42 protein-coding genes, 1 pseudogene and 1 riboswitch are annotated in these 48,510 nt (G+C 72.1%); of the genes and pseudogenes, 6 read left to right on the plus strand and 37 right to left on the minus strand.

Annotated elements, in window-relative coordinates:
- A partial coding sequence (tsaD, locus tag QMK28_RS04200) for a tRNA (adenosine(37)-N6)-threonylcarbamoyltransferase complex transferase subunit TsaD (protein ID WP_326435598.1) occupies positions 1-903 on the minus strand: 903 nt, incomplete at its 3' end.
- Positions 904-1,201: 298 nt separating this feature from the next.
- A riboswitch (cobalamin riboswitch) is annotated at positions 1,202-1,428 on the plus strand.
- A gap of 138 nt (positions 1,429-1,566) precedes the next feature.
- Between tsaD and metE the strand changes: the two genes are divergently transcribed.
- Positions 1,567-3,894, plus strand: coding sequence for a 5-methyltetrahydropteroyltriglutamate--homocysteine S-methyltransferase (gene metE / locus QMK28_RS04205; protein WP_326435599.1), 2,328 nt, complete (start codon positions 1,567-1,569; stop codon positions 3,892-3,894).
- 145 nt (positions 3,895-4,039) lie between these two features.
- Here the strand turns inward: metE and QMK28_RS04210 are convergent, their stop codons facing one another.
- From QMK28_RS04210 to rpe, 3 genes are all read right to left on the minus strand, one after another.
- Positions 4,040-4,564, minus strand: a complete 525-nt coding sequence (locus QMK28_RS04210) for a barstar family protein (RefSeq protein ID WP_326435600.1) — start codon at positions 4,562-4,564, stop codon at positions 4,040-4,042.
- Between the two features lie 208 nt (positions 4,565-4,772).
- Positions 4,773-5,768: a sugar-binding transcriptional regulator gene (locus tag QMK28_RS04215; RefSeq protein ID WP_326435663.1), complete on the minus strand. Its 996-nt coding sequence runs from the start codon at positions 5,766-5,768 to the stop codon at positions 4,773-4,775.
- A gap of 157 nt (positions 5,769-5,925) precedes the next feature.
- Positions 5,926-6,612, minus strand: a complete 687-nt coding sequence (gene rpe / locus QMK28_RS04220) for a ribulose-phosphate 3-epimerase (RefSeq protein WP_326435601.1) — start codon at positions 6,610-6,612, stop codon at positions 5,926-5,928.
- A 165-nt stretch (positions 6,613-6,777) separates the two neighbouring features.
- Here rpe and QMK28_RS04225 point away from each other — a divergent pair, with 165 nt between their 5' ends.
- Positions 6,778-7,149, plus strand: a complete 372-nt coding sequence (locus QMK28_RS04225) for a hypothetical protein (protein WP_326435668.1) — start codon at positions 6,778-6,780, stop codon at positions 7,147-7,149.
- Positions 7,150-7,153: 4 nt separating this feature from the next.
- Here the strand turns inward: QMK28_RS04225 and QMK28_RS04230 are convergent, their stop codons facing one another.
- Positions 7,154-8,596, minus strand: a complete 1,443-nt coding sequence (locus QMK28_RS04230) for an RsmB/NOP family class I SAM-dependent RNA methyltransferase (RefSeq protein ID WP_326435602.1) — start codon at positions 8,594-8,596, stop codon at positions 7,154-7,156.
- Between the two features lie 258 nt (positions 8,597-8,854).
- The gene (gene fmt, locus QMK28_RS04235; protein ID WP_326435603.1) at positions 8,855-9,814 is read right to left on the minus strand and encodes a methionyl-tRNA formyltransferase; all 960 of its coding nucleotides are present in this window, start codon (positions 9,812-9,814) and stop codon (positions 8,855-8,857) included.
- A gap of 359 nt (positions 9,815-10,173) precedes the next feature.
- On the opposite strand from fmt, the gene QMK28_RS04240 reads away from it, so the two are divergent.
- Positions 10,174-10,713: a hypothetical protein gene (locus tag QMK28_RS04240; RefSeq protein ID WP_326435604.1), complete on the plus strand. Its 540-nt coding sequence runs from the start codon at positions 10,174-10,176 to the stop codon at positions 10,711-10,713.
- A 138-nt stretch (positions 10,714-10,851) separates the two neighbouring features.
- On the opposite strand, the gene QMK28_RS04245 is transcribed toward QMK28_RS04240, so the two are convergent.
- From QMK28_RS04245 to pyrR, 14 genes are all read right to left on the minus strand, one after another.
- Positions 10,852-13,020 (minus strand): primosomal protein N', encoded by a 2,169-nt coding sequence (locus QMK28_RS04245; protein WP_443050531.1) that lies wholly within the window; start codon positions 13,018-13,020, stop codon positions 10,852-10,854.
- Positions 13,021-13,132: 112 nt separating this feature from the next.
- Positions 13,133-14,341: a methionine adenosyltransferase gene (metK, locus tag QMK28_RS04250; protein WP_326435605.1), complete on the minus strand. Its 1,209-nt coding sequence runs from the start codon at positions 14,339-14,341 to the stop codon at positions 13,133-13,135.
- A 243-nt stretch (positions 14,342-14,584) separates the two neighbouring features.
- On the minus strand, positions 14,585-15,793 hold the full coding sequence (gene coaBC / locus QMK28_RS04255; RefSeq protein WP_326435606.1) for a bifunctional phosphopantothenoylcysteine decarboxylase/phosphopantothenate--cysteine ligase CoaBC: 1,209 nt from the start codon (positions 15,791-15,793) through the stop codon (positions 14,585-14,587).
- A gap of 126 nt (positions 15,794-15,919) precedes the next feature.
- A complete protein-coding gene (gene rpoZ / locus QMK28_RS04260; RefSeq protein WP_005319902.1) occupies positions 15,920-16,192 on the minus strand; it encodes a DNA-directed RNA polymerase subunit omega in 273 nt (90 codons plus the stop codon).
- Between the two features lie 38 nt (positions 16,193-16,230).
- A complete protein-coding gene (gene gmk, locus QMK28_RS04265) occupies positions 16,231-16,824 on the minus strand; it encodes a guanylate kinase (protein WP_326435607.1) in 594 nt (197 codons plus the stop codon).
- Between the two features lie 38 nt (positions 16,825-16,862).
- Entirely contained in the window at positions 16,863-17,186 is a 324-nt protein-coding gene (locus QMK28_RS04270) for an integration host factor (RefSeq protein ID WP_326435608.1), read from the minus strand.
- 220 nt (positions 17,187-17,406) lie between these two features.
- Positions 17,407-18,324 (minus strand): orotidine-5'-phosphate decarboxylase, encoded by a 918-nt coding sequence (gene pyrF, locus QMK28_RS04275; RefSeq protein ID WP_326435609.1) that lies wholly within the window; start codon positions 18,322-18,324, stop codon positions 17,407-17,409.
- Positions 18,321-19,487: a quinone-dependent dihydroorotate dehydrogenase gene (locus tag QMK28_RS04280; protein WP_326435610.1), complete on the minus strand. Its 1,167-nt coding sequence runs from the start codon at positions 19,485-19,487 to the stop codon at positions 18,321-18,323. The genes pyrF and QMK28_RS04280 overlap by 4 nt, the downstream gene beginning before the upstream one ends.
- 76 nt (positions 19,488-19,563) lie before the next feature.
- A complete protein-coding gene (gene carB, locus QMK28_RS04285; RefSeq protein ID WP_326435611.1) occupies positions 19,564-22,878 on the minus strand; it encodes a carbamoyl-phosphate synthase large subunit in 3,315 nt (1,104 codons plus the stop codon).
- Positions 22,871-24,010, minus strand: a complete 1,140-nt coding sequence (gene carA / locus QMK28_RS04290) for a glutamine-hydrolyzing carbamoyl-phosphate synthase small subunit (RefSeq protein ID WP_326435612.1) — start codon at positions 24,008-24,010, stop codon at positions 22,871-22,873. The genes carB and carA overlap by 8 nt, the downstream gene beginning before the upstream one ends.
- The gene (locus QMK28_RS04295; RefSeq protein ID WP_326435613.1) at positions 24,007-24,636 is read right to left on the minus strand and encodes a PH-like domain-containing protein; all 630 of its coding nucleotides are present in this window, start codon (positions 24,634-24,636) and stop codon (positions 24,007-24,009) included. Before QMK28_RS04295 ends, carA begins: the two co-directional genes overlap by 4 nt.
- Positions 24,633-25,919 (minus strand): dihydroorotase, encoded by a 1,287-nt coding sequence (locus QMK28_RS04300; RefSeq protein ID WP_326435614.1) that lies wholly within the window; start codon positions 25,917-25,919, stop codon positions 24,633-24,635. Before QMK28_RS04300 ends, QMK28_RS04295 begins: the two co-directional genes overlap by 4 nt.
- A 2-nt stretch (positions 25,920-25,921) precedes the next feature.
- Positions 25,922-26,944: an aspartate carbamoyltransferase catalytic subunit gene (locus tag QMK28_RS04305; protein ID WP_326435615.1), complete on the minus strand. Its 1,023-nt coding sequence runs from the start codon at positions 26,942-26,944 to the stop codon at positions 25,922-25,924.
- Between the two features lie 289 nt (positions 26,945-27,233).
- Positions 27,234-27,818 carry a bifunctional pyr operon transcriptional regulator/uracil phosphoribosyltransferase PyrR gene (pyrR, locus tag QMK28_RS04310; protein WP_326435616.1) on the minus strand — a complete coding sequence of 195 codons (585 nt, stop codon included), beginning with the start codon at positions 27,816-27,818 and terminating at the stop codon, positions 27,234-27,236.
- Positions 27,819-28,014: 196 nt separating this feature from the next.
- On the opposite strand from pyrR, the gene bldD reads away from it, so the two are divergent.
- A complete protein-coding gene (bldD, locus tag QMK28_RS04315) occupies positions 28,015-28,515 on the plus strand; it encodes a transcriptional regulator BldD (protein ID WP_326435617.1) in 501 nt (166 codons plus the stop codon).
- Between the two features lie 162 nt (positions 28,516-28,677).
- Here bldD and nusB read toward each other — a convergent pair whose 3' ends face one another.
- The 14 genes from nusB to QMK28_RS04385 all read right to left on the minus strand — a co-directional run bounded on the left by nusB (position 28,678) and on the right by QMK28_RS04385 (position 42,400).
- On the minus strand, positions 28,678-29,112 hold the full coding sequence (gene nusB, locus QMK28_RS04320; RefSeq protein WP_326435618.1) for a transcription antitermination factor NusB: 435 nt from the start codon (positions 29,110-29,112) through the stop codon (positions 28,678-28,680).
- A 2-nt stretch (positions 29,113-29,114) separates the two neighbouring features.
- On the minus strand, positions 29,115-29,681 hold the full coding sequence (gene efp, locus QMK28_RS04325; protein WP_326435619.1) for an elongation factor P: 567 nt from the start codon (positions 29,679-29,681) through the stop codon (positions 29,115-29,117).
- 48 nt (positions 29,682-29,729) lie between these two features.
- Positions 29,730-30,836, minus strand: coding sequence for an aminopeptidase P family protein (locus QMK28_RS04330; protein WP_326435620.1), 1,107 nt, complete (start codon positions 30,834-30,836; stop codon positions 29,730-29,732).
- 228 nt (positions 30,837-31,064) lie between these two features.
- Positions 31,065-31,943: a Pro-rich N-terminal domain-containing protein gene (locus QMK28_RS04335; RefSeq protein ID WP_326435621.1), complete on the minus strand. Its 879-nt coding sequence runs from the start codon at positions 31,941-31,943 to the stop codon at positions 31,065-31,067.
- A 254-nt stretch (positions 31,944-32,197) separates the two neighbouring features.
- Positions 32,198-32,638, minus strand: a complete 441-nt coding sequence (gene aroQ, locus QMK28_RS04340) for a type II 3-dehydroquinate dehydratase (protein ID WP_326435622.1) — start codon at positions 32,636-32,638, stop codon at positions 32,198-32,200.
- Complete coding sequence (aroB, locus tag QMK28_RS04345) at positions 32,635-33,726, minus strand: 3-dehydroquinate synthase (protein ID WP_326435623.1); 1,092 nt, start codon at positions 33,724-33,726, stop codon at positions 32,635-32,637. The genes aroQ and aroB overlap by 4 nt, the downstream gene beginning before the upstream one ends.
- Positions 33,723-34,292, minus strand: a complete 570-nt coding sequence (locus tag QMK28_RS04350; RefSeq protein ID WP_326435624.1) for a shikimate kinase — start codon at positions 34,290-34,292, stop codon at positions 33,723-33,725. The genes aroB and QMK28_RS04350 overlap by 4 nt, the downstream gene beginning before the upstream one ends.
- The gene (gene aroC / locus QMK28_RS04355) at positions 34,289-35,473 is read right to left on the minus strand and encodes a chorismate synthase (protein WP_326435625.1); all 1,185 of its coding nucleotides are present in this window, start codon (positions 35,471-35,473) and stop codon (positions 34,289-34,291) included. The genes QMK28_RS04350 and aroC overlap by 4 nt, the downstream gene beginning before the upstream one ends.
- Before the next feature lie 139 nt (positions 35,474-35,612).
- Complete coding sequence (locus tag QMK28_RS04360) at positions 35,613-36,461, minus strand: shikimate dehydrogenase (RefSeq protein WP_326435626.1); 849 nt, start codon at positions 36,459-36,461, stop codon at positions 35,613-35,615.
- Positions 36,461-38,176, minus strand: coding sequence for an endolytic transglycosylase MltG (mltG, locus tag QMK28_RS04365; protein WP_326435627.1), 1,716 nt, complete (start codon positions 38,174-38,176; stop codon positions 36,461-36,463). Before mltG ends, QMK28_RS04360 begins: the two co-directional genes overlap by 1 nt.
- Positions 38,177-38,354: 178 nt before the next feature.
- Entirely contained in the window at positions 38,355-38,819 is a 465-nt protein-coding gene (gene ruvX / locus QMK28_RS04370; RefSeq protein ID WP_326435665.1) for a Holliday junction resolvase RuvX, read from the minus strand.
- A 107-nt stretch (positions 38,820-38,926) separates the two neighbouring features.
- On the minus strand, positions 38,927-41,611 hold the full coding sequence (gene alaS, locus QMK28_RS04375; protein ID WP_326435628.1) for an alanine--tRNA ligase: 2,685 nt from the start codon (positions 41,609-41,611) through the stop codon (positions 38,927-38,929).
- On the minus strand, positions 41,611-41,943 hold the full coding sequence (locus tag QMK28_RS04380) for a DUF6167 family protein (RefSeq protein ID WP_326435629.1): 333 nt from the start codon (positions 41,941-41,943) through the stop codon (positions 41,611-41,613). Before QMK28_RS04380 ends, alaS begins: the two co-directional genes overlap by 1 nt.
- A 7-nt stretch (positions 41,944-41,950) precedes the next feature.
- Positions 41,951-42,400, minus strand: a complete 450-nt coding sequence (locus QMK28_RS04385; protein WP_326435630.1) for a DUF948 domain-containing protein — start codon at positions 42,398-42,400, stop codon at positions 41,951-41,953.
- Between the two features lie 214 nt (positions 42,401-42,614).
- Here QMK28_RS04385 and QMK28_RS04390 point away from each other — a divergent pair.
- Positions 42,615-43,953 (plus strand): annotated as a pseudogene (locus tag QMK28_RS04390) (ATP-binding protein); the annotation flags it as partial.
- A 426-nt stretch (positions 43,954-44,379) separates the two neighbouring features.
- On the opposite strand, the gene rpsD reads toward QMK28_RS04390, so the two are convergent.
- Entirely contained in the window at positions 44,380-44,991 is a 612-nt protein-coding gene (gene rpsD / locus QMK28_RS04395; RefSeq protein WP_326435666.1) for a 30S ribosomal protein S4, read from the minus strand.
- Between the two features lie 55 nt (positions 44,992-45,046).
- Between rpsD and QMK28_RS04400 the strand changes: the two genes are divergently transcribed.
- The gene (locus tag QMK28_RS04400; protein ID WP_326435631.1) at positions 45,047-45,997 is read left to right on the plus strand and encodes a DUF2470 domain-containing protein; all 951 of its coding nucleotides are present in this window, start codon (positions 45,047-45,049) and stop codon (positions 45,995-45,997) included.
- A 190-nt stretch (positions 45,998-46,187) separates the two neighbouring features.
- Here the strand turns inward: QMK28_RS04400 and QMK28_RS04405 are convergent, their stop codons facing one another.
- Positions 46,188-47,564 carry a replication-associated recombination protein A gene (locus QMK28_RS04405; RefSeq protein WP_326435632.1) on the minus strand — a complete coding sequence of 459 codons (1,377 nt, stop codon included), beginning with the start codon at positions 47,562-47,564 and terminating at the stop codon, positions 46,188-46,190.
- A gap of 46 nt (positions 47,565-47,610) precedes the next feature.
- A complete protein-coding gene (locus QMK28_RS04410; RefSeq protein ID WP_326435633.1) occupies positions 47,611-48,270 on the minus strand; it encodes a vitamin K epoxide reductase family protein in 660 nt (219 codons plus the stop codon).
- Between the last annotated feature and the right edge of the window lie 240 nt (positions 48,271-48,510).

The raw sequence follows: 48,510 nt of genomic DNA on the forward strand, positions 1-48,510 counted from the left end.
GGCGCGCGCGGGCGGGCGCGGGGGCCGGGGCGCGCGCCCGCCGCCGCCGCCGCCGCCCCCCCCGCCGCCGCCCCCGCCCCCCCCGCCCCGGGGGCCCACGCCGTACTCGGCGCACGCGGCGAGCGCCTTGCGGGTGAGCACGTCGGCCACCGCCTCCTGGAGCGACGCGGCTCCGTCCGCGACGGGGATCGGGCGGCCCGCCGCCCGGTGCTTCTCGGCCCAGCGCGCCGCGGCCGTCTTGAGCCCGGAGAACGAGAAGGCGTACGGATCGTCGCGGGGTCCGCTCAGCGGACGGGGGAAGGCGACGGCGCGCGGGTCACCGTCGCGCGCCGCCCGGTCGATGGCCGGGCCGCCGGGGTAGGACAGGCCGAAGACGCGGGCCGCCTTGTCGAAGCACTCCCCCGCCGCGTCGTCGAGGGTGTCCCCGAGGTGCGTGATCGGGTCGCGCGCCAGGTCCCGTACGAGCAGCAGCGACGTGTGGCCGCCGGAGACGATGAGCACCACGCAGGGGTCGGGCAGCGGCCCGTGTTCGAGGGTGTCGGCGGCGACGTGGCCCGCGAGGTGGTGCACGCCGTACAGCGGCACGCCCAGGGCGTAGGAGAGGCCCTTGGCCGCGCTGACGCCCACCTGGAGCGCCCCGGAGAGGCCGGGGCCGGTCGTCACGGCGACGGCGCCGATGTCGGCCATCCGCAGCCCGGCGTCCGCCAGCGCGGCCCTGACGACGGGCACGGCGGCCTGTACGTGAGCGCGCGCGGCGATCTCGGGGACCACACCGCCGAAGCGCGCGTGCTCGTCCATGCTCGACGCCACCGCGTGCCCCAGCAGCCGCCCGTCGCGGACGAGCCCCGCGCCGGTTTCGTCACAGGACGACTCGATCCCCAGCACCAGCTGCGAACCGCTCATGATCCACTCCTTCGGTCAGCCGCCCCACAGCTTAATTGCCGCTCATAAGCAATTGCATATCAGGTGCAATAGCTCACCGGGTGGGCCGGAATGAGGGCCTCGGGCGCGGTGCGCGGCACCCGACGCCGCGGAGCGCCTCCCCGCCAGGAAAGCCGAGTCGACCCGGGAGGCGGGCACGGCGCGCCCTCGCGCCCACCGCCGCCGCGAGCACCCGCCCAAGGCCGCCACCAGGGACCACAGCCGTCTCAAGAACGCGTCCGATATACGAACGGCCCTGTTCTGTGAACCCCCGTGCCCCTATGGTTGAGTCGCAGTCGGTTCGCCCTGCCCTCCAGGCAGGCGCGTCGTAAGAGGGAACCCGGTGAGAATCCGGGACTGCCCCGCAGCGGTGAGTGGGAACGACCGCCGTCATACGCACTGGATCCGACAGACCGGGTCCGGGAAGCGACGGCCAGTAGGAGCCAGGACCTGGACAGGACCTGGTGTGCCCACGAGTCCGAAGACCTGCCGCTGCCCGTGTGCGACCCCGCACGCGGTGATTTCGGTGGCCTCGTGGGCGGGCCGGCGGTAGCGGGCGGGCATGCGCTGCATGCGATTGCCGTGCCACTCCTTCGCGTCCTGACCCACCCCGAGGTCATCCCGCGACTCGCGAAGGAGAGTTCCGTGGCCAAGAATTCCACCACCGCCCCGTCATTCGCCACCGTCTACGGCTACCCCCGGCAGGGACCGAACCGGGAGCTGAAGAAAGCCGTCGAGGGCTACTGGGCCGGCCGTGTCACCGCTGGCGCCCTGCGGGCCGCCGCGAGGCGGTTGCGCCGGGACAACTGGCAGCAGCTGGCCGACGCCGGTGTCCAGGAGATCCCCACCGGGGACTTCTCGTACTACGACCATGTGCTGGATACCAGCGTGATGGTCGGTGCCATCCCGCCGCGGCACCGCGCCGCCGTCGAGGCCGACGCGCTCGACGGATACTTCGCCATGGCCCGCGGCACCCAGGACGTCGCGCCGCTGGAAATGACCAAGTGGTTCGATACCAACTACCACTATCTCGTACCGGAATTGGGCCCCGACACCGTCTTCACCGCGAACTCCGCCAAGGCGGTCGGCGAGTTGAGGGAGGCCATCGCGCTCGGCCGCACCGCGCGCCCGGTGCTCGTCGGCCCGGTCACTTATCTGCTGCTCGCCAAGCCCGCTCCCGGCGTCGCGGCCGATTTCGAGCCCATCACCCTGCTGGACCGGCTGCTGCCCGTCTACGCCGAGGTGCTCGCCGACCTGCGGGCGGCAGGGGCCGAGTGGGTGCAGCTCGACGAGCCCGCCCTGGTCCAGGACCGCACCCCGGCCGCACTGAATTCCACCGCCCGCGCCTACCGCGACCTCGGCGCGCTCACCGACCGGCCGAAGATCCTCGCGGCCGGCTACTTCGACCGGCTCGGCGAGGCGCTCCCGGTGCTGGCCAAGGCCCCGATCGAGGGCCTCGGGCTGGACTTCACCGGCCCCGCCGCCGGCAACCTGGAAGACCTGGCCCGGGTCGGCGGACTGCCCGGCAAGCGGCTCATCGCCGGTGTCGTGGACGGCCGCAACGTCTGGATCAACGACCTCGAAAAGTCGCTGGCCACCCTCGCCACCCTGCTCGGCCTCGCCGACCGGGTGGACGTCGCGCCGTCCTGCTCGCTGCTGCACGTCCCCCTCGACGCCACCGCCGAGCGCGAGGTGGACCCGCAGATCGCCCGCTGGCTGGCCTTCGCCCGGCAGAAGACCGCCGAGATCGTCACCCTCGCCCGCGGCCTCACCGAAGGCACCGGGGCCATCACCGCGCAGCTCGCCGCCAACCGCGCGGACCTCGCCTCCCGAACGGCCTCCGCGCTCACCCACGACCCCGCCGTACGGGCCCGCGTCCGCGCGATCACCCCCGCGGACTCGCACCGTCCGCAGACCTACACCGAGCGGACCCCCGCGCAGCGCGCCCGGCTGGGCCTCCCGCTGCTGCCCACCACCACCATCGGCTCCTTCCCGCAGACCGACGAGCTGCGCACGGCCCGCGCCGACCTGCGCCGCGGCCGGATCGACACCGCCGCCTACGACGAGCGCATCGCCACCGAGATCCGCGAAGTCCTCGCCTACCAGGAGAAGGCCGGGATCGACGTCCTGGTCCACGGCGAGCCCGAGCGCAACGACATGGTGCAGTACTTCGCCGAGCAGCTCACCGGCTACCTCGCCACCCAGCACGGCTGGGTGCAGTCCTACGGCACCCGCTACGTCCGCCCGCCGATCCTGGCCGGCGACATCTCCCGCCCCGAGCCGATGACCGTGCGCTGGACCCGGTACGCGCAGTCCCAGGCCCAGCGCCCGGTCAAGGGCATGCTCACCGGCCCCGTCACCATGCTCGCCTGGTCCTTCGTCCGGGACGACCAGCCCATCGGCGACACCGCGCGCCAGGTCGCGCTGGCCCTGCGCGACGAGGTCACCGACCTGGAAGCGGCCGGCACCGCCGTCATCCAGGTCGACGAACCCGCCCTGCGCGAGACCCTCCCGCTGCGCGCGGCCGACCGGCCCGGCTACCTGGCCTGGGCCACCGAGTCGTTCCGGCTCAGCACCAGCGGGGTCAGGGCGGACACCCAGATCCACACCCACATGTGCTACGCCGAATTCGGGGCGATCATGGGCGCCATCGACGACCTCGACGCCGACGTCATCAGCCTGGAGGCGGCCCGCTCGCACATGCAGGTCGCCGACGAACTCGGCGCGGCCGGCTACCCGCGCGAGGTCGGCCCCGGTGTCTACGACATCCACTCGCCGCGCGTGCCCGGCGTCGACGAGGCGACGTCGCTGCTCCGCAAGGGGCTGGGGGGCATCCCGGCCGAGCGGCTGTGGGTGAACCCCGACTGCGGTCTGAAGACCCGCGGTTGGCCCGAGGTGCGCGCGTCACTGGAGAGCCTGGTCGCCGCGGCCCGTGAGGTCCGTACCGAACTCGCCGAGGGCGAGAACGGCTGACCTGTCCGGGGCCCGGCGCACGCCGACGGCGTGCGCCGGGCTCCCCCTCCGGGACCGGACCGGACCGGACCAGCCCGGACCGGCGGGCGCACGTCAGCGCTGCGACTGGCGGGCCCGCGTCAGCGCTGCGACCGGCAGGCGTACGTCAACTCTGCGTTGGCGGGGCGTCGACCATGAGGACCACCAGGCCCTCGTCCGTATCGCGCCAGTGCCCGACCCCCTCGGTCAGAATCCGCTCCGCCATGTTCCAGTCATCGGGGGCGGCGGCTGCGAAGCCCCGCCATCCGCGGATCAGCAGCAGTCTGCCGTGACCGGCCGGGCACCAGGAGAGGTCGGTCAGGCAGTCCGCCAGCGCGTCCCAGTTGCGGCCGAAGTAACCGGGCAGCCGGAGCGAGCGGGCGCAGCGCTCCATGAAGGCGTTCTTGTCCCGCACCCCGTCCAGGTCGAGCAGCGCGGTCGCCCAGCCGGACTGCCGGGCCGCCACCACGGCTTGGCCCACCGGCAGTTCGGCGGGCCAGCGCAGCACTCCGGGCGGCGCGGTGCCGTCGAGCATCTCGGCGAGCAGGCCGGTCACGCCGGGTGGTTCGGGGGCCGTCATCGCAGTACCGCCTTGAAGGGTCAGCGCGCCGAGGGCGGTGCGGACCGCGCGCGGTGCGGGCCGGTGCAGCATGGCGCAGATGTTGCCACAGACAGCCGCGAGCGGCCGGTACATAGCGGTCGGCCGCCTCGCGTGCCCTCACGCTCCGGAAGCACGCCCGGGAACGGCCCCGCGACGCTTGCCCGCGCTTGCGGGATTCCGCCGCGCGCCCGCGTACGACCACACGTCACGAGCACCCGGCGCACGACGGCACGCCGCGCGCCGCCGGGCGGCTACCCCCCTACACGCCGTCCGGGTCCGCGCGGTCGAGGGCCGGGCGGGTGCCGGGGCCGGTCTCCTGGAGCAGGTAGTCGGCGGCGGCGGTGTCCGTGACCAGGCTGGTGACCAGCCCTGAGCGGAGTACGGCGCCGATGGCGGCGGCCTTGCGCAGCCCGCCCGCGATGGCGACGACCTCCGGGATGCGGCGCAGCCGGTCGGCCTCGACGGTGATGCAGCGCTCCCCGAGGTCACGGCCGATGCGGCGGCCGTCGGAGTCGAAGAGGTGGGCGGACATCTCGGCGGCGGCGCCGAGATCGGTGTAGTGCGCGCGCTCCTTCTCGGAGAGCATGTCGTAGACGGTGGAGATGCCGGCTTCCCAGGCGCCGATGGAGACGGCGGCGACGGTGACCTTGTCGAAGTACTCGAAGGCGCGGGCAATGCCGGTCTGGCCGCGCAGCGCGGCGGCGGTGGCGGGGTCGGGCAGCAGCATCGGCGCGTAGATCGGGTGCGCCTCGCCGCCGGAGACGGCCGCGGCCCTGCGCACCGCCTCGACCGAGCCGCGCTCGGCGGTGCCCGCGTCGTAGACGCCGGTGAGCTGCACGACGGTGCACGGTGCGAGCCGGTCGAGGGCGGCGGCCATGTGGATGGTGGAGCGGCCCCAGGCGAGGCCGAGCACATCGCCCTCGGCGACGAGTTCGCCGAGCAGTTCGGCGGCGACCTCGCCGAGGTTCTCCGGGTCGGCGGCGTCGTCCGTGGCCTCGGCCGGGGACTCGACGACGACCGCGTGCCGCAGCCCGTAGCGGGCGCGCAGCGCGTCGGAGCGCTCGGCGTCCAGCTCGGAGGGCACCCGGATCTCGATCCGCACGAGATCGCGCTCCAGCGCCGTCTCCAGGACCCGCGCGACCTTGAAGCGGCTGACGCGGAATTCCTCGGCGATCTGGATCTTGGACTTGCCCTCAAGGTAGAAGCGGCGGGCCATGGCCGCCGCCTGCACCAGTTCGGCGGGTCCCATCCGCATGGCTGACCGGCCCGTCGACACCGCGTTCTCCTCACTGTTCCAAGCATGTGGACTACCGCTTCATCCTGTCAGAAGCGGCGGTCCTTGATCAGCCCTTGACCCCGGCGTTCGCCTTTCACCGGGTGCCGAGCGCGCTCCGCGTGGCGCTGGGTGACGTTCAGTGCGCGCAGTGCCAGGCCGCGCCCGCCGCTGCCTGGTCGGCCTGCGCACGCAGTGAGCGTACGGCGGCGGCGGGGTCGTCGGTGCCGTAGACGGCGGAGCCTGCCACGAAGACGTCGGCGCCCGCCTCGGAGCAGCGCTCGATGGTCTCGGCGGAGACGCCGCCGTCCACCTGGAGCCACAGCTCCAGGCCGTGCTTGGAGATCAGCTCACGGGTCCGGCGGATCTTCGGCAGCATGATGTCGAGGAAGGACTGACCGCCGAAGCCGGGCTCGACGGTCATGATCAGCAGCATGTCCAGCTCGGGCAGCAGGTCCTCGTACGGCTCGATCGGCGTCGCGGGCTTCAGCGCCATGGCGGCCCGTGCGCCCTTGGCGCGGATCTCCCGCGCCAGCCGTACCGGGGCGGCCGCGGCCTCGACGTGGAAGGTGACGGAGCCCGCTCCGGCCTCGACGTACTGCGGCGCCCAGCGGTCCGGGTCCTCGATCATCAGATGGAGGTCGAGCGGGGTGTCGGTCGCCCTGCTGAGCGATTCGACGACGGGCACGCCGAGCGTGAGGTTCGGGACGAAGTGATTGTCCATCACATCGACATGGAGCCAGTCGGCGCCGTCGACCGCCTTCGCCTCTTCGGCGAGGCGGGCGAAGTCTGCGGACAGCATGCTGGGGTTGATCTGCGCGGCCATGCACCAAGACTGCCATGCCGGACGCCCCCGGCCTCAGCCGGAATCTCATATTCCATCCGAAGTACCCGCAAAACGTCCCTGAAATCTCCCCCGCCCGTGCCATGCTGGTGCCGCGCGGAGCTCTCGGGGACGGCATCGCGCACGCCACCTTCAGCGGGGGACGTCATGTCGGACGGTCGTCGGCAGGGTTTGGCCCGGCTGGTCTGCGGCCGTCGTACGAAGTGGCTGGTGGTGCTGCTGTGGGTGGTGGTCATCGCCGTCGCGGGACCGCTCGCCCAGAAGCTCACCGACGCGCAGAACAACGACGCCGCGTCCGAGCGGGGTGTGGGCCAGGACAGGCCGCCGCATCGCCCGCCGGCCGCCCGCCGGCCGTGCGCCGTCTGGGTGCGGGCGGGTCCGGAGCGGGGCCGGGCGAAGGCACCGGAGAGCCCTGAGTCGACGTCAGCCCGTCAGCGTCGAGCCGCCGATCACATCATCGGACCGCCGAGGTTCCCGGACCGGCGACACACACCGGCCGGTGACCTCTCGGGCCGGTGACCTCTCAGGCCGTCCGGCGCAGCAGCGCCAGATACATCGCGTCCGTGCCGTGCAGATGCGGCCACAGCTGCACGTCCGGGCCGTCCCCGATCGCGGGCACTCCGGGCATCAGCGGGCGGGCGTCGATCCACTCCACGGCGATGGGCGCCCCCGCCCCGCGCCCCTTCAGCACGTCGTCGACCACGGCCCGCGTCTCGGCCGGGTGCGGCGAGCAGGTCGCGTAGCCCACGACTCCGCCGACCCGTACGGCGTTCAGCGCTTCGCGCAGCAGCGCGCGCTGCAACGGGGCGAAGCGGGCCAGGTCCTCGGGCTTGCGCCGCCACCGCGCCTCGGGCCGTCGGCGCAGGGCGCCCAGGCCGGTGCACGGCACGTCGACCAGCACCCGGTCGAAGGAGCCGGGACGCCAGGCCGGGCGGGTGCCGTCGGCTGCGATCACCTGGTACGGACCGGGGTTGCCCGACAGGGACTGCTCGACGAGCCGCGCCCGGTGCGGCAGCTTCTCCGAGGCGAGCAGCGCCGCGCCGCGCTGGGCGGCGAGCGCGGCCAGCATCGCGGCCTTGCCGCCGGGCCCCGCACACCCGTCCATCCACCGACTGTCGGAACCCTCCAAGGGCGCGTTCGCCAGTGCGACGGCGACCAGCTGGCTGCCCTCGTCCTGCACCCCGGCTCGGCCGTCCCGCACCGCCTCCAGCGCCCCCGGCTCGCCGCCTTCGGAGAGCCGTACGGCATACGGCGACCAGCGGCCGGGCAGCGAATTGTCCGCGCCGACCGCTTCGGTCAGTTCCTCGACGGTGGACCGACCGGGCCGGGCGACAAGCGTCACCTCGGGCCGCTCGTTGTCGGCGTCCAACAAATCCTCGATGCCGGCCCTTCCGCCGCCGAGTGCGTCCCACATCGCGGAGACGATCCACCGCGGGTGCGAATGGACGATGCTCAGATGCTGCTCGGCGTCGTCCTCGTAGGCCGGAGCGACCCGTTCGATCCAGCCGTCGAGGTCATGCGCGGCGATCTTGCGGAGCACGGCGTTGACGAATCTGGACCGCCCGTCCCCGATCACGACCCGCGCGAGCTCCACTGTGGCGCTCACCGCCGCGTGCGTCGGAATCCGCGTCCCGAGCAGCTGATGCGCCCCCAGATTGAGCACATCGAGCACCGGCGGGTCGACCTCGCGCAGCGGCCGGTCGATGCAGGCCGCGATGACCGCGTCGTAGGTGCCCTGCCGCCGCAGCGTCCCGTAGACGAGCTCGGTCGCGAGCGCCGCGTCCCGCCCGTCGAAGTCACCGGCCTCGCGCGCTTTGCGCAGCAGTGGAGGCAGCACCAGGTTCGCGTACGCGTCCCGTTCGCCGACGGCGCGCAGCGCCTCGTAGGCGAGGACCCGCACGGGGTCCTTCTGGGGCTCGCGATACGGGCGGGTCTGCCGGGCAGGGCGACGGGACTGGTCATTCACGAGAAATGTGCTCCGGAGGTGGGATGACGAAGAGCCCCAGCCTACGTCGAGCCGCGCCCCGGGGCAGGAGGACCCCGTCGGGGAGGCCGCCGGGGCGGTGGTCGGCCGGAGCGGTGGAGGCCGCCGGAGCCGTGGTCGACCGGAGCGGTCGGGTCGGCCGGGGCTGCCGGGGCGGTGGTCGGCCGGAGCGGTCGGGTCGGGGCTGCCCGGACCGGGCCGTTCTGGGCAGTTGGGCCGGCCGGGCCAGCAGGGCCGGCCCTACGCCCCCAGCGCCTCGCCGGAGGCGATCCGCACGCCGCGCGCCCAGTCGGCCGCCCGCATCGGCTTCTTGCCCTGCGGCTGGACCCACAGCAACTCGACCGCGTGGCTGCCCGTCCCCACATACACCGCGTTCTTCGTGACCGACAGCTCACCGGCCGCCAACTCCGGACGGTCGGCGACCAGTCCCACCGACCCCACCGAACCTGCCGACCCCACCGACATGACCTTCAGCCGCTCGCCGCGGAACAACGTCCAGGACCCCGGCGCCGGAGCGCAGCCGCGTACCAGCCGGTCCACCCGCAGCGCGGGCGTCTTCCAGTCGACCTGGGCGTCCTCGACCCGGATCTTCGGCGCGAGCGAGACGCCCTCCTCCGGCTGCGCCACGGGGCGCAGCGTGCCGTCCTCGATGCCGTCCATGGTCGCGAGGAGCAGTCCGGAGCCCGCGAAGGCGAGCCGGGTCAGCAGGTCCCCGCTGGTGTCCGTCGGCCGCACCCCTTCGGTGAGCACGCCGAAGACCGGGCCCGAGTCGAGCCCTTCCTCGATCAGGAAGGTGGAGGCGCCCGTCATCTCGTCGCCCGCCAGCACCGCGTGCTGCACTGGTGCCGCGCCGCGCCAGGCCGGCAGCAGGGAGAAGTGCAGGTTCACCCAGCCGCGCGCCGGAATCTCCAGCGCGCCCTTCGGCAGCAGCGCGCCGTAGGCGACGACGGGGCAGCAGTCCGGTCCGATCTCGCGCAGCCGTGCCAAGAAGTCCTCGTCGCGGGGCTTCAGCGGCTTGAGCACCTCGATGCCGGCTTCCTCGGCGCGCTGTGCGACGGGGCTGGAGACCAGCCGGCGGCCCCGGCCCGCGGGCGCGTCGGGCCGGGTCACCACGGCGACGACTTCGTGCCGGTCCGAATTGATCAGGGCGTCGAGGGCGGGTACGGCGACCTCGGGGGTGCCGGCGAAGACGAGCCTCATCGGTGGGTGCACTACCTCTCGGGCGAGTCGGGCGGAGCCGGGGGCGGGAACGGACCGAGGTCCGCGTCCGGACGGAGGGGACGAGAACCCCGCCGGGACCCGCACCGGAATCAATCACCGGAACCACTGTCGATTGCACGGCGGAATTCCCGGCGGAATCCACGGTGGACCACGGAGCGCACCAGTCTATGCGGCCCCCACAACAGGGGGCGTACGGGCAGCTTCGCGCCCTGCGCCGACGCCCGTACGCCCCCGTACCGTGACCACGGGGCCCCGTGGAGCGTTGGTCAAAAGAGATTGACCGAAACGGGCCGCTGCTCGGCCCGATCCTTTGAGACGCCGGTTCGAGAGGCTTGTTGATGGCCGACCACGCAACTCACGACGCCCAGGCCCGGGCCAGCCTGCATCTGCTGGTCAGGGACATCGAGCGGGTCCGCCGCCAGGTGGACGCGCTGCGTACCCTCACCGCCCAGTTGGGCAATGTCTACCGCCCGCGACGCACTGGCCCGTCCGCGGGCTTCGTCGTTTACGGCCGGGCTCCCGCACCCACCGTGCGGCTCGCGCAGGAACTGCGGGACAGCATCGAGACCCTGGTCACCGCGGCGGTGGACTTCGACCGATCCCTGGGCTTCTCGTGGGACGCGGTGGGTTCGGCGCTCGGTGTGACCAAACAAGCGGTGCACCGCCGCTACGGTTCCCGCCGCGCCGCCGCGGTGAACGGTCCCGAGTCCGAAGCGGTACGCCCGGCCGACGTGGCCGCGCAGCACGCCGTACCCGTCACCCCGGGCGGGATGGGCGCACCCGCGGTCCCCGCCGCGCGTTCGATCCCGGGCCAGCCGTCGCCCCTCAACCGGGACGAGGCCCGCCCGAACGCGTTCCCAGGCCCACGCAACGGCTGACGCCCGCGGCGCGCGCCCTACAGCTGCCCCCGAGCCCGGAGCTTCCCGGGCGACGGGGCAGCGGTCTGTCCAACTGGTGTCCCGACCGACCCGAGCCAGACCGACCGGATCGCAAGCGGCCGCACCCACCGCATCCGATCAGCCGATGTCCACCGGATCCACCCGCACCGCGGGATCCGCCTCGCCCCGCGCCAGCCGCGCGGCCTTCGCGACCTTGAGCGCGGCGGCGAGCGCTGCCCCGTTCCCCGGCCGCACCCGCAGCAGCGCGCGCTGCCACTGCTCGCCGGGCGGCGGCGCGCCGGGGCGGCGCGGGCGTCCGCGGTCGGTGACCGGCATCGGGACCGGACCCAGCACCTCCGCGCCGTCCGGCAACTCGACCGCGGCGAGCAGTGCGGCGACCGCGTCCGGCGGCCCGGCCACCGCCGCCATCCGGGAGACGGGTGGGAACCCCAGCTCCGCGCGCTCCGAGAGTTCGCGCAGCGCGTGCCCTGCGGGGTCCCAGCGCACCAGGGCCTGCACCGGGCGCAGCGTGGGCTCGGCGACGATGACCACCGTGCCGCCCGCGTCCTGGGGTCGGACCAGCGCGGAGGCGGCCAGCCAGTGACCGAGCGCGTCCTCGCCCGCGCGCAGGTCGGCACGGCCGAGCATCGCCCAGCCGTCGAGCAGCAGGGCGGCCGAGTAGCCGCCCTCGGCGACGGGTTCCGCGCCGGGGGTGCTGATGACCAGCGCGGGGCCCTCGGGCACGGTCAGCAGGATGTGATCGCGGCCGGATGTGCGCACCGGGACTCCGGGGAAGGCGCGGCCCAGCTCCTCGGCGGTGCGCTTGGCGCCGACGATCTGGGCCCGCAGCGCTCCGCCGCCGCACTCGGCGCAGTGCCAGGACGCCTCGGGCCGCCCGCACCAGCCGCAGTGCAGCGAGTTGGCGTCCGGCGCTTCCAGCGGGCCCGCGCAGTCCCGGCAGCGGGCCGGCGTACGGCAGCGCTGGCAGGCCAGCCGCGGGGCGTACCCGCGGCGCGGTACCTGGACCAGCACCGGGCCGCTGCGGAGCCCCTCGCGCACCACCTGCCAGGCGAGGGAGGGCAGCCGGGCGGCGCGCGCCGCCTCGTCGCGCGCCAGGTCGTGATCGCCGACGGTACGGATCAAGGGGGCGGCGGCGCGGACGTGTTCGCGGTCCGCGATGAGCGGGTGCGCCCAGCCGGTCTCCACCAACTGGGCGGCCTCAACGGTGCAGTTGTGGCTGCCGAGCAGGAAGGCCGTCTTCTCGCGGGTCGCCCGCAGCAGCAGTACGTCGCGGGCGTGCGGCTGCGGGGCCGTGGTGTCGCTGTGGCTGCTGTCCCCGTCGTCCCAGATGCCGACCAGCCCGAGGTCGCGCACCGGCGCGAACATCGCGGCCCGGGTGCCGACCACGGCCCGGACACTGCCCCGGCTGAGGGCGATCCAGCGCCGGTAGCGTGCCTCGGGCCCCGCGTCGGCGGTGAGCACGACATGCCGCCCGGCGCCGATCAGCTCGGTCAGCGCGGCGTCCACCCTGGCGGCCGCGCGCCCGTCCGGCACCACGATCAGCGCGCCGCGCCCGGCGGCGAGGGTGGCGGCCACGGCGCGGGCCCACTCCTGCGGCCAGTGCGGCCCGGGCAGCGCGGTCCACACGGCGCGCGGGCTCTCACCGGCCGCGAGCGCCCGCAGGAAGGCGGGCGCGGCGGGATAGCGCGACCAGCTGCCGGGCTCGGGCGCGGCCGGCGGCGGCAGCGGCTGCGGGGACGGCTTCTGCTCCACCCGGCCGTGCCGGGGCGGTACGGCGATCTGGATGACGTCGGCCAGCGACCCCGCGTACCGGTCGGCGACCGCGCGGCACAGCGCGAGCAGCCCGGGCGAGAGGACCGGCTCGGGAGAGACCACCTGCGCGATGGCCGCCAGCGGCCCGACGTAGTCGGATTCGGCGCGCCGCTCGACGATGAAGCCGTCGATCAGGCCGCCGCCCTCCCTGCGCCCCTTGATCACCCGCCCCTTGCCTGCCCCGAACCGGACCCGGACCCGGACCCCCGGCTGCGCTTCGGCGTCCATGGAGGCCGGGACCGCGTAGTCGAAGAATTTGTCGAGGTGCAGCACGCCCTTGTCGACCAGCACCCGCGCGACCGGCGACTCCGCGGCGAGCTCGGCCCCCCGCCAGGTCCCCGGCTTCGCCTTGGGAGCGGGCCGCTTGCGGACCGTCTCCCGCATGAGGGCGAGCTGCTCCCCCCCGCGCGCCGCTGCCGCCGGGCCCCCCTCATCCACCGGGCTCCGCCCCCGGCCGTCGTTCTCGCTGCTCACAGCCCCAGTCCTACCAGACGGCTCGGACATCGGGGATGCCCCGCGAAAGCGCTGAGGCCCGGATCCCTCGCGGGGATCCGGGCCTCAGAATGCGGAACTGGGAATTCAGCGGTTACGCACCGGCAGCCGCACGCAGCGCCTCGACCCGATCCGTCCGCTCCCACGTGAAGTCCGGCAGCTCGCGGCCGAAGTGGCCGTAAGCCGCGGTCTGCGCGTAGATGGGGCGCAGCAGGTCCAGGTCGCGGATGATCGCGGCCGGGCGGAGGTCGAAGACCTCCTTGATGGCCTGCTCGATCTTCTCGGTGCCGACCGTCTCGGTGCCGAAGGTCTCCACGAAGAGGCCCACCGGCTCGGCCTTGCCGATCGCGTACGCGACCTGCACCTCGCAGCGCGAGGCCAGGCCGGCCGCGACGATGTTCTTGGCGACCCAGCGCATCGCGTACGCGGCCGAGCGGTCGACCTTGGACGGGTCCTTGCCGGAGAACGCGCCGCCGCCGTGCCGGGCCATGCCGCCGTACGTGTCGATGATGATCTTGCGGCCGGTGAGGCCGGCGTCGCCCATCGGGCCGCCGATCTCGAAGCGGCCGGTCGGGTTCACCAGCAGCCGGTAGCCGTCGGTGTCCAGCTTGATGCCGTCCTCCAACACCTGGGCCAGCACCTGCTCGACCACGAACTCGCGGATGTCCGGAGCCAGCAACGACTCCAGGTCGATGTCCGAGGCGTGCTGCGAGGAGACGACGACGGTGTCCAGGCGGACCGCCTTGTCACCGTCGTACTCGATGGTGACCTGCGTCTTGCCGTCCGGGCGCAGGTACGGGATCGTCCCGTTCTTGCGGACCTCGGACAGCCGGCGGGAGAGCCTGTGCGCGAGGTGGATGGGCAGCGGCATGAGCTCGGGCGTCTCATCGCACGCGTAGCCGAACATCAGGCCCTGGTCGCCCGCGCCCTGTCGGTCCAGAGCGTCTTCGTCGCCCTCGACCCGGCTCTCGTAGGCGGTGTCCACACCCTGCGCGATGTCCGGGGACTGCGCCCCGATCGAGACGGACACCCCGCAGGACGCCCCGTCGAAACCCTTCTTCGACGAGTCGTAGCCGATCTCCAGAATCTTGTTGCGCACCAGCGTCGCGATCGGCGCGTACGCCTTCGTCGTCACTTCACCGGCGACATGCACCTGGCCGGTGGTGATCAACGTCTCGACGGCGACCCGGGAAGTCGGGTCCTCGCGGAGGAGCGCGTCGAGAATCGTGTCGCTGATCTGGTCAGCGATCTTGTCAGGATGTCCCTCGGTGACGGACTCCGAGGTGAACAGGCGGCGGGACACATCGCTCCCTGGGGTTGCAGCGGCTGCTGTCTGAATCATGGGCGGACCGCTACGGGGGCTGCGCCCGACACGGATCCGCTGTCAGTTTATCGGGCGCTCCCCCTCGCCGGACACTGCGTCTCGCTCTGTGGGAGCCCCGTGACCTGCGACACCTCCTGTGGCGGCTGGTGGATAGCTCACCAAAACAGCACACACCGGGAGTGTTTGCCATTTTCTCAATGCTGTATGCGCCAATTATCTCTTTCAGGAAATTCGTCCGGCCACCAGATCCCACACCGTGTCGGCGAGATCCTCCTTGGGGCCATACGGGACAGGGGTCTCGGAGCCGTCCGAGCCGAGCACGACGGCCTCGTTCCGCCCGGAGCCGAAGGCCTTGTGATCCCCGACTTCGTTGACCACCAGCAGATCGCAGCCCTTGCGGAGGAGCTTGGCGCGGCCGTTGGCGAGGACGTCGTCCGTCTCGGCGGCGAAGCCCACGACGAGCTGTCCCGGGCGGGCGCGTGTGACGGAGATCTCAGCGAGCACGTCGGGGTTGCGGACCAGTGCGACCGGCGCGGGCTCCTCGCCGTCCTTCTTTTTGATCTTCCCGGCGGCGTACCGCTCCGGCCGGAAGTCGGCGACGGCCGCGGCCATCACCACGACGTCGGCTTCCCCCGCGGCCTTGAGCACCGCCTCGCGCAGTTGCAGGGCGGTGCCGACGCGCACCACGTCGGCGCCGGCCGGGTCGGGCAGCTCGGCGTTGGCGGAGATCAGGGTGACCCGCGCGCCGCGCGCCACCGCGGAGCGGGCGAGCGCGTAGCCCTGTTTGCCGGACGAGCGGTTGCCGAGGAAGCGCACCGGGTCCAGCGGTTCGCGGGTGCCGCCCGCGCTGACCAGCACATGAAGGCCCGCGAGGTCCTGCTCGACGCCCTTGGGGCCGCGGGCGAGCACCCGGCGGCAGACCTCGAAGATCTCGGCCGGGTCCGGGAGCCGGCCCTTGCCGGTGTCCACGCCGGTGAGCCGCCCGACGGCGGGCTCGATCACGACCGCGCCGCGGCGGCGCAGCGTGGCGACGTTCTCCCGGGTGGCCGGGTGCTCCCACATCTCGGTGTGCATGGCGGGCGCGAAGACGACCGGGCAGCGGGCGGTGAGCAGGGTGTTGGTGAGCAGGTCGTCCGCGAGCCCGTGGGCTGCCCTGGCCAGGGTGTCGGCGGTGGCGGGGGCGACCACGACGAGGTCGGCGCTCTGCCCGATGCGTACGTGCGGCACCTCGTGGACGGAGTCCCAGACCTCGGTGGAGACGGGGTGGCCGGACAGCGCGGACCAGGTGGCCTCGCCGACGAAGTGCAGGGACGACGCGGTCGGCACCACCCGTACGTCGTGCCCCGACTCGGTGAGGCGGCGCAGCAGCTCACACGCCTTGTAGGCGGCGATGCCGCCGCTGACGCCCAGTACGACCTTCGGCTTGTCCATCGCTCGCCTCGCCACTCCCTGCTCCGCCGCGCTTCGCGTGCGCGGGTGCGCCGCGCACGTCTCCATGACACACCACGGGCCCGGCAGATGCTCCGCCGGGCCCGTGGTGATGAATGCGTTGCCGAACTACTGCGCCGGGCCCTCGATGGCCTCGGAGGTCAGCAGACCGGCGTTGATCTCGCGAAGCGCGATCGACAGCGGCTTCTCGTGGACGTGAGTGTCCACCAGGGGGCCGACGTACTCGAGCAGACCCTCACCGAGCTGGGAGTAGTACGCGTTGATCTGACGCGCGCGCTTGGCGGCGTAGATCACCAGGCTGTACTTCGAGTCGGTGGCTTCGAGCAGTTCATCAATCGGCGGGTTGATGATGCCCTCGGGCGCGGTGATGGAAGAGGACATTCTCTACCTACCCCTACTTTTGGTAAAGACTGGAATGATCAAACAACTTTCGTCAAGGCTAGCAGCTCGCGAGCCACGTCCTCGACGGAGGTGTTGACCAGGGTGATGTCGAACTCGGACTCGGCGGCCAGTTCGATCTTGGCGGCCCGCAGCCTCCGCTCGATGACGTCGGGCGGTTCGGTGCCGCGGCCGGTCAGCCTGCGGACCAGCTCGTCCCAGCCGGGCGGGGCGAGGAAGATCAGTTGGGCCTCCGGCATCGACTCGCGGACCAGTCGGGCGCCCTGCAGGTCGATCTCCAGCAGTACGGGCTCGCCCGCGTCGAGGCGGTCGAGCACCGCCTGCCGCGGGGTGCCGTAGCGGTTGCCGGCGAACTCGGCCCATTCCAGCAGTTCTCCGTTGGCGATGAGCTTGTCGAACTCCTCATCGTCCACGAAGAAGTAGTGGACGCCGTGACGCTCCCCGGGCCGGGGCTTGCGGGTGGTGGCGGAGACCGAGAGCCAGGCCTCGGGGTGTTCTTTACGCATATGAGCGACGACCGTGCTCTTGCCGACCCCGGAGGGGCCGGAGAGCACGGTCAGCCGCGGACGTACGTCCGGGGGCACGGGGGTCGTCCCCCGGGAGTGTGCAGCCATACGACGATTATCCCGGTTCTCAGGAGTGCCTGAGAACGTCAGGCGGCACCGCCACCGAACTCGCGCTCCAGCGATGCGATCTGGTTGGACCCCAGACCGCGCACACGGCGGCTCTCGGAGATGCCGAGCCGCTCCATGAGTTGCTTGGCGCGGACCTTGCCCACACCGGGCAAGGACTCGAGCAGAGCGGAGACCTTCATCTTGCCGATGACATCGTTCTCCTGGCCCTGCTTGATGACCTCGTGCAGCGAAGCGCCGGAGTGCTTGAGCCGATTCTTGACCTCGGCGCGCTCCCGGCGAGCCGCGGCGGCCTTTTCGAGCGCGGCTGTGCGCTGTTCAGGGGTAAGGGGCGGAAGAGCCACGCCTACGTCACCTCGGATATCGAACTGTCGGATACGGACCGGTGAGGAACACAGTCGCCCCACACCCTGCGGAGCGATGAGCAACGCGCTTGCTCGTTCACTCTCGACGGAGACTAGCGTCCGAGACCGCTCCAGTCAGCGAGAACAGACGAAAAGTCCTGGTCAGGCTCAGCCGACCAAGACTTTTCGGGACAAAACAACCAGACTTTTACGAGTTTTGTCAGCGCGGCCCGACCGCGGCGCGGACTTCTTCGGCGAACCGGGCCGCAGAAGCGCGCAGAGCGGCGGCGTCCGGACCGTGCCGGAGCACCCCCCGGCTGACGCTCGGGACGACATTTCGTACCGCCGCGCCGAAGACGCCCGGCAGATCCGCGGGCGTGGCCCCTTGCGCGCCGATGCCCGGCGCGAGCAGCGGCCCGTCGATCATCAGGTCCGCGCCCGCCGCGCCGAGCGTGCCGCCCAGCGTCGCGCCGACGACCGCGCCGTACGAGCCGAGCGCGCCGGCGGCGGCCGGAGCGGCCCCGGCGGCTGCGGCGTCCTCGGCGTCCTTGCCGTTCTCCGTCTTGAGCCGGCTGAGCACGGCCGCGGCGACGGTCCGCCCGTCGGCCCCGACGGCGTGCTGCACCTCCGCGCCCTCCGGGTTGGAGGTCAGCGCCAGTACGAAGACGCCCGCGCCGCTGATCCGCGCGGCGTCCAGGGCCGGGCGCAGCGAGCCGAAGCCGAGGTAGGGGCTGACGGTGACCGCGTCCGAGAAGAGCGGGCTGTCCTTGTCCAGGTAGGTCGCCGCGTAGGCGGCCATGGTGGAGCCGATGTCGCCGCGTTTGGCATCCATCAGCACCAGCGCCCCGGCGCTGCGGGCGTCGGCGACGGCCCGCTCCAGGACGGCGACGCCGCGCGAGCCGAAGCGCTCGAAGAAGGCGGACTGCGGCTTGAGCACGGCGACCCGGTCGGCCAGCGCGTCCACGACCGTACGGGTGAAGCGCTCCAGGCCCGCGATGTCGTCGCTGAGCCCCCAGTCGGCGAGCAGCGCGGCGTGCGGGTCGATGCCGACGCAGAGCGGCCCGCGGGTGTCCATGGCGCGGCGCAGCCGGACGCCGAAGGGCTCGGGGTGCTGGAGAGGTGTCTCGGGGGCGGTCATGCGCTCTCCTCACGGTGGTGTGTGACAGGAGTCATGGCCGGGGTCTGCACGGCGGACTCGGCCCGGTGCTCGGCGCCGACGGCCTCGGCGAGGGTCGCGTACGGGCTGTGCGCGAGGCGGGCGGCCAGGCCCTTGTGGATGACGCGGCACCAGAACGGGCCCTGGTAGATGAAGCCGCTGTAGCCCTGGACCAGCGTGGCGCCGGCCAGGATGCGCTCCCAGACGTCGTCAGCGCTCTCGACGCCCCCGACGCCGACCAGGGTGATCCGGTCGCCCACACGGGCGTACAGGCGGCGCAGCACCTCCAGCGAGCGGGCCTTGAGCGGCGCGCCGGACAGGCCGCCCGCGCCGATCGCCTCGACGGCGTTCTTTCCGGTCAGCAGGCCGAGGCCGTCGCGGGCGATGGTGGTGTTGGTGGCGATGATGCCGTCGAGGCCCAGTTCCACCGCGAGGTCGGCCACGGCGTCCACGTCCGCGTCGGCGAGATCGGGGGCGATCTTGACCAGCAGCGGCACCCGGCGGCCGGCGGCCGTGCGGTCGGCGGCCTCGCGGACCGCGGTGAGCAGCGGGCGCAGCTGGTCGACGGCCTGGAGGCTGCGCAGGCCGGGAGTGTTGGGCGAGGAGACGTTGACGACGAGGTAGTCGGCGTGGCCGGCGAGCCGCTCGGTCGAGGTGACGTAGTCGGCGACGGCCTCGTCGTCCGGGACGGCCTTGGTCTTGCCGATGTTGACGCCGACGGTCGTCGCGAAGACCGCGTCGCGCGCCGCGAGCCGTCCGGCGACGGCCGCGGAGCCCTCGTTGTTGAAGCCCATCCGGTTGATCAGCGCGCGGTCCTGGACGAGGCGGAAGAGCCGCTTCTTGGGGTTGCCGGGCTGCGGCAGGCCGGTGACGGTGCCGATCTCGACGTGGTCGAAGCCGAGCATCGTCATGCCGTCGATGGCGACGGCGTTCTTGTCGAAGCCGGCGGCGAGGCCGAACGGGCCGTGCATACGCCTGCCGAAGGCGGTGGTACGCAGCGCCTTGTCGCGCGGCGCGAGCAGGGCCGCGAGCAGGGTGCGCAGCACCGGGACGCGGGCGGCCAGCCGGATCCAGCCGAACGCCTGGTGGTGGGCCCGCTCGGGGTCCATCCGTTTGAAGATCAGGTTGAAGAAGAGGCGGTACATCGTGAGGTGCCTTCCGCAGCGAGGGGGTGGGGGTCGGCAGAAGGGGGGCGCCGGTTCCGGCGCCCCCCTTCTGGTCTCACTCCTCGCGCGCGGCGGTCAGATGCTCCGCGTGTTCCTGCAGCGAGCGGACTCCGATGTCGCCGCGGGTGAGCGCCTCGATGCCCTGGACGGCGGCGGCGAGGGCCTGGACGGTGGTCAGGCAGGGGCCGGAGCGGGCGACGGCGGCGGTGCGGATCTCGTAGCCGTCGAGCCGGCCGCCGGTGCCGGAGGGGGTGTTGACGATGAGGTCGACCTGGCCGTCGTGGATCAGCTGGACGATGGTCTTCTCGCCGTTGGGGCCCTCGCCCTGGCTCTGCTTGCGCACCACGGTCGCGTTGATGCCGTTGCGCCGGAGCACTTCGGCGGTGCCGGAGGTAGCGAGCAGTTCGAAGCCGTGGGCGACCAGCTCGCGGGCCGGGAAGATCATCGAGCGCTTGTCGCGGTTGGCGACGGAGACGAACGCGCGGCCCTTGGTGGGCAGCGCGCCGTAGGCGGCGGCCTGGGATTTCGCGTAGGCGGTGCCGAAGACCGAGTCGATGCCCATGACCTCGCCGGTGGAGCGCATCTCCGGGCCGAGGATGGTGTCGACGCCGCGGCCTGAGGCGTCGCGGAAGCGGCTCCAGGGCATCACGGCCTCCTTGACGGAGATCGGCGCGTCGAGCGGGAGGGTGCCGCCGTCGCCGCGCTTGGGCAGCATGCCCTCGGCGCGCAGTTCGGCGACGGTCGCGCCCAGCGAGATGCGGGCGGCGGCCTTGGCCAGCGGTACCGCGGTCGCCTTCGAGGTGAAGGGGACGGTGCGCGAGGCGCGCGGGTTGGCCTCCAGGACGTAGAGGATGTCCCCGGCCATCGCGAACTGGATGTTGATCAGGCCGCGCACGCCGACGCCCTTGGCGATGGCCTCAGTGGAGGTCCGCAGCCGCTTGATGTCGAAGCCGCCGAGGGTGATCGGGGGCAGCGCGCAGGCGGAGTCGCCGGAGTGGATGCCGGCTTCCTCGATGTGCTCCATGACGCCGCCGAGGTAGAGCTCGACGCCGTCGTAGAGCGCGTCGACGTCGATCTCGATGGCGTCGTCGAGGAACCGGTCGATGAGCACCGGGTGCTCGGAGATGAGGCCGGCGTGCCGGGTGAGGTAGCCGGCCAGCGAGGGCTCGTCGTAGACGATCTCCATGCCGCGGCCGCCGAGCACGTACGAGGGCCGGACCATCACCGGGTAGCCGATCTCGGCTGCGATGCCCTTGGCCTCGTCGAAGGAGAACGCGGTGCCGTACTTCGGCGCGGGCAGCCCGGCCTCGTGCAGCACCCGGCCGAAGGCGCCGCGCTCCTCGGCGAGGTTGATCGCCTCGGGCGAGGTGCCGACGATGGTCACGCCGTTGTCCTTGAGCGCCTGCGCCAGGCCCAGCGGGGTCTGGCCGCCGAGCTGCACGATGACGCCCGCGACGGGGCCGGCCAGCGTCTCGGCGTGCACGATCTCCAGGACGTCCTCCAGGGTGAGCGGCTCGAAGTAGAGCCGGTCGGAGGTGTCGTAGTCGGTGGAGACGGTCTCCGGGTTGCAGTTGACCATCACCGTCTCGTAGCCCGCCTCGCTGAGCGCGAAGGAGGCGTGGACGCAGGAGTAGTCGAACTCGATGCCCTGGCCGATGCGGTTGGGGCCGGAGCCGAGGATGATCACGGCGGGCTTGGTGCGCGGCGCGACCTCGGACTCCTCGTCGTAGGACGAGTAGAAGTACGGGGTGTTGGCGGCGAACTCGGCGGCGCAGGTGTCCACGGTCTTGTAGACCGGCCGGACGCCCAGCGCGTGCCGGACCTCGCGTACGACGTCCTCGCGCAGGCCGCGGATCTCGCCGATCTGGGCGTCGGAGAAGCCGTGCCGCTTGGCGTGGGCGAGGATCTCCGGCTCCAGCTTGTCGGCGTCGGCGAGTTCGTCCGCGATCTCCTTGATCAGGAAGAGCTGGTCGACGAACCAGGGGTCGATCCTGGTGGACTCGAAGATCTCCTGCGCGTCGGCGCCGGCCCGGATGGCCTGCATGACCGTGTTGACGCGGCCGTCCGTCGGCACGGCGGCCTTGGCGAGCAGGGCGGTCTTGGCGCCGGGCTCACCGGTGAAGGCGAACTGGCTGCCCTTCTTCTCCAGCGAGCGCAGGGCCTTCTGGAGCGCCTCGGTGAAGTTGCGGCCCATGGCCATCGCCTCGCCGACCGACTTCATGGTGGTGGTCAGGGTCGCGTCGGCGGCCGGGAACTTCTCGAAGGCGAAGCGGGGCACCTTGACGACGACGTAGTCGAGCGAGGGCTCGAAGGACGCCGGGGTCTTCTCGGTGATGTCGTTGGGGATCTCGTCGAGCGTGTAGCCGACGGCGAGCCGGGCAGCGATCTTGGCGATCGGGAAGCCGGTGGCCTTGGAGGCGAGCGCCGAGGAGCGCGAGACGCGCGGGTTCATCTCGATGACGATCACGCGGCCGTCGTCCGGGTTGATCGCGAACTGGATGTTGCAGCCGCCGGTGTCGACGCCGACCTCGCGGATGATCGCGATGCCGACGTCGCGCAGCGTCTGGTACTCGCGGTCGGTGAGCGTCATCGAGGGGGCGACGGTGATCGAGTCGCCGGTGTGCACGCCCATCGGGTCGAAGTTCTCGATCGAGCAGACGACCACGACGTTGTCGTTTTTGTCGCGCATCAGCTCCAGCTCGTACTCCTTCCAGCCGAGGATGGACTCCTCCAGGAGCACCTCGGTGGTCGGCGAGAGGGTCAGTCCCTGGCCCGCGATGCGGCGCAGCTCCTGCTCGTCGTGGGCGAAGCCGGAGCCGGCGCCGCCCATGGTGAAGGAGGGGCGGACGACGACGGGGTAGCCGCCGCCGAGCGTCTCGACGCCCTGGACGACCTCGTCCAGGGTGTGGCAGATGACCGAGCGGGCGGACTCGCCGTGGCCGATCTTGGCGTGAACGGCCTCGACGACGCCCTTGAACAGCTGGCGGTCCTCGCCCTTGTTGATCGCCTCGACGTTGGCGCCGATCAGCTCGACGCCGTACTTCTCCAGGACGCCGGACTCGTGCAGCGAGATCGCGGTGTTGAGCGCGGTCTGGCCGCCGAGGGTCGGCAGCAGGGTGTCGGGGCGCTCCTTGGCGATGATCTTCTCGACGTACTCCGGGGTGATCGGCTCGACGTACGTGGCGTCGGCGATCTCCGGGTCGGTCATGATCGTGGCCGGGTTGGAGTTGACCAGGATGACGCGCAGGCCCTCGGCCTTGAGCACGCGGCAGGCCTGGGTGCCGGAGTAGTCGAATTCGGCGGCCTGGCCGATGACGATCGGACCCGAGCCGATGACCAGGACGGACTGGATATCGGAGCGTTTAGGCACGCTGGTCCTCCATCAGGGATACGAAGCGGTCGAACAGGTAGGCGGCATCGTGCGGGCCGGCGGCCGCCTCGGGGTGGTACTGGACGCTGAAGGCCGGCCGGTCGAGCAGTTGGAGGCCCTCGACGACGCTGTCGTTGAGGCAGACGTGCGAGACCTCCGCCCGGCCGTAGGGGGTGTCGGAGACGGTGTCGAGCGGCGCGTCGACGGCGAAGCCGTGGTTGTGCGCGGTGACCTCGACCTTGCCGGTCGTACGGTCCTGTACCGGCTGGTTGATGCCGCGGTGGCCGTACTTCAGCTTGTAGGTGCCGAAGCCGAGCGCGCGGCCCAGGATCTGGTTGCCGAAGCAGATGCCGAACAGCGGGGTCCTACGCTCCAGCACGGCGCGCATCAGCGCGACCGGGTGCTCGGCGGCGGCCGGGTCGCCGGGGCCGTTGGAGAAGAAGACGCCGTCGGGCCGGACCGCGTACACGTCCTCGACGCTCGCGGAGGCGGGCAGCACATGCACCTCGATGCCGCGCTCGGCCATCCGCTGCGGGGTCATCGCCTTGATGCCGAGGTCGACGGCGGCGACGGTGAAGCGCTTCGTCCCCACGGCCGGCACGACGTACGCCTCGGCGGTGGTGACCTCGGCGCTCAGGTCGGCGCCCTTCATCTGCGGGGCCTGCTGGACCCGGGCGAGCAGCGCGGCCTCGTCGGCCAGCGAGCCGCCGGAGAAGATGCCCACCCGCATCGCGCCGCGCTCGCGCAGGTGCCGGGTGAGCGCGCGGGTGTCGATGCCGCTGATCCCGACGACGCCCTGGGCGACCAGTTCGTCGTCCAGCGAGCGCCGGGAGCGCCAGTTGGAAGGCGTGCGGGCGGGGTCGCGGACGACGTAGCCGGAGACCCAGATACGCCGGGACTCGCCGTCCTCGTCGTTGACGCCGGTGTTGCCGATGTGCGGGGCGGTCATCACGACGACCTGGCGGTGGTACGACGGGTCCGTCAGCGTCTCCTGGTAGCCGGTCATGCCGGTGGAGAACACCGCCTCGCCGAAGGTCTCCCCCACGGCCCCGTAGGCACGGCCGCGGAAGCTGCGGCCGTCCTCCAGAACGAGTACGGCGGGGGCCTGGGCCCCCCTGGTGGAGGTGGTCATGATGCGCTCTTCTCGGGGGTCACCGGGGCGGTTCCCCGGGCGGTTGCGGTCTGGTCGGGCGCGGTGGCGGCCGCTTCGGCGGGGCCCCCGCAGCGTTCGTCGACCGCTTCGACCCAGCCGGCGTGCTCGGCCGCGTGGTCGGAGCGGAAGCCGGAGTCGATCAGCTGGTCGCCGTGCTCCCAGGTGATCACCAGCAGGCCGCCCTCGGTGAGGACCTTGCCCGCGATGCCCTTGTCGAGGCGCGCGCCGCGCAGCGCGGCGGCGGGGACGAAGAAGTCCCGCGCACCGGGCCGTACGACGTCGAGGCCGTCGGCGGACAGCGTCAGGTCGGCGCGGCTGCGGGCGCCCAGGCCGTGCGCGACGATCCGGTCCAGCCACTGACCGGCGGTGGTGGAGCCGTGGTAGCGGCCGCTGAGGGTCAGCAGCGGCTCGCCCGGCGACTGCGGGGCGGTGGGCAGCTCGGGCAGATCGCCCTGGAGCGTGCCGCGCCACTTCCAGCCTTCGCGCATCAGCCAGTAGACGAGCGCGATCAGCAGTAGCAGTCCGACGACCCAGCCGATGCGAGCGGCCCAGTCGGTCACTTCGGCCGACTTCTGTTCAGCGGCCAGATTGATGATCAGTGTCACGCCAGCTTCCCGTCCACAACCGTTGCCCGGCCCCGCAGGAAGGTGTGCGTCACTCGTCCCGGCAGCTCACGGCCCTCGTACGGGGTGTTGCGGCTGCGGGAGGCGAAGCCCGCGGGGTCCACCTCTCCACGGTAAGCGGAGTCGAGGAGGGTGAGGTTGGCGGGCTCACCGGCGGCGATGGGGCGGCCGTGGCCGGCGAGGCGGCCGATGGCGGCCGGGCGCAGCGACATCCGGTCGGCGACGCCGGCCCAGTCGAGCAGCCCGGTGTCGACCATCGTGTGCTGGACGACGGAGAGCGCGGTCTCCAGGCCGACCATGCCCATGGCCGCGGCGGCCCACTCGCAGTCCTTGTCCTCGTGCGGGTGCGGCGCGTGGTCGGTGGCGACGCAGTCGATGGTGCCGTCGGCGAGCGCCTCGCGCAGCGCCATCACGTCCGCCTCGGTGCGCAGCGGCGGGTTCACCTTGTAGACCGGGTCGTAGGACCGGACGAGTTCGTCGGTGAGCAGCAGGTGGTGCGGGGTGACCTCGGCGGTCACGTTCCAGCCCTTGGACTTGGCCCAGCGGACGATCTCCACCGAGCCGGCCGTGCTGAGGTGGCAGATGTGCACGCGGGAGTCGACGTGGGCGGCGAGCAGCACATCGCGGGCGATGATCGATTCCTCGGCGACGGCGGGCCAGCCGCCGAGGCCCAGCTCGGCGGAGACGATGCCCTCGTTCATCTGGGCGCCTTCGGTGAGCCGGGGCTCCTGGGCGTGCTGGGCGACGACGCCGTCGAAGGCCTTCACGTACTCCAGCGCCCGGCGCATGATCACCGCGTCGTCGACGCACTTGCCGTCGTCGGAGAAGACCCGGACGCCGGCCGCGGAGTCGTGCATCGCGCCCAGTTCGGCGAGCTGCTTGCCCGCGAGGCCGACGGTGACGGCGCCGATCGGCTGGACGTCGCAGTAGCCGGACTCCCGGCCGAGCCGCCAGACCTGCTCGACGACCCCCGCGGTGTCGGCCACCGGGAAGGTGTTGGCCATCGCGTGCACGGCGGTGAAGCCGCCGATCGCGGCGGCCCGGGTGCCGGTCAGGACGGTCTCGGAGTCCTCGCGGCCGGGCTCGCGCAGGTGGGTGTGCAGGTCGACGAGGCCGGGCAGCAGAATCCGGCCGTCCGCCTCGATGACGCTCGCGTCGCCCGCGTCGAGCCCGGCGCCGACCGCGGCGATGGTCTCGCCGTCGATGAGGACGTCCCTGGGCTCGCCCCCGAGGAGCTTCGCACCGCGGATAAGGATCTTGCTCATGGTTACTTGTTCTCCTCGGTGCGGGCGTTCGCGGTGGTGGTGACGGCCGGCTCCATGCCGCCGAGCAGCAGGTACAGCACGGCCATCCGGATGCTGACGCCGTTGGTGACCTGCTCGACGGCGGTGCAGCGCACAGAGTCCGCGACCTCGGCGGTGATCTCCATGCCGCGGTTCATCGGGCCGGGGTGCATGACGATGGCGTGCTCGGGCATCCGGGCCATCCTGTCGGCGTTCAGCCCGTAGCGGCGGGAGTACTCGCGCTCGGTGGGGAAGAACGCGGCGTTCATCCGCTCGCGCTGGACGCGCAGCATCATCACGCCGTCCGACTTCGGCAGCACCGAGTCGAGGTCGTAGGAGACCTCGCAGGGCCAGCTCTCGACGCCGATGGGCACCAGGGTGGGCGGCGCGACGAGGGTGACCTCGGCGCCGAGGGTGCTCAGCAGGTGCACATTGGAGCGGGCGACCCGGCCGTGCAGGATGTCGCCGACGAGCGTGATCCGGCGGCCTTCCAGGTCACGTCCGGTGCCGTCACCGGGGCCCTGGTGGTGCGTGGGGCCGCCGTCGGCCGCGCCCGCGAGGTGGCGGCGCATGGTGAACGCGTCGAGCAGCGCCTGGGTGGGGTGCTCGTGGGTGCCGTCGCCGGCGTTGACGACGGAGCCGCCGATCCAGCCGGAGGTGGCGAGCCGGTGCGGGGCGCCGGAGGCGGGGTGCCGGATGACGACGGCGTCGGCGCCCATCGCCTCCAGGGTCAGCGCGGTGTCCTTGAGGGATTCGCCCTTGGAGACCGAGGAGCCCTTGGCGGAGAAGTTGATGACGTCGGCGGAGAGCCGCTTGGCGGCGGCCTCGAAGGAAATCCGGGTCCGGGTCGAGTCCTCGAAGAAGAGGTTGACGACGGTACGGCCGCGCAGAGTCGGCAGTTTCTTGATCGGCCGGTCGGCGACCCGGGCCATTTCCTCGGCGGTGTCGAGGATCAGGACGGCGTCGTCGCGCGTGAGATCGGCGGCCGAGATGAGGTGACGCTTCATCCGGTGTCTCCGTGGGTCTGGAGGGTGTGCGGGAGTGTCGGCGGGCAGGCGGTTGCGGGGCCGGCCGTGCGGCCGGACCCGGACTAGTGCCGCGACCGGCAATGTTCGCCCCGTGAGGAGCGTCGTCCAGTGCGTGCGATCGCAAGGCGGCCGGAAGCCCTTGAGGGGGTCCCCCCTGGACGGAGCTCGTCGGAGTCCTTGGGGGAGGAGCTACCAGGGCTTTTGGCCAACGCCGCGAGCGTGCGTGCTGGACGACGCGACGACGAGGCAAAGCTTGCCGGGAGGGGCACTAGCGGTCGCCGGTGGAAGCGGTCTCGCGCAGGCCGAGGAGCACGCTGTCGCGGCCGTCCTCTTCGGTGAGCTGGACCTTGACCGTCTCCCGCAACGACGTCGGGAGGTTCTTGCCGACGTAGTCGGCGCGGATCGGCAGTTCGCGGTGGCCGCGGTCGACCAGGACCGCGAGCTGTACGGCGCGCGGTCTGCCGATGTCACCGAGCGCGTCGAGCGCGGCGCGGATGGTGCGGCCGGAGAAGAGCACGTCGTCGACCAGGACCACCAGGTTGCCGTCGATCCCCTCGGCGGGGATGTCGGTGCGCGCGAGCGCGCGGGCCGGGCGCAGCCGTAGATCGTCGCGGTACATGGTGATGTCGAGGGAACCGACCGGCACGGTGCGGCCGGTGATCTCCGCGAGCTTGTCGCCGAGCCGGCGGGCCAGGAAGACGCCGCGGGTCGGAATGCCGAGGAGCACCACGTCGTCGGCGCCCTTGGCGCGTTCGACGATCTCGTGGGCGATACGGGTCAGGACTCGGGCGATGTCCGGTGCTTCGAGCACGGGACGGGCCTGGTCCGATGAATGCGGGTGGTGCGTGTCCATAGGAAACGGACCCCCTTCTCCGCCTCACGGGACGGATCTTAAAGGACGTCGAAATTGCGTTGTCAACGGTACCAGGGTGGCGCCGGGCGGCCTTCGGCGGGCTCGATCGTGGGCGGTATGGACCATTCGGCTTGACGAGTCATATTACGCTGCGTAACCTCACAGTGAGTTACCAAGTCTTCGTCACGGGAGCCTTATGTCCAGCGAATACGCCAAACAGCTCGGAGCAAAGCTCCGTGCCATCCGCACCCAGCAGGGCCTCTCCCTTCACGGCGTCGAGGAGAAGTCGCAGGGCCGTTGGAAGGCCGTCGTCGTCGGCTCGTACGAGCGCGGCGACCGAGCGGTGACCGTCCAGCGTCTTGCCGAGCTCGCGGACTTTTACGGGGTTCCGGTCCAGGAACTGCTGCCGGGCACCACGCCCGGTGGCGCCGCCGAGCCGCCGCCCAAGCTGGTGCTCGACCTGGAGCGGCTCGCCCATGTGCCGCAGGAGAAAGCAGGCCCGCTTCAGCGGTACGCGGCCACCATCCAGAGCCAGCGCGGCGATTACAACGGCAAGGTGCTGTCGATCCGCCAGGACGACCTGCGCACCCTCGCCGTTATTTACGACCAGTCGCCTTCTGTGCTGACCGAGCAATTGATCAGCTGGGGTGTGCTTGACGCGGATGCCCGGCGTGCGGTGTCGCACGACGATCTCTGAGGCTCACGCACCACTGCAGAAACGTCTCACCGCCCTGTGCGGCACCCGAGAGGGTGCCGCACAGGGCGGTGTTTTTTGTCTCACGGCTTTCTCACATGCACCGGGCCCGCAGCGTCACGCGCTGCGGGCCCGGTGCATGTGCTGCTGCTGTGCTGCTGCGGGTTACTGCTCCTCGCGGCGCAGACCCGGCTTGAGCTCCTTGAGACGTCCGAGGAGACCGTTGATGAAAGCCGGCGAATCGTCGGTGGAGAACTCCTTGGCGAGTTGTACCGCCTCGTCGATCGCCACCGCGTCCGGCGTCTCGTCCTCCCAGATCAGCTCGTACGCACCGAGCCGCAGGATGTTCCGGTCCACGACCGGCATCCGGTCGAGGCTCCAGTCCACGGCGTAGGTCGCGATCAGATCGTCGATCCGGTCGGTGTGTTCGGCGTATCCCTCGACCAACCGCAGCGTGAACTCGTTGACCGACGGCTGCCTGTCATCGGTCCGCGCGAGCCGCATCCAGTCCGCGAGCACGGCCTGCACCGCACTGTCGCGCTGGTCGGCCTCGAAGAGGATCTGGAAGGCGCGCTTACGGGCCTTGTTACGAGCAGCCACGGTTAGCTGTTCACCCGACCGAGGTACTCACCGGAGCGGGTGTCGACCTTGATCTTCTCACCGGTGGTGATGAAGAGCGGGACGCCGATCTCGTAGCCGGTCTCCAGCTTGGCCGGCTTGGAGCCGCCGGTCGAGCGGTCGCCCTGCACACCGGGCTCGGTGTACTCGATGACGAGCTCGACCGAGGCCGGCAGCTCGACGTAGAGCGGGGCGCCCTCGTACATCGCCACGACGGCGTCGAAGCCTTCGAGGAGGTAGTTGCGAGCGTTCCCCAGCACCTGCGGCGTGATGTAGATCTGGTCGAAGGTCTCCGTGTCCATGAACACGTAGTCCGGGCCGTCCTTGTACGAGAACTGCATGCCGCGCTTGTCGACACTGGCAGTCTCGACCTTCACGCCGGCGTTGAAGGTCTTGTCGACCACCTTGCCGGAGAGCACGTTCTTGAGCTTGGTGCGGACGAAAGCCGGGCCCTTACCGGGCTTGACGTGCTGGAACTCGACGACGGACCAGAGCTGGCCCCCGTCGAGCTTGAGCACCAGGCCATTCTTGAGGTCGTTCGTGGATGCCACGGTTGCGGAATCTCCTGGACTGCAGCTGGCGGGACCGAGGGGCTCGCGCTAGAGCGCGAGCAGTTCCTTGGTCGTAATGGTGAGTAGCTCGGGTCCGCCGTCCGCCGGTGGGCGGACGACGAGTGTGTCGTCGATACGGACCCCGCCGCGACCCGGGATCTGGACCCCTGGCTGGACGGTGACCGGCACGCAAGCGTCCAGTTTACCCATGGCCGCAGGTGACAGCCGAGGGTCCTCGTCGATTTCGAGCCCCACCCCGTGTCCGGTGGCGGGCTCAAGGCCCTCACCGTAGCCCGCGGAGTCCAGCATCTGGCGTGCCGCGCGGTCGACTTCGCGGTACTCCACTCCCGGCGCGAGAGCCTCCCGACCTGCCCTTTGTGCCGCGAAAACCAATTCGTACAGCTCGATCTGCCAGCTGTCGGGCGAGCTGCCGATGACAAAGGTGCGGCCGAGTTCACAACGGTATCCGCGGTACCGGGCGCCGAGCCGGACGGTCAGAAAGTCACCCTCCTCGACCCTGCGGTCGGTCGGCCGGTGCCCCGCGCGGCCGGAATTCGGGCCGGTGCCCACCGAGGTGGGGAAGGCCGAGCCCTCCGCGCCGTGATCGGCCAGCCGGCGGTCCAGCTCCAGCGCGAGATGCCGTTCGGTACGGCCGACGAGGATCGACTCCAGCAGCTCGCCGAGCGCGTGGTCGGTGATCTCGGCGGCGATCCGCAGACAGGAGAGCTCGTCGTCGTCCTTGATCAGCCGCAGCTGCTCGACCGTCCGGCCGAGATCCGCCAGCCGCAACCGCGTCGAAGCCGCCGCCAGCGCCCGGTGCCGGGTGACGGTGAGGTGGTGCTCCTCGACCGCGAGGGACTCGGCCCCGGCCCCGGCGGCCAGCTCCGCCGCGGCGAGCGCCGGGTCGCCGCCGCCGGCGGGCAGCACGAGCACCCGCAGGTCCTCGGCGGGCCTCCCCTCGCCCGCGTCGTCGCAGAGCGCCTGGGGGCAGAGCAGCACGTCCTGGGCCGGTCCCAGCAGCAGGGCGGCGCCCGGCGGGACGCCACCGGCGAGATAGCGGACGTTGGCGGGGCGGGAGATCAGTGCGGCGGCGCTGCCGACCGCCGCGCAGCGCTCGCGCAGGCGGGTACGGCGTGCCGCGTGCAGATCGGACATGAACCGAGCGTAGGAGCGGAAGCGGCTCCCGGCCGTCCGAGCGCGTCCGACCGGGGGGCCGCTCAGGGGCGCGGACCGTACGAGCCGTACGGGCCCCGGAGCCGGGCGGGGGCGGATCAGCGCGGCTCAGTGGGGGCCGGGACAGCGCGGGAGCAGGTACCGGAGCCGGGCAGGAAGGCGGAGCGGGAACAGGGAAGCAGCGGGTTCGATCCCGGCCGGACCGGAGGTCTACCAGCTCGGCGGGCTGGCGAGGCTGCGGGCCACCACGTCGTCGAGCACCCGGGCGGTGGTCTCCACGTCGTACTTCGAGTTGTCGATGATGGGCAGCCCCGAGCCGTACCAGCCGGCCATCCGGCCGTGTATGCCGGCGACCTCGTCGTCGGAGAGACGCCGGTTGCCGCTGCGCTCCGCGTTGCGCTCCAGCACGATCTCCAGGCCGGGCAGCAGCACCACCGGGAGCAGGCCTGGCCCGACGTGCCGCTTCCAGCCGCCGAGGCCGACGACCGGGCGGTCCGGGAAGACCGCGTCGTCGAGGATGCAGGAGATGCGGTTGGCCAGGAAGTTGCGGGCCGCGAAGCCGCAGGTGCGGCGGGCGAGCCGGTACTGCGCCTCGGAGTTGTCGTTCCAGCCGGTCGTCGGGTCGGCGAAGCCGGAGCGGACCCATTCGCGGACGTCGTCGAGGCTGATGTGCGCGGTGGGGACCCGCCGGGTGTCCGCCCAGTGCCGGGCGACCGTGGTCTTGCCCGCGCCGGCCGGGCCGATGAGCAGCACCGCGACGGCCGCCTGGGCGGCGTCGGGCACGGCGGCGCCCGCCATCGGGTTCGGCACCGGCACCGGGCCGCCGGGCGGGAGCTGGATGTGCCCGGTCGTCTCGTTGGACGGCGGGGCGGGGGCGTGCCGGGGCGCCGGGCCGGGCGGCTGCGGCGGTCCGAGCGGCGGGTGCATCTGTCCGCCCTGCTGGACCGGGTGTATCTGTCCGCCGTGCCGCGCCGGGTGACCGGGCGGGACGCCGGGGCCGGGATGGCCTGCTCCTTGCGCCCAGGGGGCGCCGGGTCCGACTCCCGGGCCGGGCGGCGGCGACAGCGGAGGCCCCCCTGCGTGCTGCATACCGGTGGCACTCCGTCTCGTACAGGCTGGTCTCGTACAGGGCTGAAAGTACTGGGTGGTGCGAGGGACCCTCGCTCGCCCCGCCGCCTTCGGCGTGGCAGCCGCCCCTACTGAACGGTACCTTCCCCGGCCGCCGGTGTGACGCCACTGTGTGAACGGCCCGGCGGAGCGCCGAGTGCCCGACGGCCGTCGCGGAGCGGACAGTTCGCCCGTACCGGCCGGGTGTCAGGGCCGCCGTCGCAGCGGCCGGCCGGTCAGGCCGCCGGCTCCTCGGCCAGCGCGCGCAGCGCGAGCAGGTACGAGCCGATGCCGAAGCCCGCGATCGTGCCGGTGGCGACGGCCGCGACCACCGAGGTGTGCCGGAATTCCTCGCGGGTGTACGGGTTCGAGATGTGCACCTCGATGAGCGGGGCGGTGCGCTGCGCCGCCGCGTCCCGCATGCCGTACGAGTAGTGGGTGAACGCGCCGGGGTTGAGCACGACCGGAATCGATCCGTCCGCGGCCTCGTGCAGCCAGCGGATCAGCTCGCCCTCGTCGTTGGTCTCCCGGACCTCGACCTCGAAGCCGAGCTCCTCGCCGAGCGCGGTGCACTGTTCGACGAGGCCGGTGTAGCTGGTCGCGCCGTAGACGTCGGGCTCACGGGAGCCGAGCCGGCCCAGGTTCGGTCCGTTGAGCACGTACACCCGCCGGCTCACGCGGCGATCTCCGCATGCGCGGCGAGCAGCACCGCCGGGTCCGGGCCCTCCAGGACGACGGGCCTGGCGAGGCCGTCCAGCACGATGAAGCGCAGCATGTCGCCGCGCGACTTCTTGTCGACCTTCATGGTCTCCAGCAGCTTGGGCCACTGGTCGCCGCGGTAGGTGAGCGGCAGGCCCACCGATGCCAGCACGGTGCGGTGCCGGTCGGCGGTCGCGTCGTCCAGCCGGCCCGCGATCCGGCCGAGTTCGGCGGCGAAGACCATGCCCACCGAGACGGCCGCGCCGTGCCGCCAGTTGTAGCGCTCGTTCTTCTCGATCGCGTGCGCGAGCGTGTGGCCGTAGTTGAGGATCTCGCGCAGGCCCGTCTCCTTGAGGTCGGCGGAGACGACCTCGGCCTTGACCCGGATGGAGCGCTCGATCAGCTCGGCGGTGTGCGGGCCCGCGGGGGTGCGGGCGGCGGCCGGGTCTGACTCGATCAGGTCGAGGATGGCCGGGTCCGCGATGAAGCCCGCCTTGATGATCTCGGCCAGGCCGCTGATGTAGTCGTTGGGCGGCAGCGAGTCGAGGCTCGCGAGGTCGCACAGCACGCCGGTGGGCGGGTGGAAGGCCCCGACGAGGTTCTTGCCCTCGGCGGTGTTGATGCCCGTCTTGCCGCCGACCGCCGCGTCGACCATGCCGAGCACTGTGGTGGGCACCGCGATCCAGCGCACGCCGCGCAGCCAGGTGGCCGCGACGAAGCCCGCGAGGTCGGTGGTCGCGCCGCCGCCGACGCCGACGATGACGTCGGTGCGGGTGAAGCCGGTCTGACCGAGCGCCTTCCAGCAGTAGGCGGCCACCTCGACCGTCTTGGACTCCTCCGCGTTCGGCAGCTGGATCGCGACGGCCTCGTAGCCCTGCGCGGCGAGGTCGGTGCGGAGCGCCTCGCCGGTGGCCGCGAGGGCCTCCGGGTGCAGCACCGCGACGCGCTTGGCGGCCGGGCCGATCAGCGCGGGGAGCTCGGCGAGCAGTTGGTGCCCGATCAGCACCTCGTACGGGTCCGTGCCCGCGGCGCCGCCGACCTGGATGCGGATGGGGGTCTCAGTCATGCGTGGTTCTCCCGGCTGATCCGGGGGTTGGTCCCCGGGGACTGCGCTGCTTCCAGCGCTTCGAGTACCGCTTCGGCGACGGCCTCGGGGGTGCGCTCGTCGGTGTTCACGACGGCGCGGGCGACCTCAGTGTAGAGCGGGCGGCGCTCTTCCATCAGCTCGCGCCACTTCGCCCGCGGGTTCACCGCGAGCAGCGGGCGTGGGGCGTTCAGGCCGACCCGCTTGAGCGCCGTGGTGACTCCGACGTCGAGGAAGACGACGGGCAGCCCGGTCAGCAGCGCCCTGGTGGCGTCGTCCAGGATCGCGCCGCCGCCCAGCGCGAGCACACCGGTGTGCTCGGCGACGGCCAGCCGTACGGCCTCCCGCTCCAGTTCGCGGAAGCGCGCCTCGCCCGCGTCGATGAAGATCTCCGCGATGCTCAGGCCGGCCCTCTCCACGACGTCGGCGTCGGTGTCCCGGTAGCCGAGGCCCAGCCGCTCCGCGAGCAGTTCCCCGACGGTGGACTTGCCCACGCCCATCGGGCCGACCAGTACGACAGCGGGCCCCGGCCCGGACGGCCCGGTCATCGGATGGCCAGGTTGTCGAGGAAGCCGCGGACGTTGCGGCGGGTCTCGACGACGTTGTCGCCGCCGAACTTCTCGGCGACCGCGTCCGCCAGCACCAGCGCCACCATCGCCTCGGCGACGATGCCGGCGGCCGGCACCGCGCACACGTCGGAGCGCTGGTGGTGGGCCTGGGTGGCTTCGCCGGTGGCCACGTCCACGGTCGCCAGCGCGCGCGGCACGGTCGCGATGGGCTTCATCGCGGCCCGTACCCGCAGCAGTTCGCCGGTGGTCAGGCCGCCCTCGGTGCCGCCGGAGCGGCCGGAGGTGCGGCGGAGCCCCTCGTCGGTGGAGACGATCTCGTCGTGCGCCTGCGAGCCGGGGACCCGGGCCAGCCCGAAGCCGTCGCCGACCTCGACGCCCTTGATCGCCTGGATGCCCATCAGCGCGGCGGCGAGCCGCGCGTCCAGCCGGCGGTCCCAGTGGACGTGCGAGCCCAGTCCCACCGGCACGCCGTAGGCGAGCACCTCGACGACGCCGCCGAGGGTGTCGCCGTCCTTGTGGGCCTGGTCGATCTCGGCGACCATCGCCTCGCTCGCGTCCGGGTCCAGGCAGCGCACCGGGTCCGCGTCCAGCCGCTCCACGTCGGAGGGCTTGGGCAGCACCCCGTACGGAGCCTTGGCCGCGGCCAGCTCCACTACGTGCGAGACGATCTCGATGCCGGCCGTCTCCTTGAGGTAGGAGCGGGCGACGGCGCCGAGCGCGACGCGGGCCGCGGTCTCGCGGGCGGAGGCGCGCTCCAGGATCGGCCGGGCCTCGTCGAAGCCGTACTTCTGCATCCCGGCGAGGTCGGCGTGGCCGGGGCGCGGGCGGGTCAGCGGAGCGTTACGGGCCATCGTGGCCAGCACCTCCGGGTCCACCGGGTCCGCGGCCATGACCTTGTCCCACTTGGGCCACTCGGTGTTGCCCACCATGACCGCCACCGGAGATCCCAGCGTGAGGCCGTGCCGGACGCCGCCCAGGAAGGTGACCTCGTCCCGCTCGAACTTCATCCGGGCGCCGCGGCCGTAACCGAGCCGCCGCCTGGCCAGCGCGTCCGCCACCATGTCCGTGGTGATCGGCACACCGGCGGGCAGCCCCTCCAACGTCGCCACGAGTGCGGGGCCGTGCGACTCCCCCGCCGTCAGCCAGCGCAACCTGCTCAACGGTGCTCCCTCTTGCTCGCGCCTGAAGTCTGCGGAATTCGCATCGGCGCGGCCGGGTGCGGCACCGGCCCGCCACCGCTGATCCTCCCACGTCCGCCCGAAGTGTCCGGCCGCCGGTCCAAGCTCTGGACCTGGTACGTCAGGTCGGGCGGAGCGCGAGGGCCGCTTCGCCGGCCCGGCGCATCGCAGCCAGCGGGGCCGGGCCGCGCCCGGTCATCCGCTCGACCTGGAGCACCGCTTGGTGCACCAGCAGGTCGAGGCCGCCGACGACCGCGCCGCCGCGCGCCGACCAGGCGGCGGCCAGCGCGGTGGGCCACGGTTCGTACAGCACGTCGAAGAGCGTGCCGGGGCGCTCGGGCACGGCGTCCGCCAGCGCGTCGGCAGCCCCGGCCGGGGTGGTCGCGACGACCAGCGGGGCGGTGAGGGCCTCGGCGGCGTCGGCCCAGTCGGCGGTGCGCACCCGCACGCCGAGCCGCTCCCCCCACTCGCGCATCTCGGCGGCGCGGGCCGCGCTGCGCACGTAGGCGGTCACCTCGCCGGTGCAGATGCCGGCCAGCGCGGCGAGGGCGGACGAGGCGGTGGCGCCCGCTCCGAGCACGGCCGCCCGCTCGACCTTGTCCACCCCGCGCTCGTGGAGCGCGGCGGCGATGCCGGGGATGTCGGTGTTGTCGCCCAGCCGTCGGCCGTCGGGGGTGAGGACGACCGTGTTCACCGCTTCCACCGAGGCGGCGGTGTCGCTGATCTCGTCCAGCAGCGGGATGACGGCGCGCTTGAGCGGCATCGTCAGCGAGAGCCCGGCCCACGTCCCCGCGTCCGCTCCCCCGTCGAGCCCGGCGAGGAAGCCCGGCAGCGCGTCCTCGTCGACCTCGAACCGGTCGTAGCTCCAGCCGGTGAGGCCCAGCGCCTGGTATGCGGCCCGGTGCAGGACCGGCGACAGCGAGTGGGCGATGGGCGAGCCGAGGACCGCCGCGCGGTGGGCGGCAGCCATCAGTGCTCCCGCTGGTACTTGTTGAAGTCCTGGACGTTCTTCTGGTGCTCCGCGTCGCTCTTGGTGAAGCGGGTGTCGCCCGGCTTGACGGTGACGAAGTACAGCCAGTCGCCCTTGGTCGGGGCGAGCGCCGCCTCGATCGCCTGGTGGCCGGGGTTGCCGATCGGCCCCGGCGGCAGGCCCTTGTGCAGGTAGGTGTTGTAGGGCGAGTCGAACTGGGTGTCCTCGGTGGTGGTGTCGAGGGTCGAGCGGCCCTTGGCGTAGTTGATCGTCGAGTCGAAGCCCAGCGTCATGTCGATGTCCAGGCGGTTGTAGATCACCCGCGAGACCTTGCCGAACTCGTGGTCCTCCTGCGCCTCGGCCTGGACCAGGCTCGCGATCACCAGGACCTCGTACGGCTTCTTGCCGACCTTGCGCGCGTTGCCCTTGAGGTCGTTCTGCACGAACTCGCTCTCGGCCCGCTTGACCATCTGCTTGAGCACGTCGACGGGCTTGCTCTTCTTGCCGACGCTGTACTTGGACGGGAAGAGGAAGCCCTCGACCCTGCCGCCCGCCCAGGGCGGCAGACCCAGCTCGCCGACCCGCTTCTTGGCGACGGCGGCGGTGGTGCCCTTCTTCGCGCTGATCTGCTGGTCGATGCGCTCGTAGATCTGGGTGGCCCGCAGCCCCTCGGGAATGATCAGCCCGTTCTGCGCCTTCGGGTCGGTCATCATCGCGACCGCGTCCGCCGCGGACATCTCCTTGCGCAGGGTGTAGGTGCCGGCCTGGATGGCCTCCCCCTCGGCGGCGGAGACGAACGCGTCAGCGCTCTTCACCACACCCGCCGACTTGAGGATGCGGCCCATCTCGCCCGTGCCGGCGCCGGCGGGGATCTCGAGCTGGACCTCGCCGCTGCCCTTGCCCGTGAAGTCGGGGGCCGCGCCGAAGTGCTCGTTCCAGAACTCATAGCCGAAGTAGCCGGCGGCGCCGACACCGCCGACCAGCACGACGGTGACCACCAGGCAGGCGAGCCCGCTGCGGCGCTTGGGCTTCTTCTTGTTGCGGCCCCGGGCCGAGCGGCGCTCCTCGCGGGGGTCCTCGTCGTCATCGTCGTCGTCCGCGTCACGGCCGCCGGCGAAGAAGGCGTGCTCGGGCTCCGCCGGGCCGGCGTTCCACTCGTCCGTCGGCTCCGGGCCGGCCTGCGGGTGCTGCTGTTGGTTCTGCGGCTGTTGGTTCTGCGGCTGTTGGTTCTGCGGCTGTTGGTTCTGCGGCTGCTGGGCCTGCTGGGGGTCCTGCTGGGGGGCCTGCTGCTGTCGCATGTTCTGCGGCTGCGGCGGCGGGTACGCGTCCTGGGTGCCGTAGTAGTCCGGGTGGCCGCCGTTGTACGGGTCGACGGGCTGCTGCCCGTACGGGTCACCGGCTGCGACGCCGTCGCCGTAGGGCGCCCCGCCGCCCTGCGAGGCGTCCCAGTACTGCTGCTGCCCGGAGTACTGCTGGGGACCGCCGCCCCACTGCGGGTCCTGCTGCTGGTACTGGGGGTGTTGCTGCTGGTACTGGGGGTGTTGCTGCTGGTACTGGGGGTTCTGCTGCTGTTGAGGGTCCTGCTGGTGCGGATACTGCGGCTGCTGGGGGTACTGCTGATCCTGGTACGGGCGGCCGTAGGCGTCCTGTTGGCCGTCGTACGGACCCTGGCCGTCCACGGCCTGCTGCCCGTCCCATCCCTGGTCCCCGTACAAGGGGTCCTCGGGATGCCACGGTTGGGAGCCTGGGCCCCGGCCATACTCAGTCATCGATCCCCTAGAGCCGCGAGAAGGCAGCTGTCACACCGCTCGTGGCACGAGCGTCGGTTCACACTGCCCCGTGCGGACCGGTTCGAACAGCTGCCATGTCGCGCGGAACGTTACCGTACCGCGATCAGGTGACCGCTTCGACGCCCTCGCCCGGGGGCCTTCCCGATACCCGCTCGGTCTCCAGCGCGCTCTGCAGGATGACCACGGCGGCGGCTTGATCGACCACCGAGCGCCCCTTCTTGGACGAGACGCCGGAGGCCCGCAGCCCTTGGGCCGCGGTCACCGTGCTCATCCTCTCGTCGACCAGCCGGATCGGCACCGGGGCGATCCGGAGCGCCAGCTCCCGAACGAAAGTACGCACCTTGGCCGCGGCCGGACCCTCGCCCCCGTTGAGGGAGCGGGGCAGCCCGACGACGACCTCGATGGGCTCGTACTCCTCGACGATCGCCGCCAACCGCCGCTGGGCGGCCGGGGCGTCGCGGCCCGGCACGGTCTCCACCGGAGTCGCGAGGACCCCGTCGGGGTCACACGAGGCGACCCCGATCCGGGCGTCCCCGACGTCGACGGCGATCCGCCGCCCGCGCCGCATGCCCAGCGGCTCCGGCTGCGCGGACTGCTGGAGCCGCGGCTCCGGCTGCTGTCGGGGCTGCGGCTCCGGCTGCTGCCGCGCGGGCCGTCGGGGGTCCCGGGAGCGTGTCATGCCTGCTCGGCCACCAAGCGGCCGACAGCGGCGATGGCCTCGTCGATGGCCGCCGGGTCCTGGCCGCCGCCCTGGGCGACATCCGGCTTGCCGCCACCGCCGCCGCCGAGGGTCTTGGCCGCGGCGCGGACCAGGTCGCCGGCCTTGAGACCGCGCTCGCGGGCGGTCTCGTTGGTGGCGATGACGGTCAGCGGGCGGCCGTTGGCCACGGTGAACAGCGCCACCACGGCCGGGCGTGAGCCCTGCCCCGGCAGCTGGCCGAGCCGGCCGCGCACGTCCAGGACGAGCTTGCGCAGATCGTCGGCCCCGGTGCCGTCGGGCACCTGCCCGGTGACCACCGCCACCCCCCGTACGTCCTGGGCGCCGTCGGCCAGACCGGCGGCGGCCTGGAGCACCTTCTCGCCGCGGAAGCGCTCGATCTCCTTCTCCGCCTCCTTGAGCTTGGCGAGCATCCCGGAGATCTTCTCCGGCAGCTCCTCGGGGCGGCCCTTCACCAGGTCGGTGAGCTGGGCGACGACCGTGTGCTCACGGGCGAGGAAGTTGTAGGCGTCCACGCCCACCAGAGCCTCGACCCTGCGCACCCCGGAGCCGATGGAGGACTCGCCGAGCAGCTTGACCAGGCCGAGCTGGGCGGTGTTGCGCACATGCGTGCCGCCGCACAGCTCCTTGGAGAAGTCGCCGATGGTCACGACGCGCACCCGGTCGCCGTACTTCTCGCCGAACTCGGCGATGGCGCCCTGCTTCCTGGCGTCGTCCATGCTCATCACCTCGGCGGTGACGTCGAGCTCGCGGGAGAGGACCTCGTTGATCTTCTGCTCGACGTCCGTGAGGACGGCGCCGGGCACCGCGGCCGGCGAGCCGAAGTCGAAGCGGAACCGGCCGGGCGAGTTCTCCGAACCGGCCTGCGCGGCGGTCGGGCCCAGCGCGTCGCGCAGCGCCTGGTGGGTCAGGTGGGTGGCGCTGTGCGCGCGGGCGATGGCCCGGCGGCGGGCGACGTCGATCTGGGCGAGCGCGGTGGCCCCGAGGACCACCTCGCCGACCTGGACGACGCCCTTGTGCACACTCACACCGGCCACCGGCTGCTGCACATCGCGGATCTCGATGACGGCGCCGGTGTCGATCCGGATCCGGCCGGTGTCGGCGAGCTGGCCGCCGCCCTCGGCGTAGAAGGGGGTGCGGTCCAGCACGACCTCGACCTCGTCGCCCTCGTGGGCGGCCGGCGCCGGCAGGCCGTCGACCAGCAGGCCGACGACGGTCGACTCGTCCGAGGTGTCGGTGTAACCGGTGAAGACGGTGGTGCCGGACCGGTCGGCGACCTCGCGGTAGGCGGACAGGTCGGCGTGCCCCTGCTTCTTCGACCTGGCGTCGGCCTTCGCGCGCTCCCGCTGCTCCTTCATCAGCCGGCGGAAGCCGTCCTGGTCGACGGACAGGCCCTGTTCGGCCGCCATCTCCAGGGTGAGGTCGATCGGGAAGCCCCAGGTGTCGTGCAGCAGGAACGCCTTGTCGCCGGCCAGCACCTCGCCGCCGGAGGACTTGGTGTCCGAGACGGCCGTGTCGAGGATGTTGGTGCCGGTCTTGAGCGTCTTGAGGAAGGCGACCTCCTCGGCGAGCGCGACGGTCTCGACGCGCTTGCGGTCGCTGATCAGCTCCGGGTACTGCTCGCCCATGGTCCCGATGACCACGTCGACCAGCGCGCCCACGACCAGCTCGCTCGCGCCGAGCAGCCGCATGTTGCGGATGGCGCGGCGCATGATGCGGCGCAGCACATAGCCGCGGCCCTCGTTGCCGGGGGTGACGCCGTCGCCGATGAGCATGACGGAGGTGCGGATGTGGTCGGCGACCACCCGCAGGGAGACGTCGGATCCCTTTTCGGCGCCGTAGCGGACACCGCTGAGCTCGGTGGCCTTGTCCATGACCACCCGCAGGGTGTCGGTCTCGAACATGTTCTGCACGCCTTGCAGGATCATCGCGAGGCGTTCGAGGCCGAGGCCGGTGTCGATGTTCTTGCTGGGGAGGTCGCCGAGGATCGGGAAGTCGTCCTTGCCGGTGCCCGCGCCGCGCTCGTACTGCATGAAGACCAGGTTCCAGATCTCCACGTACCGCTCGTCGTTGACGGCCGGGCCGCCCTCGACGCCGAACTCCGGACCCCGGTCGTAGTTGATCTCGGAGCACGGGCCGCAGGGTCCGGGGACGCCCATGGACCAGTAGTTGTCGGCCTTGCCGAGACGCTGGATGCGCTCGGCGGGCACGCCGATGACCTCGCGCCAGATCTGTTCGGCCTCGTCGTCATCGAGGTAGACCGTGATCCAGAGCTTGTCGGGGTCCAGGCCGTAGCAGCCGTCCGCCACGGAGCCGGTGAGCAGCTCCCAGGCGTACTTGATGGCGCCTTCCTTGAAGTAATCGCCGAAGGAGAAGTTGCCGCACATCTGGAAGAACGTGCCGTGCCGGGTGGTCTTGCCGACCTCTTCGATATCGGGCGTGCGCACGCACTTCTGCACGCTGGTGGCGCGCTTGAAGGGCGGCTTGACCTCACCGAGGAAATACGGCTTGAACGGGACCATGCCCGCGGGGACCAGCAGCAGCGTCGGGTCGTCGGCGATGAGTGACGCGGACGGCACGACGGTGTGTCCGCGCTCCTCGTAGAAGCGCAGCCAGCGGCGGCGGATTTCTGCCGACTCCATCAGTGGTCCTCATTCCGGTTGTACGGGTGCTTCTGATCGATCGCGGCCCGATGACGTTGGGTGGGAAGTGCTGTGTCGCTGTATTCGTCGCTGTAGGGGTCGAGTGACGCTTCGATCCCCAGTGCCTCGTTCAGCTCGCCCTCGCGGCGGCGCATTCCCGAGCGCACGTCGAGGGCGAAGTCCTTCACCCGGCGGCCGGTCTCCAGCGCCTTGTCCGCGGCGGTCGCCGCGAGGCTCTCCGGGGTGAGTTGACGCAGTTTGCGGTTGACCTTGGCGGTCGCGTAGACGCCGGCGGCGGCGCCGGCCGTGAACCAGAACGTACGGCGGAACATCGCTGCGTCAGTCCTTCGATCGGCGGTCGCGTCGGCTGCCGCGGCGGGGGGTCGGCAGGGTCCTGCCCCGCACCACGGTGCGGCGGGGGCCCGGTGCGGGGGCGGCGGGGGTGTCCTTGCGGCTCATCGCCTGCCGGACGCCGTAGCCGAACGCCGCGACCTTGACGAGCGGGCCGCCGAAGGTGGAGGCCACCGTCGAGGAGAGCGCGGAGGCGTTGGAGGTGACTTCCTGGACGTCGGTGGCGATCGCGTCCACCCGGCTGAGCTGGGTCTGCGCGGAGCGCACGGTCGCGGACGCCTCGCCGAGCAGCGGAACGGCCTGCTCCGACACGTCCGCCACCATTTTGGCAGTCGCCTTGAGCACCTGCGCGAGCCTCACCAGAACCACGGCGAGAAACGACACCAGGATCGCCCAGAAGACGGCCACGAGAATGCCGGCCACCTCTCCACCGGACACGTTGCACCGCTCCCTTTGGTCCTTCTGGTTCGATTCGGTCGGCCGCCGCTCACAGGCGGGCAGACGGCCCTCGGGGCGCGGGCGGCAGACTCCGACCCTATCGCGCCGGGGCCCCGCGCCCGTAACGCAATACCGGCGCCCGACCGGCGCGAGAGGTCACGGCCCGCGGGCGGGATTGTACGGTCCGCTTACCTATCGGTACGCTCCGTGTTCCATGCGATCCGGAAACCTGCCCGCCGAGCTCAATCGCTTCGTCGGCCGCGACGCCGAACTCGACGAAATGGCACGGAGGCTGGACGACGCCAGACTCACGACGGTCACCGGGGTCGGCGGCGTCGGCAAGTCGCGGCTCGCGCTGCGGGTCGCCGCGCAGGTGCGGGATCGCTTCCGCGACGGCGTCTGGCTGGTCGAACTGGCCGCCCTGCGGGACCCCGAACTGCTCGACCACGCGGTCATGGAGGCGCTGGGCCTCGCCGACCGGACCGGCCGCCCCGCCCGCGGGGCGCTCGCCGCCCATCTCGCGGACCGCCAACTCCTCATCGTGCTCGACGGGTTCGAGCAGCTGGTCGAGGAGTGCGGCAGGCTGGTCCGCGAAGTGCTGCTGCGCTCACCCGGACTGCGGGTGCTGGCCGCCGGCCGCCGGCTGCTGCGGGTCGACGGCGAACATGTCCTCCCGCTGCCGCCGTTGCACGCTCCCGACCCGGCCGCCGCCGGAACTCCGGCCCGTGCCCGGCGGTCCGCCCGCCAGGCACACGGGCGACGCGGCCGCGCTCTTCGCCGACCGCGCCGCCGCCGTCGTCCCCGGCTTCACCCTCACCGAGGCCAACGAGCGGATCGTCGCGGAGCTGTGCCACCGGCTCGACGGCATCCCGCTCGCCCTGGAGCTGGCCGCGGGCCGGATGGCGTCGCTCTCCGTGGAGCAGGTGCTGCGGCGGCTGGACGACCGCTTCCGGCTGCTGACCGGCGGCTGCCGCGGCGCGCTGCCGCGCCACCAGACGCTGCGTACGGCGATCGGCTGGAGCCATGAGCTGTGCACCACAGGGGAACGGCTGCTCTGGTCCCGGCTGTCGGTCTTCGCCGGGCACTTCGACCTGGACGCGGCGGAGTACATCTGCTCGGGCCCCGACCTGCCCGCCGGGGATCTCCTCGACGTGCTCGCCGAACTCGTCGCGCAGTCCGTGGTGGTGCGCGAGGAGACTCCGGCCGGGGTCCGCTACCGGATGCTGGACACCGTGCGGACGTACGGCGCGGGCTGGCTGAACGCGCTCGGCGACGCGGAGCGGATGCGGCAGCGGCACCGGGACTGGTACGTCGGCCTCGCCACCTGGTGCGAGCTGGACTGGTTCAGCCCCCAGCAGGCCGAGGTGTCGGTGCGGATCGACGGCGAGCCGGCCAACCTGCGGCTCGCGCTGGAGTACAGCCTGGAGGAGGTCGAGGACAGCTACCTCGGCCAGTGCCTCGCGGGGACGCTGTGGTTCTACTGGGTCGGCTGCGGCCGGTTGTCCGAGGGGCGCTACCGGCTGAAGCGGGCCCTGGAGCTGGACAGCGACCACGCCTTCCACGACCTGCTGGGCGCGGTGCTCGCGATCGAGATGCTCGCGCTGGTCACCCTCGGCGACGGCGACGCGACGGAGGCGGCGGTGCTCCAGGGCGCGGCGGCCCGTATCTGGCCGTCGGTCGGGCTTCCGCTGTTCGGCTCGCAGTACTTCAACACACCGCACGCGCTGTGCGAGCAGCAGGCACGCGAGCAGCTGGGCTGCCCCCGGTACGAGGAGTGCGTGCGCGAGGGCGCCCTGCTGGACCTGGACACGGCGACCGCACGGGCGCTGCGCCGCACCGGCGGCGGACCCGCCGCGCCGGCGCCGGGGCAGCGAGGCGCGCTGCGGATCGCGACTCCGCGTACGCGGCAGCCCGCCGTCTCCCCACCGCGAGCGGCGGCGGGGAGACGGCGGGCTGAGGAGTGCGGTGCTACGGCCGGATCAGCGGGCGTAGTACTCGACGACCAACTGCTCGTCGCAGATGACCGGGATCTCCTTGCGGTTCGGCTCACGGTCCAGGCGGAACGCGAGCGCCGGGAGGTTGACCTCCAGGTAGCGCGGGGTCTCGCCGTCCGTGTCGTAGCCGCCGGCCTTGGCGACCTGGAACGGGTGCTTCTCGCGGCTGCGCTCGCGGACCATGACCACGTCGTCCGGGCGGACCCGGTAGGAGGGCTTGTCGACCTTGCGGCCGTTGACCTCGATGTGGCCGTGGACGACCATCTGGCGCGACTGGTAGACGGTCCGGGCGATGCCCGACCGCAGGACGAGCGCGTCCAGGCGGCGCTCAAGCTCGATGATCAGGGCTTCGCCCGTCTTGCTGTTGACCTTCCGAGCGCGGTCATAGGCACGGGCCATCTGGCGTTCGCTGATGTCGTACTGGGCGCGCAGGCGCTGCTTCTCCAGCAGGCGGACCTTGTAGTCGCTGGTGCCCTTGCGACCGCGACCGTGCTCGCCGGGCGGGTAGGGGCGTGCCTCGAAGTACTTGACTGCCTTCGGGGTCAGCGCGATGCCGAGTGCACGCGACTTCTTGACCTTGGGACGCGACTGGTTCACGTGGAACGGACCTCCGTGTAAGTTAGGTGAGGCTTACCTTAGCGGAGGAGAACGCATGTTTCGACCTGGGATCCCCCTACCCAGCACCGGTCGCAGCGCCGAATCGGCGGCACCTGATGCTGGGGCGAGTCAGCCGCGCCCCGAAGAAGACGCTCAGCAGCCCACGGCCGCCGAGCGCGTACGTACCCTCGTGGAATCCAACGGTACGGCTTCGTTGACCATTCCCGGCATCGAGGAACCGGACGAACCGGGCGCCGGCTCGCCCGCCGCCCGCACCGTGATGCCCGACGGAGACGTGTTGCTGCTGGTGCCGGGCGACTCATTGACAGCGCGGGCCGCCGTCAACGCGCGGGACGACGAGCTGACCGCCGTGATGGAGATCACGGACGTCGCTCCGGTCTCGGTGCCGCATCGCATCCGCGGCCACGCCTGGGTCGCGGGCTGGCTGACGCCGGTCCCCGACGCGGAGCGCGCCGCCTGCGCGATGCTGCTCGCCGAGCGGCAGCCGGTCGGCGGCCTGCTCGACGCGAGCGGCGGCCCCGGCATCGGCGGTCCCGGCATCGGCGGCCCCGGCATCGGCGGTCCCGGCGACGAGAGCGTGCTCGGCGGCCGGGGACGGCCGCCGTGGATACTGCTGCGGCTGGAGGTCGGCGAGGCCTGGGTGGACGACCTCTGGGGCGCCTCCTCCGTCGAACCGGACGAATTCGTGGCGGCGGCCTGCGACCCGCTGGTGGCGCACGAGGCGGAGCTGTTGCAGCACCTGCACTCGGCGCACGCCGAGCAGGTCAACAGCCTGTGCGCGCTGCTGGGCGAGCGGGCGGGCGGCTCCTGCGGAGTGCGCGAGCAGGCCGTGCCGGTCGCGCTGGACCGCTTCGGGCTGCGCATCCGCTTCACCGACGGCGACCAGCGGTCCTTCGACGCGCGCTTCGACTTCCCTGAGCCGGTGCGCGACGTCGCGGAGCTGCGCCGGGCGATGCACTCGCTCTTCGAGGCGGCGATCGAGTAGCGAGCGCCGCCGGGACGCGGCGCGCCGGGATGTCGTACGCCGAAGTGTCGTACGCCGGGACGCCGCGCGCCGGGTGTCATACGCCGGGGCGCCGTACGGGCCGCAGCGCGACGGGCCGGGACACTCGCGCCGGATCATCCACGCCGGGTCGCTCCGGCGGCGCGCCAGGTCCCTTCGACGGCCCGCCAGGTCACTTCGACGGCGGGGAACCGCCTTCGGCGCGGCCCGCCAACCGCTCCCTGACCCGGTCCAGGACCTCGGCGTAGCGGGCTTCCGCGCCGTGCCGGGTGGGCTCGTAGTAGCGCTTTCCGTGCACCTCGTCCGGGGCGTACTGCTGGGCGGCGATACCGCCCGGCAGGTCGTGCGGGTACTGGTAGCCCTGGGCGTGGCCGAGCTTCGCGGCGCCCTTGTAGTGCCCGTCGCGCAGATGCGCGGGCACCGGGCCGGCCAGTCCGGCCCGTACGTCGGCGAGGGCCGCGTCGATCGCTTTGTAGGCGGCGTTGGACTTCGGCGCGAGGGCCAGCGCGACGGTCGCCTGGCCGAGCGCTATGCGCGCTTCGGGGAAGCCGATCAGCGCGACGGCCTGGGCCGCGGCGACCGCTGTCTGCAACGCCGTCGGGTCGGCCATGCCGATGTCCTCGCTGGCCGAGATCATCAGCCGCCGGGCGATGAAGCGCGGGTCCTCGCCCGCTTCGATCATGCGGGCGAGGTAGTGCAGCGCGGCGTCCACATCCGAGCCGCGGATGGACTTGATGAGCGCGCTCGCGACGTCGTAGTGCTGGTCGCCGTCGCGGTCGTACTTCACCGCCGCCCGGTCGACCGCTTCCTCCAGCGACTCCAGGCTGACCATGCTCTCGCCCTTGGCGATGGCCGATCCCGCCCCGGCCTCCAGGGCGGTGAGCGCGCGGCGGGCGTCGCCGCCGGCGATCCGCAGCAGATGTTTCTCGGCGTCCTCGGGGAGTGTGACCGCGCCGCCGAGGCCGCGCTCGTGTGCGACGGCGCGGCTCAGCAGGCCGCGCAGGTCGTCGTCGGTCAGCGATTCGAGGGTGAGCAGCAGCGACCGGGACAGCAGCGGCGAGATGATCGAGAAGTACGGGTTCTCGGTGGTCGCCGCGATCAGGGTGACCCAGCGGTTCTCGACGGCGGGCAGCAGGGAGTCCTGCTGGGCCTTGCTGAAGCGGTGGATCTCGTCGAGGAACAGCACCGTCTCATGGCCGTATCCGCCGGCCTGGCGGCGGGCGCTGTCGATGACGGCCCGCACTTCCTTCACTCCGGCCGTGATGGCCGAGAGCTCGACGAACCGCCTCTTGGTGGCATGGCTGACGACATGCGCGAGCGTCGTCTTCCCGGTGCCCGGCGGGCCCCAGAGGATGACGGACGAGGGGCCCGTCGGGCCTCCGTCGCCCTCGCCCACCAGCCGGCGCAGCGGCGAGCCCGGCCGCAGCAGATGCTGCTGGCCGACGACTTCGTCGAGAGTGCGCGGTCGCATCCGGACGGCCAGCGGACTGCCCGCCGGGTCTTTCGCCTGACGGTCGTCCGCGGCTGCGGTGAAGAGATCGGGTTCCACGCCGAAAGCCTATGCCAGGCCACCGACAGCGCCGCGGGCCACCGGATCAGCTGGGCTGGCCGCCGGTCCAGAACCACCACCAGTGGGTGAGGATCAGCATGCCGATGATGCCGATCCAGAGCACCGGCGGCACCCAGTGGAACTCCGCCAGACCGCGCCGCAGCCATCCCGGCGCCGGGATGATCCGGTGCTTGATGTTGTGCACGGTGACGTAGCAGAACATCACGATGGTGGCGACCCAGGCGAGGCAGCACCACAGGCAGAGCGAGCTGATGCTGTAGAGCGACTGGTACTGCAGCCAGGTGCAGAATCCGACGCCGAAGAGCATGCCGGCGTTGAGCCCGAGCCAGAACCAGCCGCGGTAGCGGGCGCCCGCGAGCAGGCCCATGCCGACGCAGATCACGATGCCGTAGGCGACCAGGCCCATCATCGGGTTCGGGAATCCGAACGCCTCGGCCTGCTCGCTCTCCATGATGTTGCCGCAGGAGACGATCGGGTTGAGGCTGCAACCGGGAGTGAAGTGGCCTCCGCCGGCCTTGGCTTCGAGGATCTTGTTCTTGTCAATGGTGATGACCCAGGCGGCGAGAAGCCCCATCGCGCCGGTGATCACCAGCAGCAGGGCCAGCGCCCGGCTGCCGCCGACCGCTCCGCGGACGCCCGGCCCGTCCTCGTCCGTGGACACGTCGTCAAGCGCTGTCATCGTCATATCGCCGTTCCGTCGCTCCCGATTGGATGTGCCCCGCGGGGGCACTGACATTCTGCCGCAGTGGTAGCGGTCACAGGACCGCATATCCGGATGAGCCGCACGAGCACGGCCATCCTTTCGTGTCCGGCGTTCGAGGACCATAAGCACGACCGCACGGCCGTTCCCCTTTCCGGCCATATCCGCCTCTGGAAGGGGGACATGGAGGAGGGGAACACGTACGAGAGGGGCCCGGCCGGTGGG

The sequence above is a fragment of the Streptomyces sp. H27-D2 genome (assembly GCF_035828615.1).
Classification (GTDB): domain Bacteria; phylum Actinomycetota; class Actinomycetes; order Streptomycetales; family Streptomycetaceae; genus Streptomyces.

Coding starts and splice junctions, on each gene's coding strand:
- QMK28_RS04350 (WP_326435624.1), bottom strand. CDS start 34,292: ATGACCGGGCCGTCCGGGCCGGGGCCCGCTGTCGTACTGGTCGGCCCG.
- QMK28_RS04280 (WP_326435610.1), bottom strand. CDS start 19,487: ATGTACCGCCTCTTCTTCAACCTGATCTTCAAACGGATGGACCCCGAG.
- QMK28_RS04300 (WP_326435614.1), bottom strand. CDS start 25,919: ATGAGCAAGATCCTTATCCGCGGTGCGAAGCTCCTCGGGGGCGAGCCC.
- QMK28_RS04215 (WP_326435663.1), bottom strand. CDS start 5,768: ATGCGGATGGGACCCGCCGAACTGGTGCAGGCGGCGGCCATGGCCCGC.
- bldD (WP_326435617.1), top strand. CDS start 28,015: ATGTCCAGCGAATACGCCAAACAGCTCGGAGCAAAGCTCCGTGCCATC.
- coaBC (WP_326435606.1), bottom strand. CDS start 15,793: ATGGACAAGCCGAAGGTCGTACTGGGCGTCAGCGGCGGCATCGCCGCC.
- alaS (WP_326435628.1), bottom strand. CDS start 41,611: ATGGAGTCGGCAGAAATCCGCCGCCGCTGGCTGCGCTTCTACGAGGAG.
- rpe (WP_326435601.1), bottom strand. CDS start 6,612: ATGGCCGCGCAGATCAACCCCAGCATGCTGTCCGCAGACTTCGCCCGC.
- aroB (WP_326435623.1), bottom strand. CDS start 33,726: ATGACTGAGACCCCCATCCGCATCCAGGTCGGCGGCGCCGCGGGCACG.
- rpoZ (WP_005319902.1), bottom strand. CDS start 16,192: ATGTCCTCTTCCATCACCGCGCCCGAGGGCATCATCAACCCGCCGATT.
- ruvX (WP_326435665.1), bottom strand. CDS start 38,819: ATGCGGCGCGGGCGGCGGATCGCCGTCGACGTCGGGGACGCCCGGATC.
- QMK28_RS04240 (WP_326435604.1), top strand. CDS start 10,174: ATGGCCGACCACGCAACTCACGACGCCCAGGCCCGGGCCAGCCTGCAT.
- QMK28_RS04335 (WP_326435621.1), bottom strand. CDS start 31,943: ATGCAGCACGCAGGGGGGCCTCCGCTGTCGCCGCCGCCCGGCCCGGGA.
- pyrF (WP_326435609.1), bottom strand. CDS start 18,324: ATGACCGCCCCCGAGACACCTCTCCAGCACCCCGAGCCCTTCGGCGTC.
- fmt (WP_326435603.1), bottom strand. CDS start 9,814: ATGAGGCTCGTCTTCGCCGGCACCCCCGAGGTCGCCGTACCCGCCCTC.
- QMK28_RS04210 (WP_326435600.1), bottom strand. CDS start 4,564: ATGCTGCACCGGCCCGCACCGCGCGCGGTCCGCACCGCCCTCGGCGCG.
- pyrR (WP_326435616.1), bottom strand. CDS start 27,818: ATGGACACGCACCACCCGCATTCATCGGACCAGGCCCGTCCCGTGCTC.
- QMK28_RS04305 (WP_326435615.1), bottom strand. CDS start 26,944: ATGAAGCGTCACCTCATCTCGGCCGCCGATCTCACGCGCGACGACGCC.
- QMK28_RS04380 (WP_326435629.1), bottom strand. CDS start 41,943: ATGTTCCGCCGTACGTTCTGGTTCACGGCCGGCGCCGCCGCCGGCGTC.
- QMK28_RS04225 (WP_326435668.1), top strand. CDS start 6,778: ATGTCGGACGGTCGTCGGCAGGGTTTGGCCCGGCTGGTCTGCGGCCGT.
- QMK28_RS04360 (WP_326435626.1), bottom strand. CDS start 36,461: ATGGCTGCCGCCCACCGCGCGGCGGTCCTCGGCTCGCCCATCGCCCAC.
- QMK28_RS04400 (WP_326435631.1), top strand. CDS start 45,047: ATGTTTCGACCTGGGATCCCCCTACCCAGCACCGGTCGCAGCGCCGAA.
- gmk (WP_326435607.1), bottom strand. CDS start 16,824: ATGGCTGCACACTCCCGGGGGACGACCCCCGTGCCCCCGGACGTACGT.
- QMK28_RS04330 (WP_326435620.1), bottom strand. CDS start 30,836: ATGTCCGATCTGCACGCGGCACGCCGTACCCGCCTGCGCGAGCGCTGC.
- carA (WP_326435612.1), bottom strand. CDS start 24,010: ATGACCACCTCCACCAGGGGGGCCCAGGCCCCCGCCGTACTCGTTCTG.
- QMK28_RS04410 (WP_326435633.1), bottom strand. CDS start 48,270: ATGACGATGACAGCGCTTGACGACGTGTCCACGGACGAGGACGGGCCG.